We start from the raw sequence: 57,482 nt of genomic DNA, 5'->3' as shown, positions 1-57,482 counted from the left end.
AAGAAACGAAGAATCCTCCCAAGATACGGTATATTGAACAAGCGCTTATAAAGCCACTCTGGTAGTGCAATCAACAAGAGCGGCGGTGCGACCATATAGACGAATACCATCTGCAGCATGTGTGCTGAGAACGTGATATGTGCTAGCAGGTCTAACGGACTTCCAAAACCGATGTAAAAAACGATCAATGCCGCGAGCATCGAAAACTTTTGCCCAAGCGTTGTTTCCGGCTCGTCCGGACGACGCAGCTTTTCTGTCACGACAGCATATAGGATATACAATCCAACGAGTATCAACGCATAATACGGACTCCATAAGACAGTCCATTCGAATTGCGAAAGTGCTCCCCTTAAATTGCCTAACATATTTCTTCACCCCGTTCCTTTCTCTTACAAACTAAGATTACCGTTCCCCTATTTCATTGTAAAGGTTTCTCATAAAACGATTCCAAAATAAAAGACCATCCTGCTAAACGTTAGCAGAATGGTCACATTTCTTACCAGATCAACAGACGGAGTGTCGCGACGATCGTCAAGGCGACGAAGATGCCAAGACCCATCATGACTTTGATCCATGTGTTGCCTTTATTGTTCATATGCATGAACATGTAAAGCTGAAGGTAAACCTGAACGATTGCCATGATGATCAGGAAGCCACCAGCTGCCCAGTGCGGCATGAGATCAGCCATGACAGCACCGAAAGCGATGAGCGTCAAGAAAATCATGAGTGCGAAACTGATGAGTTGCAGTTGTGTCTCACGACCACGTTCTGCTTTCATCTCAAGCTCGATTTGATTGCGCGTAAGTTGCGGTTCGTGTTTTTCCATCTTATTTCACCATCCCCATGAGGTAGACGACTGAGAAGATAAAGACCCAGACGACGTCAATGAAGTGCCAGTAAAGACTTGAAACATAGTACTTCGGCGCATTCACGACCGTGATGCCACGGTTCCAGTTGCGGATGAGCAATGTCGAGATCCAAAGAAGACCGAATAAGACGTGCGCACCGTGGAAACCGACGAGAGTGTAGAAGGCAGAACCAAATGCACTCGACGTGAATGTATGACCGATGTGGTAGTAGTGATTGAACTCATAAATCTCACCCGCTAAGAATGCTAGTCCAAGAACAAGTGTGATAATCAACCACATTTTCATCTTCTTGACATCATTACGTTTCATCGCCATCATCGCAAGAACACTTGTCAACGAACTTGTCAAGAGGAGCATCGTCATGATGAAGACGAGACCCATTTCGAAGATGTCATAACTGCGTAGACCTTCTTTAGCACCGGAGTTATGAAGTCCGATGTATGTTCCGAAGAGAGAGGCGAACAAAGTCGTCTCTCCTCCAAGGAAGAACCAGAAGGCTACATATTTATTCTTACCCTCAAGTGTTGCTTTTTCAACATGATCCGGAATACCCGTGATCGGGTTGTTTGGTACTGAATGATGACCCATCTTACTTCGCCTCCTTTTCTGCTTCAAGGCGTAGATCTTCTTCGACGACTGATTTCGGGATGTAGTATCCTTCATCGTCGATCCAAGAACGGAAGAACATCGCGATGAATGTCATCGCAAGACCGATCAAGGCAATGACCAGACCGACAGTACCGTAATCTAGACGAAGAATGAATCCAAGACCTGCAAGGAACAGACCGACTGACATAACGAACGGCAAGATCGAGTTGTTCGGCATGTGGATATCACCGACTTCTTCCGAAACAGAGACTGTTTTGTTACCTGCCATTTTTTCGAGCCAGTACGTATCTAAACCTTTGACGAGTGGAATTTGTGCGAAGTTGTATTCTGGAGTTGGAACAGGAAGTGTCCACTCAAGCGTACGTCCATCGCCCCATACGTCGCGTTTTACATATTCTTTTGACATCAATGCGGCAACGATCGAGATGACGAGAATGATCGTCGACACACCCATGAAGGCTGCACCGATTGAAGAAAGTAAGTTCATTGTTTCCCAGCCTTGGTTTGGCAAGTACGTGAAGACACGACGTGGCATACCTGTAAGACCAAGAATATGTTGTGGGAAGAATGTCAAATGGAAGCCGATGAAGAACAACCAGAATTGAATTTTACCCCAGAACTCGTTGAGTTGTTTCCCGAACATGAGTGGGAACCAGTAGTAAAGACCTGCGAAGAGACCAAAGACGACCCCACCAACGATAACGTAGTGGAAGTGGGCAACGACGAAATAACTGTCGTGGTACTGATAATCGGCAGGTGCTACTGAAAGCATGACCCCTGTCATACCACCAACAAGGAATGATGGAATGAAGGCGACCGAATAAAGCATCGCGACTGGGAACGTCAACTTCCCGCCCCATAGCGTAAAGAGCCAGTTGAAGATCTTGACCCCTGTCGGTACAGCGATCGCCATCGTCGCTACTGCGAAGATCGCGTTCGCAACCGGACCGAGACCGACTGTGAACATGTGGTGAACCCATACCATGAATCCGAGGAAACCGATCAACATCGTCGCAAAGACCATCGTCGTGTATCCGAAGAGACGTTTACGAGCAAAGGTAGGGATGATTTCAGAGAAGATACCGAATGCCGGTAAAATCAAGATGTAAACTTCCGGGTGACCGAAGATCCAGAAGAGGTGTTCCCAGATGACGATGTTCCCGCCCGCTGCCGGGTCAAAGAAATGCGCTCCGAAGAGTCGCTCGAACGTCAAGAGGAACAATCCAACCGTAAGTGGTGGGAATGCGAAAACGATCAAGGCAGAAGCAACGAATGCTGTCCATGTGAAGAGCGGCATCCGCATCAGTTTCATACCTGGTGCACGCATGTTCAAAATCGTAACGAGGAAGTTGATCCCCCCCATGAGTGTACCGAAACCAGAAATCTGTAACCCGAGTGAGTAGAAGTCAACACCGAGCGACTCTGGTACTGTCGAGAGTGGTGCGTAAGCTGTCCACCCTGCGTTTGGCGCAGCGCCGAAGAACCATGAAAGGTTCAGTAAGACTCCACCAAAGAAGAACAACCAAAAACCAAGTGCATTTAAGAATGGGAACGCAACATCGCGTGCTCCGATTTGAAGCGGTACTGCTGCGTTCATGTAACCGATCAACATCGGCATCGCTGCCAAGAAGATCATCGTCGTACCGTGCATCGTGATCAATTGGTTAAAAAGTTCACCGCTGACGAAATCGTTCATCGGTTTAATCAATTGAAAACGAATCATTAGGGCTTCTACGCCACCAACTAGAAGGAAGAACAATCCAGAGATGATGTAGAGAATCCCGATTTTCTTATGGTCGACTGTCGTTAGCCAGTCCATGATGCCGCTTTTTTTCTGCGGCATACCCATAGTATGTGTCCCCACTATGATTCCCCCTTAAAAAATTATTGGAGCTTTTTGTCCAATAGATAATCTGCCAATTCGCTCAATTCTTCATCGCTGATCTTATCTTCAGAGAATCCAGGCATTTTTGTACCTTGTTTCTCTTTTTGTGGATCGCGAATCCATTTTTCGAGGTTTTCTTTATCATGCTTGAGGTAACCCGCGATACGCTGACGATCACCGAAGTTCGTCAAGCTAGGTGCGACTTTCCCGCCGCCATGACAGCTGAGACAATTCTGGGCGTAGACTTGCTCACCAGTCGTCCAGTTCTTTTCATTCTTTTTATCAAGCTGTTTTGTTTCTGCTTCTTTTGCAGATTTCATGTCTTTCAACCATTTGTCGTAGTCATCCTGCTCCATCGCAACGACTTTAAAGTCCATCAATGCGTGAGAAGGACCACACAACTCGGCACATTTACCGTAGTACGTGCCTGCTTCTTTTGCTTGTAACCACATTTCGTTATCAAGACCTGGGTTTGTATCTGTCTTACCAGAAAGAGCCGGTACCCAGAATGAGTGAATGACGTCTTTAGACGTCAAGTTAACCGCAACACGTTTACCGACTGGGATGACAAGTTCTTGTCCTGTCGAAACACCTTTGTCTGGATATTCGAATTCCCACCAGTAAAGGTTCGCTGTAACGTTGATTTGTTCGTTTTTCTTCGCTTCTTTTGCATCCGCAAGTTCAACCGTTGTTTTGATCGTCGGAATTGCAAGAACGATCAAGAGAAGGATCGGAATAACTGTCCAGATGATTTCAAGCGTGTGGTTCCCTTCGACTTGCTTCGGAACCGTGTTATCACCTGATTTACGACGGAATTTCATAAGTACGTAAATATAAATGACGGCTACGATCGCAAGGACGAACAACATGACCCACAAGCTAAGCTTGATGATCTCAAGTTGCATTTCAGCGCCTTCTCCGCGAGGCTGTAGCGCAGACAATTCCGGAATTCCACAACCTGATAACATGAGTGCCATCAAGCCGATTGGAAGAAGCCGGAAGAGCATTTTTACTGATTTTTTCACAACCATCCCCACTTTCTTTGTCCCCAATTTTGTCTTTCGTAATGGTGTACGTGAATTATGTCAAATCGTTTTAGAAAGAAACGAGTACGACCGTCACGATCCAAGCCGTGAAATAAAACAGTGAGAAGAAGAACATCTTCGACGCCCATTTGATTTCGGCTTGTTCATCTTGGATCTTCAGACCTTTCAGTCCCATATAGAGCCAATATCCACCGAGCAATGCCATGACGATCATGTAGATGATGCCATAGTGTGCTAAGAGGAGTGATGATGGAATAAGTACTGCAATCCACCATACAATTTGTCGTTTCGTGATCGCGAATCCGTTTACGACAGGTAACATCGGGATACCTGCTGCCCGATACTCCTCTGTCCGTCGCATCGCGAGTGCGAGGAAATGTGGTGGTTGCCACACGAACATGATGAGGAATAAAATCCACGCATCAATGTGAAGCGTCGGAGTGACTGCCGCAAATCCAATGATTGGTGGCACAGCTCCTGATATACCACCTACGACTGTATTGATCGTGTGTGTTCGCTTTAACCACATCGTATAAATCACGACGTAAACGAATGATCCGATCAATCCGAACACTGCCGCCACATGGTTGACGATCAACAACAATACCGTACCGGTCGCAAGAATCCCGAGTCCTAGCGCGAGTATTCGCTGTCCATCCATCTTCCCAGTAACGCTTGGTCTTCCCATCGTCCGTTCCATCTTATAATCGATGTCCCGGTCAATGTAGTTATTGAGGTAGCAACTTCCGGCAATGACTAATCCACTCCCGAGAAGCGTCCACAGTAACATCCACTTGGTTTGCCATAGATACAATAGGACATCATCCGTTATGTACGATGCCGCCACGACATACCCTGCGAAGACCGTAATCAGATTGGCACGGACGATCCCCATTTTTGCTAGGGTGACATAGTCCTTGAATGTGGGCTGATCCGCCTGCTCGATTGCCATATCCAGTGCCTCTCCAGTAACTTTCGCCATGCTGTTCCCTCCTTTTCACCATCTGCTTCCGTGTAGCACCTAGGCTTCACGTAATTTCTTCACATAAATAACACAGACATGCCACGAAACGTCCTTTTCTCTATAAAAGATACCACATATTTAGGACCGTGACGTATGAAAATACTTTCGACATAATGAACAAAATGTGAAATCTATGTGATTTTCATCACAGTTCACCATATTTACCTAATACTAGAATAGCGTTGTTCTAAAAGATTGCAAGCGTTTCGAGACTTTTTATGCGATACTAGTCCTATGGAAATCCATGTATTTCGTATTTTTTAGAAAGGTGGTGTCCAAATCTTGAATCGAAAGCTTTCGATGTTTTCAGCCTTCGTCACGTTTACGATGATGATCGTCTTGCTGATGGGTGGGACAGTCACAAAAACGGACTCGGGAGATGGCTGCGGAACAGATTGGCCACTCTGTCATGGGGAACTCATTCCGACGAACCCAAGTGTTGAAACGATGATTGAATATAGTCACCGCGCTGTGACCGGAGTCGTTGGACTCCTAATCATCGCCTTATGTCTCTGGACGCTCGTTGCCTTTAAGGATCGATTAGATACGAAGATTTTTGCATTTCTTGCCTTCATCTTCATGTTGATTCAATCCCTCGTCGGAGCAGGAGCTGTCGTTTGGCAACAATCAGATCTCGTCATGGCGTTACATTTTGGTATCTCCTTGATTTCCTTTGCTGCCTTATTGATTTTAACGATATTGATCATGGAGCGTCCTGGTCAGGAATTCAGGGAATCTGTCCCAGCATTCTTGCGGAAGCTCTTGTACGGTCTGCTCGTCTACACGCTGATCGTCGTCTATACTGGTGCTTACGTTCGCCATGTTGGCGCTACATATGCGTGTGTGGGTTGGCCCGTTTGTTCCCAACCGTCGATGACGTTCGAAGCCTGGGTCCAAATGATTCACCGAATCATGGCTGGGCTATTATTCCTCTACACGTTGTTCGTTCATATTACAGCCATTCGCTTAAAACACCGGACGACGAAAATCGGCATGGCATTCGCGACGTTCTTCATCTCGTGTCAAGTTGCTACAGGTGCTTGGATCGTTCTCGGTGGACATGCAACATATGTACCGTTACTGCACGCCTTCTTGATTACGTGTTATTTCGGTGTCTTATCCTACTTGACGTATCATGCATTCCGAACACGTAAAGCAAATAGCCGTCTTCAATAAGGTCGTAAAAAAAGGATGTTCCTCCGCTGAGGAATATCCTTTTTTCATTACTTGAATCGAGCGATTGCACGCTTTCGCGCTTCATCATGTGCAACGATTGGTTCTGGGTATCCAGAGTCTTCTCGTTGTTGCTGCGTCGGTTCATGAATATATTGCTTCGACAGATCTTTGATTTCCGTGACATACTGCCGAATGAACTCTCCGTCCTTATCGAACTTCTTTGATTGTGTCGTCGGATTGAAGACTCGGAAGTACGGTACGGCATCCGTCCCGACCGATGCCGCCCATTGCCAACCACCGATGTTCGAAGCCGCTTCATAATCGACGAGTTTCTGTTGGAAATAACGTTCCCCTTTTTGCCAATCGATCAATAGATCTTTTGTCAGGAACGACGCGACAATCATCCGCAGACGATTATGCATCCAACCGGTTTGGTTCAATTGACGCATCGCTGCATCGACGATCGGATAGCCGGTTTTCCCTTCACACCAAGCCTTGAATCCGTCCTCGTTTTCTTCCCACTTGATTTCTCGGTACTGGGTGTTGACCGCTTGTCGTTTCGATTCCGGGAAGTGCATTAAAATCATGTAATAGAACTCACGCCAGATGAGTTCGGTGATGAATGTCTGCTTCCCTTTCGATTCTTTTGCATCTTGAATAGCTGCATAGACCGTTCGAATCCCGATCTCACCGGTCCGTAGATAACGTGAGAGTAAACTCGTACCGTCCATCGCTGGAAGATCACGATTCTCTTCGTAGTTTTCAAGCGATTGCTCGATGAATTTCTTTAAGCGTTGTTTCGCTTGCTTCTCACCCGGATGAAATGCCGCATCAGACTGTGCCTTTTTAAAATAGGCATCAATGAAACTATTAGTGTGCTGGCGCTTATGATAATGATCCCGTAGCGTTTGCCACTTCACATCATAGGGTGTTGGAATTTCTTTTTTCATGAACGCATTCTTATACGGCGTGAATACTTTATAGAACTTTCCATCCTGCTTTTTAATGTCATGTGGATGGAGCAGATGCCGGTCTAACAAGCGCTCCGTTTGTCGTTCCTTACGTTTTTTGATGATTCTCTCATCCCGCGCCTTGAATGGTTCGACATATTCCGCATTGAATAACAGAACGTCCGCATCATTGGTTGCATCTAAGAAAGCTTGTTCATCGCCTTCGATGAAGCGAATCGGCATCTCTTTTTCTTTACAATCATCTGAAAACAATTCGAGCGCTTGAAAGAAATATTGTTGCCGCGCTTCATATTCTCCAATGTAATCTGGATTGAGCCAAAAGACGAACTCGACTGTCGCTTTTGGATTTTCCTTCAGTAATTCAATCGCACGTGCCAACATGTGGTTGTCTTGTAATCGAAAATCGCTTCGAATCCAACAAATAATGTTCAACCGTATCCTCTCCCATTACATATTGAATGAAAAACAGGCAGCCCGCCGAGCGTGCGCCTGTTTTTCATTGTGACCTTATACGAATTCAATCAATAAGTCTTGACTCGCAATAGCTTCGCCTTCTTTAACATGGACGGCTTTGATCTCACCGTCTTCTGGTGCTTGGATCGTCGTTTCCATCTTCATCGCTTCCGTAACGAGAAGTTGTTCTCCTTTACGGACACGAGTGCCTGTCTCAACGAGTACCTTCAGCACACTACCCGGCATCGACGCACCGATCTGTTTTGCGTTACTTCGATCTGCTTTTGGACGGCTTGATGAACTTTCCTTAATACTGATGTCCTTGACTTCGACTTCACGAGGAACACCATTCATCTCATAATAGATTGTCCGCATCCCGTGATCGTCTGGCTGACCGATTTGAATCAACTTGAGATATAGTGTCTTCCCTCGTTCAATTTCGACCTCGATCGTTTCGCCTAGGCGCATACCGTGGAAGAATGTATTCGTATCAAGAACCGAGATATCGCCATATCGCGCGACATATGAACTGTAGTCCATGAAGACTTTTGGATAGAGCGCGTAAGCGAGAGCATCAAATTCAGTGACTGGTCGTTCAAGTTTCTCAAACAACTCATTTTTTATTGCATCAAAGTTGAGAGGTTGCATCATCTTACCAGGACGTTCCGTCAACGGAGCAGCTCCCTTCAAGATGGCACGTTGTACTTCTTGCGGGAAACCGTCCGGCGGAGTTCCGAGTTCACCCTTCATCAGTTCAACGACTGAATCCGGGAAGTCAAGTCCACTTGCTCGGTGCAGTACGTCTTCTTCCGTCAGATGATGTTGGACCATGAAGAGCGCCATGTCTCCAACGACTTTCGACGACGGTGTGACTTTAACGATATCGCCAAACAACATGTTGACACGCGCATACATTTCTTTGACTTCAGACCAACGATCCGAAAGCCCGACCGCTTTTGCTTGTTGCTGTAAGTTCGAATATTGTCCACCCGGCATCTCATGATCGTAGACGGTTGGATTTGGTGCGATCATATCAAGTTCGAATGCTTGATACAAATGACGCACGTCCTGCCAATAGTCCGAAATCTGTTCGAACTTCTGTGCTGAGACGAGTGGTTGACGTGGATGACCACTTAGGGCATGAATCAAGCTACCACCCGCTGGCTGACTCGTCAGTCCTGACATACTTGATGCCGCGACATCAACGACGTCGACCCCGGCATCGATCGCACGCGCATACGTATAAATCCCGTTTCCACTCGCATCATGGGTGTGAAGATGGATTGGTAACGATACTGCATCTTTAAGTGCCGATACAAGCGCATAGGCTGCTTCCGGTTTCAAGAGACCCGCCATATCCTTGATGGCAATGATGTGAGCACCGCTCTCTTCCAGTTGTTTCGCCAGATTGACGTAATACGGCAGATGATATTTCGGACGATTCGCATCGAACAGATCCCCTGTGTAACAGACAGCTGCTTCCGCGATTTTACCTGTTGGCAAGACCGCATCGATGGCGAGTTGAATTGATTCCGGGTTGTTCAAGCTGTCGAAAATTCGGAAGACATCGACTCCCGCTTGCGCCGCTTCCTTGACGAAGGTATGGATGACATTGTCTGGATAGTTCTTGTAACCAACGCCGTTCGCACCGCGGAGTAACATTTGAATCAGGACGTTCGGCATCTTTTCACGCAATTTCATCAGACGAACCCATGGATCCTCTGATAAGAATCGATACGCAACATCAAATGTTGCCCCTCCCCATGCCTCGACTGAGAACAATTCAGGAAGCAGTTTCGCTTCCGCCTCTGCGATCGCAACGAGATCCTTCGTCCGCATTCGTGTCGCAAGTAACGATTGATGAGCGTCACGGAATGTCGTATCCGTCAACAAAACGTTGTCTTGTGCTTTCAACCATTTCGCGACAGCTTCCGGACCTTCTGCATCAAGGATCGCTTTTGCGCCTGGCGTGTAGTCTGCCGGAAGATTTTTTGGAATTCGGACGTCACGCGCAAGTGGTTTGTCCAGTTTTCCGATTCCCGGGAATCCATTAACGGAAACCTCTCCGATGTACGTCAACAGCTTCGTTCCCCGGTCTTGACGTTTTGGGAAGATAAATAATTCTTGTGTATCATCGATAAACGATGTATTGTAATCGCCGCTGACGAACGCGTGGTGTTTCAAGACATTGCTCAAGAATGGGATGTTCGTCTTAATACCACGAATCCGGAATTCACTTAAGTTTCGACGCATTTTCGCGACCGCTTGGTCATACGTCAAACCGTGCGTCGAGATTTTAACGAGCAACGAGTCATAATACGGTGAAATTTCTGCTCCGACATAGGCATTCCCACCATCAAGACGTACACCAAAGCCGCCTGGTGAACGATACGCTTTAATCTTACCTGTATCCGGCAAGAAGCCGTTTTCTGGGTCCTCTGAAGTAATTCGGCTCTGGATCGCAAAACCAAGCATCTTAATCTCTTCTTGTTGTGGAATGCCGACAAGGTCGCTATGTAACGATTCGCCTTCAGCAACACGGATTTGAGTCTGAACGATGTCAACGCCTGTGATCATCTCCGTAATCGTATGCTCGACTTGTACACGTGGGTTGACTTCGATGAAATAGAACGATTCATCTTGTGTGACGAGAAATTCGACCGTACCCGCATTTTCGTATCCGACATGTTTCATCAACGTGACAGCCGCGTCACAGATCTTTTTACGCCCTTCTTCTGAAAGCGTGACACATGGCGCCACTTCGACGACTTTTTGGTGACGTCGTTGTACGGAACAGTCTCGTTCAAACAAATGAATGATGTTTCCATGTGCATCCCCGATGATTTGGACTTCAATATGTTTTGGTCGTTCGATTAATTTTTCAACGTAAATTTCATCCGAACCGAATGCTTTTAAAGCTTCAGATTTCGCTCGTTCAATCATGTCTGAAAGCTCTTCTTCTGTCCGGACGACACGCATACCACGTCCACCACCACCAAGCGATGCTTTGACCATGAGTGGATAGCCTGCTTCTTTTGCGAACGCATACGCTTCATCAATTGATGAGATCGGACCATCTGTTCCTGGAATGACAGGAAGACCCGCTTCAATTGCAGTCGTCCGTGCCCGTACCTTATCTCCGAACTTATACAGGTGATCTTCTTGCGGCCCGATGAAGATGATTCCTTCTTCGCGGCAACGTTTGGCTAGCTCAATATTCTCAGAGAGGAATCCATAACCAGGATGGATCGCATCACATTCGGCTTTTTTCGCTGTTGCGATGATATCTTCAATGTCGAGGTAGGCTTCGATCGGTTTTTTTCCTTCTCCGATCCGGTACGCTTCATCGGCTTTATAACGATGAAGAGAACCCATGTCCTCTCGTGAATAAATAGCAACGGTACGAATACCGAGTTCCGTCGCTGCACGGAAAACGCGAATCGCGATCTCCCCGCGGTTTGCTACGAGAATCTTCTGGATTTTAGTCAACTGATGCTCCCCCTTTAGTTAATGAGCTCGTGGCACTCATCGAACGTGCAGTTTGCACTTCTTTATGATAAGCCACCCGATATTTGTTTTGCATAGAAATGTTTGCCATTACACCAAGCATCGTACTCATGACGAGTAACGATGACCCACCGTAACTGATGAATGGCAAGGTGACACCTGTACCTGGAAACAGACCAGACATGGCTGCAATATTGATACATGTCTGGATGAAAATAATACCGGAAATCCCAAGTGCGAGCATGCTCGAGTAAAGTGAGACACACCGGTTAGCGATGATCGCCCCTTGAATCATCAGGTAAAACAATAGACCGAGTACGACAAGGACCCCGATGAAGCCGAGTTCTTCCGAGATGATCGACATGATGTAGTCGGTTTCAGGTTCTGGCAGATAACCATACTTTTGAAAACTATTCCCAAGACCCACTCCGAACAATCCCCCATGGGCAATCGATATGACGGAGTTGATGAGCTGATATCCCTTACCTTCTGCGTCAAGAAAGGGATTCAAACTCGCTTGAATCCGTTGCATCTGATTATCCGAAAAATTGTTCCATGCGTACAAGAAGATGATCGGAACGGTAACGACACATAACATGATGTAACCACTTGGTAATCCTACTGCAAATAAAATCATCGCCGTGATGAGTAACAGAATGAATAATCCGCCGTCATCCGGTTGCATACGAATGATGATCGCGTAAGGTGCAAGTAATACGACCATCGGAATCAAGATCCAGTCCGAGAAACTAAGTAAAATCCGTTTTCCGGGGGACGTCGCTGGAATTTGACGATGGATGAAGTGATGGACAATCCCAATCACGCCATCCATCTTTCCTTTGTGCTTTTGATCAAAATAACTGGCAAGCCCGACGACGAGCACGAATTTACAAAGCTCGATTGGTTGAATCAAGAAGATACCGAAGTTCAACCAGGCGCGAGCTCCGTTTAGGGGAACCGAAAATAGTGTTGCCATCAGCATCAACCATGTAATCGCGTACAAGAGTAAACGAATGATTGGTCCACGAAATACTTCATGATTCACTTGCGAAACTAAAAGGAACAGCACGATGGCCATCGCATCGAACATCAACTGCTTCTCAAAGAAGGACGTATTCGCATAATCGCCACCGTTCCAAACGCTGGCACTATAGACCATGACTGTACTGATCGCCATGAGGATGAGCATCGTAAAGAAGAGACCGTAGTCAAAAAATGCTCGTTTTTCTTTAAACTTCGCTAACATATGTACACGTCCTTTTTTTCGTTTTCTAAAAAAAAATACCCAAACGCCGCATTTCACGTTTGAGTAGAAAATCAGCACGTCTCCGCATCATGTAAATCAGATAATTGCTGTTCAAGTGATTCGAGCAACTGTTTCCCTTCACCCGCATCAATCAGTTCAAGACGTACCGCAAAATCAATCTGACGGGACAATCCGAACATTTGTGTATCCAATACTTCCTCGTAAAGAGGACATTGTGGCATCGTTAAATTCGCAAGCTGGACCTCGATCAACCGGCGGATTTTTTGTGCATCCGCTTCTAGTAGCTCAAGAGCGCGCTGGCGATGAACTGTCTCGATTTCAGTTGACAATCCAATCCCTCCTCATCAAATGACGCGTTCCTGTTATAGCTAAACTTTACCTTACTTTCGCCAACAATTCAACGTTTCGGTATAATGGATTTGTTGGACTTACACATTTAGGGGGTATAACAATGATTTTTCCGATTAACGGTAAAGTACGGCACCAGTTGACGATTGATCCGACAGTTTGGATCTTTGATGAACGAAAGGTTGCGATTGAGAAGATTGGCCAACCAGCAGATACGAGCGAACAAGAAGCGTACTACGCGAAAATGGGGGCAGCGTGGGATAAAGGCATCATGGAAGGCAGTCGTACGGATCATAATCGTCCGATGACACGCGCTGAAAAAGAAGCCGCGCTTCAAGGGTCATTCGCCATGGCGCTCGCACCGTTCATCCGGAATGCTGAACTCTTACCGGAAGCGACCGCTATTCGTTTCGAAGGTGAAGAAACGGTCGAACTTCCACTTGAGAAACTCGACGAAGTGTACCTACAGTTCTCACAAGACGGCAAAGTGTTATCAGATGGACCCGTTCACCTCTTGCACGGACAACGGATCGTCAAATCTATTCACACGGTTACCGTCATATAAGGAAAACGTGGTGCGCCTGAATAGACGCACCACGTTTTTTATAATAAGTCGGCTGCGAGGCGCGCCAGATTTGAGCGTTCCCCTTTGACGAGTTTGACGTGTCCCGTCATCTTCTCATTTTTAAGGCGTTCTACGGCGTAGGATAAACCGTTCGAATATTCATCTAAATACGGGTGATCGATCTGTTGCGGATCCCCGACTAACACGATTTTCGAGTTTTCACCGACACGTGTCAAAATCGTCTTGACTTCATGTTTCGTCAAATTCTGCGCTTCATCGATAATGATGAATTGCCCCGGCATGCTCCGTCCTCGAATATATGTCAACGCTTCCAGTTGAATCGTCTTCATTCCCGCGAGAATGTTACCAAGTTCGTCTCCTGATCCCGTATTAAAGAGATGTTCGAGGTTATCATAGATCGGTTGCATCCACGGACGAAGCTTTTCCTCCATCTCACCTGGCAAGTAGCCAATATCATTTCCCATCGGCACGACTGGACGAGCAACGACCAGTTTTTTATATTTATGCTCGTCTTCTACTTGCAGGAGCCCCGCAGCGAGTGCGAGTAATGTTTTTCCGGTACCTGCCTTCCCAACGAGTGTAACGAGCGGTACATCGTCTCGAAGTAATAACTCAAACGCCATCCGTTGTTGAACGTTTCGGGGAATAACACCCCAGACTTGATCGACATCGATCGAAAGTGCCCGGATGATCGGCAAATTCTGATCAACGACAGCAATGGCAGAGGCTTTTGACATATTACTTTTTAGAATGATGAATTCATTCGGTTGCACTTTTTCCGGCAATACATCAACTGAAAGTCGTTTATCCTGATAGAAAGCATCGATATATTCCTGATCGACGGTCACTTCGATGAATCCTGTATAAAGACCAGTCAAGTCAGCGATATGATCCGTCATATAGTCCTCAGCGACTAATCCATACGCATCCGCTTTGACGCGGACTAAGATATCTTTTGAGACGAGAATGACATCTCGTGGGGTCGCTTCAGTTTGTTGTTCCCGATGAATCGACCATGCGAGCTCGATAATCTTGTTATCGTTCGATTCATGCGTAAACGGCGAACCTTCATGAATGGAGTCCCCAATATCGACGCGAAGAATGCCACCGTTTCCGAGTGGCACTCCCGCATGAAGCTGACCAGTTTCCCGTAATTGGTCTAAGATGCGAGCTGTTTCTCGTGCATTACGTCCAACCTCATCCATGTTGCGTTTTTTTCCATCTAGTTCTTCTAGTACGATCGCTGGTATGACGACGTCGTGCTCCTGGAATTGGAAAAGAGAAAGTGGATCATGAAGCATGACATTGGTATCAAGTACGTATATTTTTTTCATTCCATCGTTCGCCCCTTTAGAGTCGAGTTTGTGATGAATGTTACGCTTTTAGGATGCGATGAACGAGTTGATCCAACCGTTCGGCTGCCTGTTCATCGTATGTTTTTTCGATAGTCGGTCGTTGTGTGACAGTTGCTCCGTAAAACAAGATGTCACGCACCTCCTCAACGCGTCCCTCATAAAAAGCGAGTGGCAACGGAAGGTCTTCTTGCGGCGTAAACGCCTTGACGTCCGTACACGTTAAGCTGTACGTCGACTGATCTGCAAAAAAGATCAACGTGAAGACCGGATGTTCTCGTAATGTTTTAACGAGATGAGAATCTGCTTCGATTGCAAAACGAACCGTTTGCGAATCCGTCGCATGTACCCAACTGATTGCATGTGTGATGGGCCAATGTTTGGATTGATCATGCGTAATCAAAAAAACGAGTGGTAATTGCGATAGTGCTTCTAGTTGACCTGAGTTAAGCTGTTGTTCAACTTTATTTGCCATGACATCACCCCCTCTACGACTTAGTGATGATATTTCGAGATATACTTCTCGTTTCCCTTTTTTACATCTGAATAATCTTCTAATATGATATACTAAGAAAAAAAGGGAGGACCTGACATGCGAGTGAAATGTACGATTTGCGATAAGCGTGAAACGATTGATGATTGGTCCTTCACGGCGAAGCGATTACGCAATAAACCTGTTCGTGTCCATATCTGTGATGAGTGTCGATCACGCGTAGAAGAACGGACACTTGAACGCCACGCTTCTGGACAATTCCATTTATACCCGACTTGGGAAACGAAACGAAAACACTGGTAAACAAAAGGTCTGCGGGAAAATTCCCTGACAGACCTTTTATTGTTCATCGATTGATTCGAACCAATCGATCATCATCTGCCGATGGATTCCCTCTTCCGTCCGTATTATTTGTAATATAGTAAATCGATGTCTCGTCAATCCAGACATCGCGAATCCGACCTTGGTTTTCGACAATCGTCTTGACTTGCTTCGTCTCTAGATCGATGGTTTGTAATCGTTGCCCGACAAGTGTTGCAAAATAAAGTGTATTCTCTGCTGTTGCAACTCCACTTGGTGCAACAGATTGTTCTCCTACTTCATACCACGGCGTCACCAGTCCGTCTGCTTGCTCTTTCCCTTCAATCGTCGGCCATCCATAATTCTTTTGTTCGATTCGATTGATCTCATCGTGCCCACTTTGCCCATGTTCGCTTGCATACAGTTGATCATCGACGAAAACAAGTCCTTGTGGATTCCGGTGACCGAGACTGTAGACGTATCCTTTTTGATTCCCCTTGAACGGTTCTCCTTCAGATGTGATGCGTAAAATCTTTCCTGCCAATGAATCAATGTCTTGCGCCAGTTCAGGATTTGCTGCGTCTCCTGCTGTGACGTAGAGTGCACCTTCTGGACCCCACTCAAGTCGTCCTCCGTTGTGAATCGTCGCTCCCGGAATATCGTCGAGTAACACACGTTCTTCGACCCACTGATGGCCTTCTTCTTTGATTGCAATGACACGATTGGTCGCTTGATTTTGTTTTGCATACGTATGATAGACGTATGCCGTCTTATTGTTCTTAAAATCAGGGTCAAGTACCATACCGAGTAATCCACTTTCTCCTTCAGCAATTACATCTTTCTTCAGTTGCAAGCGCATCCTCTCATAATCACCTTGTTTTCCTTTGACGATTGTTCCTTCGCGCTCTGTAATATAAAAAGTCTCTCCTTCGCGAACGATATTCCATGGGGCGTTTAGCTCTTTAAATACGACTCCTTCTTGCGTTTGTGATGATTGCGTATCTTCTTGATTACCTGAATCCTGTTGATTGTTTTTTTGTGTCTTCTGATTGGTTTCCTTTGTTGACGATTCTTCTGACGTTTGTGTACAGCCGATCAGAATACCCGCTAACAGCAGGGGTATGACATACTTTATTTTCACTGTTTTCTCCCCCCTTTTAGTATCCCTGTTCCCGCTACGCTTTAAATCATGCATCTGAATTAGCACAAAAAAAGAACGAACCTCCGAAGAGATTCGTTCTTTTGATTCATGACATGCTTCCGTCAAGAAGCTGTCCGTTCACGTTCACGCTTGACCATCCACATCCGGAAGCGATAAATACCAAGTACGAAGACCATCGCAAGGAGTACTTCAGGAATCGGCCATGTCCAGAAGACAAGCGTCAATGCTGCCGAGAAGACGGCGAGCAAGAGATAGACGATCAGTGATTTCCACCATGCTAGTTCCTTAGCAAATCCTAACTTAAAGACGACAAGCGTCAAGATGACGACAGTGATCATTAAAGGATAAAATCCCGTTTCGATGTTATTCGGATCACTTCCGACACCGAGAAGTTTCGCGATGAACGGAATATCGTATTTCGGAAAATCAGAAGCAACGGCAGCTTGTGCATTCATTGCCAATCCCCCTATTCGTTCAAGACTCAATCTTTACCTAGACGACGACGTTTTTCTTGCTTTTCACGTTCGTTTTTGTTCAAGACTTGTTTACGGAGACGAACCGATTGTGGTGTGATTTCACAGTACTCATCTTCATTCAAGAATGTCAACGACTCTTCAAGTGAGAAGACACGTGGACGTTTAAGAACGTTTGTTGAATCTTTTGCAGATGCACGCATGTTCGTTAATTGTTTTGCTTTAACGACGTTGACAGCGAGATCGACATCACGGTTACATTCGCCGATGATCATACCTTCGTATACTTCAATACCAGGCTCGATGAAGATCGTTCCGCGGTCTTCAAGAGCTGAGATCGCGTAAGCAGTTGCTTTACCTGTTTCGATTGAGACCATAACTCCACTACGACGTCCACCGATATCCGCTTGGATGAACGGACGGTATTCTTCGAATGTGTGGTTCATGATTCCGTATCCGCGTGTAGCAGAAAGGAATTCGTTACGGTAACCGATCAAACCACGTGAAGGAACGATGAATTCCATTTTTGTTTGACCGTTGTCCATTGTTTGCATGTTCGTCAATTCACCTTTGCGGAGACCGATCGATTCCATGACAGAACCTGTGTACTCTTCTGGTGTATCGATGACGACGCGTTCGAATGGCTCGACTTTGACACCTTCTTCTTCTTTGATGATAACTTGCGGTTTAGATACTTGGATTTCGTATCCTTCACGGCGCATGTTCTCGATCAAGATCCCGAGGTGAAGCTCCCCACGACCAGAAACGATCCAGCGGTCCGGTGAGTCTGTGTTTTCGATGCGAAGTGAAACGTCTGTTTCGAGTTCTTTTTCAAGACGCTCTTCGATTTTACGTGAAGTAACGAGATCTCCTTCACGACCAGCGAATGGTGAGTTGTTGACGATGAATGTCATTTGAAGCGTTGGCTCATCGATACGTAATAATGGGAGTGGATCAACGTGTGAAGTCGGGCAAACTGTTTCACCGACGTTGATGTCTTCCATACCAGCGATCGCAATCAAGTCTCCTGCTTTTGCAGTTTCGATTTCGACACGTTTTAGACCGAAGTAACCGAACAATTTCGTGACACGGAAGTTCTTCGTTGAACCGTCAAGTTTTGAAAGTGAAACGCTATCGCCAACTTTGATTTCGCCACGGAAGACACGACCGACACCGATCCGTCCGAGGTAGTTATCATAGTCAAGCATCGTAACTTGGAACTGAAGTGGCTCCATTGTGTTATCGACAGGTGCTGGTGTATGCTCAAGAATTAAATCAAGAACATTCGTGATTGTATCTTCTTGTTTATCTAATTCAGGTTCAAATGAACTTGAGCCGTTGACTGCCGATGCATAAACGACTGGGAATTCGAGTTGATCTTCGTCAGCGCCGAGGTCGATCAAGAGATCTACGACTTCGTCGACGACTTCAAGAGGACGGACCATCGGTTTGTCGATTTTGTTGACGACGACGATTGGTTGAAGTCCTTGCTCGAGTGCTTTTTTCAAAACGAAACGTGTTTGTGGCATACAGCCTTCACGTGCATCGACAACGAGGATGACGCCGTCCACCATACGCATGATCCGCTCAACTTCTCCACCGAAATCGGCGTGTCCTGGCGTATCAACGATGTTGATGCGTGTGTTTTTGTAGTCGATTGCAGTGTTTTTCGCAAGAATCGTGATTCCACGTTCCCGCTCGATGTCATTTGAGTCCATTGCGCGTTCTTCGACTTGTTCGTTCGTACGGAACGTACCAGACTGTTTTAAAAGCTCATCGACTAATGTTGTTTTACCATGGTCAACGTGAGCGATGATCGCAACGTTGCGTAAATCATTTCGTACTAATGTTGTCATAGGTGTGTACCTCTTTCTATTCATTTAAATAAATCTTATCATACTTTCGGTCAACTTTAAGAGTATAGCACAGGTAGAGTCCTAATTGGCAATGACTAAGATTCGACATCATCTCGAAAGCCTTTTCATTATTCTTCATTCACGCTACACTGTTAACGTACTCACGGGTAGAGGGGGAAAAAACATGCGTCTACTATTTTTGTTACTTGCCATGCTTGCAGTAGGATCCATGGCAGCCATCGGCATTTTCATCGCGGAACAAAACGTAGCGATGACGATTGCCTCTGTCGTCTTGATGATAGTTGCGATGGGTGCCGGATTCGTTTTAAAGGCACGTTTGCGCAAACAAACATGACTGGGAAGGTTCCTTTCGTTTTTAAACGAAAGGACCTTTTTTTCAACCCTCTTGTGTTTGTACGAACGTCAATACATCTTCAACGAATGTCTGGCTCCCTGCTAATACACTCGTTTGCTCGAGAAACGACATCGGCTCTCCGGTAATCGTCCCGACACGTCCACCAAGCTCTTCAATCAATAACTGACCGGCTGCATAATCCCAAGGCATGTTACGCATCGTGATATATCCATCAACGCGTCCGGCAGCCGTCCATGCGAGTTCAAGGGAAGCTGCACCAATCGCTCGTACACCTACTGCGTGTCGCACGAGTGGAGCAAGACGATCCGTGTTAATTCGACGGTTCGGCGTCACCCAGGTAGCATTCATACAGATGATTGCTTCCTTAACGCTCCGTTCTGTCAGTTGAGGTAACCGAATACCGTTTTGATAAGCCCCTTGTCCTTTGATGACATGAAATAGCTCGTCAGCCATGACATCATAAACAAATCCGTACCGTAATTCCCCTTCCATCATGATCGCAATTGAGATGGCGAACATTCGCTTTTGACGGATGAAGTTCATTGTTCCGTCGATCGGATCAACGAACCAAATCGTACCTTCGAGTGTATCGGGTCGAGCGATGCGCCCCTCTTCACCATAAATATGATGATCCGGATAGCGATCTAGAATACCTTTAATCAATAAATCCTCGACGGCTTGATCAATCTCCGTCACTAAATCACTTTTTCCGGTTTTCTGTTCAATGTGATACGACACATCAATCTTTTCGCGAATGTATTTCCCTGCTCGCTTGATCAAGTCTATCGCATCCAACTCGATTTGCATCTTCCTTCACTCCTTCATCATCGTTTCCAGCTTCTTCTATAGTAACAAAAAAAGAAAACCAGCGAACGATTCGCTGGTTGAAGTAGTGATATTTTATTATAAGGTAGAGAAAAGGACGTTGAAATCAAGCTTCAAGACGTACCATCTCTTGACGATATTTTTCGAGGCGCTCTTTACTTGCACCAACAGCTTCTGCGTCACTTGCCACCATCGCATCATGTAATGTAGCAAGCTCATAGTCGATTTCGAGACGCAATACAGGAATGCGTTTTTCTGCATCTTTTCTCTTATATGCTTCTATCACTTGTTTCACAGTAACCACACTCCTTCGCGGGATAAACAGACGTTTAATTTGTCAGACAATTGCGACTTATCAGTGGATTGAATCAATAATAGTACGATTCAACTTAGATGTAAAGCATCTAATTTTAAAAAATACAGTTTCACATATTTGTAAGGATAACGTCTTGTATGTAGTATATAGCCGCTTCCCTTCCACTTTAAACAAATGATGATCATTTTCCGCACATTTCCAGTCCGTATAAAAGATAAGACTCCTATACGATCGCATAGGAGTCTTATCTTTTATGATGTCATTATTTTTTCATGCGCACGATTGGATCTTCTTGGCGTTTTGCCTGTTGCATCGTCCGATAACTTGAGCAACCTGTCTCTTCCATATAAAACTGATCCCACTGTTTTTCCTCGGATTTCGAGGTGACGATTTGCTTAAATTCCCGATATGCCTCGAGCAAACGTTGTCGTTCTACACCTGATTCATACGCTTGTTCAACTAAATTGAAAAAGTCGATGACTTTCACGATTTCTTCCGTCGACCAATCGGAATTGAGCGGATAACTCAATGCCATCATTCCCACTTCCTTTCTGCACTTTTCTATTTTACACGGAAAAGAAGCATAAAACAGTTGCAACCGTTCGAAAACTTGTTATAGTTAGCTTGTTTGATTGTATTTTTATTCGGTTTTAAGGGGGGAAATCTGGTGCAAACAAAAAGCTTAACACAGCTCGATACACCTTTATTCGATGCGCTACTCGCGCATGCGAAACGTCAACCAATTCAATTTCATATTCCCGGTCATAAAAATGGTCAAGGAATGGATCCAGCCTTTCGATCGTTCATCGGTCAGAATGCGCTCGATATCGATTTAATCAATATCGCTCCCCTTGATGATCTTCATCATCCAAAGGCAATCATTAAGGAAGCTCATCAATTGGCAGCTCAAGCCTTCCATGCCGACGAAACGTTCTTTTCCGTACAAGGAACGTCAACCGCAATCATGGCAATGATCATGAGCGTCGTCGGACCTGATGATAAAATTCTCGTTCCTCGGAATGTTCATAAATCGGTGATGTCAGCTATCGTTCTTTCTGGTGCGCACCCGATTTTCATTCATCCTGAATTCGATGAGACATTTGGTATCGCACACGGTATCACACCAAGCGCGGTAGAACGTGCCCTTGCACTTCATCCTGATACAAAGGCAGTGCTCGTCATCAACCCGACTTATTTCGGCGTTGCTGGCGACTTGGAGAGCATCGTCAAACTTTCCCATAGTAAGGGTATTCCGGTACTCGTCGACGAAGCACACGGCGTCCATATCGCCTTCCACGAAGATATGCCATTATCTGCGATGCAAGCAGGAGCTGATCTCGCAGCAACGAGTGTCCATAAACTCGGTGGGTCACTCACTGGAAGCTCTGTTTTAAACGTTCGCCGGGGTCTTGTCTCTCCAGATAAGGTCCAAGCGGTACTCTCGATGTTGACGACGACTTCAACATCCTATCTACTGCTTGCTTCTCTTGACTGCGCACGGCGCCATCTTGCAATCAACGGTGAAGCAATGAATCGTCGGGCACTCGAGCTCGCGACACGGATGCGTTTCGGATTAGCGAAGCTTCCTTATCTCGCCGTTTTCGGCGAATCCGATCTTCATTCAAGTGCGACGTTCGCTTTTGATCCAACGAAAGTGCTCGTTTCCGTTAAGGGACTTGGTATTTCTGGTCACCTTGTCGAAGAGTTTTTGCGTGAAGAACATCGGATCGAAGTTGAACTTTCTGATTTAAATAATATCCTTGTCATCATCACTTCTGGTGACTCGGAAGAGACAATCGATGCATTCCTACATGCGATGTCTTTACTTGTTGCACGCTATCAGAATAATGGCGCTGAAACGACTGATCACTCAATCGTCCTTCCAGACATTCCAGCGCTCGCTCTCAGCCCACGTGATGCTTTCTATGAAGAAACAGAGACAATTCCGTTAGTCGATGCGGTCGGACGGATTTCAGCTGAATTCATGATGGTGTACCCTCCTGGTATTCCCATCTTTATTCCTGGCGAAATGATCACGGCAGACAATCTTGCCTATATTAAAGAAAACATTGAAGCTGGTCTTCCGGTTCAAGGTCTTGAGGATCATTCGCTCGAGACGATCAAAGTCATTCAGCAATCGAATGCAATTCGGTGAAGACAAAACAAAGCAGTAATCCTTACTAGATGAGGATTACTGCTTTTTTAATTGGATCGTTTCATTCTGCATATTCATCGTTTGGCGAACAAGGAATGAATGCCGCTAATGCTTCACCAATTAATGCAACATCCTCTTGCTCAATTGCAAAAGTACGAACTAAAACTTCTCCATTCAACACATCCTGTTGATCAAGTAACGCTGACTGACCACCGGTTAAACTAACGACGAGTACTTTCCCAAAAAATTGTCCTGTACAGATGACAGCGAAATCATAGCGAGCGAATGCGGTCGTCCAGCCTACAAAGCGAACCTTATCCATCTCTGATACGTAATACAGCTCCTCTAAGGCAGTCACGGATTCCATATGCGTCCACCCTCTCCATTTTTTACTCTTTTCCTTTTTTGAATCAAGACAAAACAAAAAAACACCTCATACACGGTCGGCTCCCCGTGTATGAGGTGTTTCGAAATTATTTAATGATGTGAATTGGGCTACCGATTGCAACTTCAGCAGTTTCCATTGCGATTTCACCGAGTGATGGGTGCGCGTGGATTGTGAGTGCGATATCTTCAGCTGTCATACCAGACTCGATTGCGAGTCCCATTTCAGCGATCATATCAGATGCGCCTGTACCAGCGATTTGCGCGCCGATCAAGAGACCATCTGATTTACGAGTGATCATTTTCAAGAAGCCGTCTGGCTCGTTGAGTGCAAGTGCACGACCATTCGCAGCGTAAGGGAATTTAGACGCGATGTAGTCGAGTCCTTCTTCTTTCGCTTGTGCTTCAGTGTAACCGACAGTAGCGAGTTCTGGGTCTGTGAAGACGACTGCTGGAATCGCGCTGTAGTCGAGGTATGCAGGGTGTCCTGCAGCTGCTTCAGCAGCAATTTTAGCTTCGAATGAAGCTTTGTGTGCAAGTGGTGGTCCTGGAACGATATCACCGATTGCGTAGATGTTTTCGTTTGAAGTACGGCACTGATCGTCGATTTCGACAAGACCACGGTCGCTGACTTTGACTTCTGCCATTTCAAGACCAAGATCACCAGTGTTCGGACGGCGACCGACAGTGACGAGGACGTAGTCCGCTTCAACTGTTTGTGCTTCACCGTTGACTTCGAATGTTACTTTAACGCCATCTTCCGACTCTTCCACACTTTGAGCAAGTGCTTCGTTGTGGATCGTGATGTTACCTTTTTGTTTGAGCTTTTTCTTAACGACTTGCGTCATAGCAGGCTCGAAACCAGAAAGGATGTCTTTTGTTCCTTCAAGAATGACGACTTCTGTATCGAAGTTCGCATACGCTGTACCAAGCTCCATCCCGATGTATCCGCCACCGATGACGATGAGTTTTTTCGGGATTTCAGGAAGGTTCAATGCGCCTGTTGAAGAAAGAACGCGTTTTGACCATTTGAAAGCTGGAAGTTCGATTGGAGTCGAACCTGTCGCGATGATACATTTCTTGAATTTGTAAGGAGTCGAAGAATCTTCGTTGATGATACGGACTGTATCTTCTGATTGGAAGTAAGCTTCCCCAACGACAGTCTCGACTTTGTTCCCTTTAAGAAGACCACTAACGCCGCCAGTCAATTTATTGACGACAGATTGTTTCCAAGATTGAACTTTCGAGAAATCGACAGTTGCATTCTCAGAAGTGATCCCCATATCGCTTGAACCTTTAGCGTGCTGGAAGTTATGTCCTGCAGTGATCAAGGCTTTTGATGGGATACATCCTACGTTTAAGCAGACGCCACCGACGTTTTCACGTTCAACGATTGTTACTTTCATACCAAGTTGCGCGCCGCGGATTGCAGCAACGTAACCACCAGGGCCAGCCCCGATTACGAGTAAATCTGTTTCTTGTGCGAATTCACCTACTACCATTGCTTATCCCTCCATGATGAGAAGTTGTGGGTCGTTCAATAGGCGTTTAACTAAGTTAAGCGCGTTTTGTGCAGTTGCACCATCGATGAGACGGTGGTCGAAGCTGAATGAAAGTGCAAGAACTGGTGCAGCAACGATTTCGCCGTTTTTAACGACCGCTTTTTCAGCGATACGACCGATACCGAGGATTGCAACTTCTGGGTGGTTGATGACTGGTGTGAACCATTGACCGCCAGCAGAACCGATGTTAGTGATCGTGATTGATCCGCCTTTCATCTCGTCGCCAGAAAGTTTTCCGTCACGCGCTTTACCAGCAAGGTCATTGATGTTGTCAGCAAGTGCGAAGATCGATTTACGATCTGCATCTTTAACGACTGGTACGACAAGACCGTTGTCTGTATCAGCAGCAATGCCGATGTTGAAGTAGTTTTTGTAGACGATTTCTTCGTTTACATCGTCGATTGATGCGTTGATTGCCGGGTATTTTTTAGCAGCAGCAGTCAATGCTTTTACGACGAACGGAAGGTAAGTCAATTTCGTACCTTGAGCAGCCGCAACTTCTTTGAAGTTTTTACGGAGTGCAACGAGGTTCGTAACATCCACTTCGTCCATGAGTGTTACGTGTGGAGCTGTATGTTTCGAGTTAACCATTGCTTTCGAAATCGCTTTACGGATTCCTTTGATTTTCTCGCGTGTTTCAAGTTCAGGTTGAGCAGCAACGTATGGCTTCACTTCTGTTTTTGGTGCAGAAGCAGCTGGTGCTTTTTCTTCTGTTGCTGGTGCATCAGAAGTTTTTCCACCGTTTGCGAATGCATCGATGTCTTCTTTAACGACACGACCGTTGTCTCCAGAACCTTGGACTTCACGGATGTCGACACCTTTTTCACGTGCATATTTACGGACAGATGGCATCGCGATGACACGTTCTGATTTATGGATTTGAACCTCATTTGGTTTGTCTTCCACTTTTTGATCCGTATCTTGAACGTCTTTCGCATTTTCTTCAGCTTTTGGTTGCTCTGCTTCTTCAGAAGGAGCAGAACCTTCGCCTTCGACTTCGAAAGTGATGAGGACGTCGCCAACGACAGCTACGACACCTTCGTCAACTTTTACTTCTTTAACAGTACCATCAACTGGCGATGGAATTTCAACGACTGCTTTATCGTTTTGTACTTCAAGAAGAACATCATCTTCTTTGACAGTGTCGCCCGCTTTTACGAACCACTTTACGATTTCACCTTCATGAATACCCTCACCGATATCCGGCAATTTGAATTCAAATAAACCCATTTGAATATGCCTCCTTTTAGTTCACTCTTCTAGTCGATTGTTATCTGTAAAAACGGAAGCAAGGAGAGAATGCACCCCTCTCCATATTTTCCGAAATGCTCTTAGAAATTGTAGACAGTCTTGACTTTTTCGACGATATCTTTGTGATCCGGAATCCAGACGTCTTCACCTTGTGCGAATGGGAAGATCGTATCTGGAGCAGCAACACGAAGAATTGGCGCTTCGAGGTCAAGGATTGCACGTTCTTGGATTTCAGTTGCAACCATTGCAGCGATACCCGCTTGTTTTTGTGCTTCTTGAACGACGACGACACGGTTTGTTTTCTTGACAGAAGCAAGAATCGTATCGATATCGATCGGGCTGATCGTCATCAAGTCGATGATTTCGACGCTGATGTTTTCTTTTTCGAGCTCTTCTGCTGCTTTAAGTGAAGCGTGCACCATCGCACCGTAAGTGACGATTGTTACATCTGTACCTTCACGTTTTACATCAGCTTTTCCGAGTTCGATCGTGTAATCGCCCTCTGGCACTTCACCGCGGAATGAACGGTAGAGTTTCATGTGCTCGAGGAATACGACTGGGTCGTTATCACGGATTGACGCGATCAAGAGACCTTTTGCATCGTATGGTGTTGAAGGAATGACAACTTTAAGTCCTGGTGACTGAGCCATGAGTCCTTCGAGGTTATCTGCGTGAAGTTCCGGTGTTTTAACACCGCCACCGAATGGTGAACGGATTGTTACAGGCGCATTGTATGTGCCACCTGAACGGTAACGGAGACGCGCGAGTTGTGCTGCAACTGAATCGAATACTTCGAATACGAATCCGAAGAATTGGATTTCCATGATTGGACGGAATCCTGTCAGACTGAATCCGACAGCAAGACCACCAATACCTGATTCCGCAAGTGGTGTATCGAAGACACGGTCTTCGCCGAGTTCATCTTGAAGACCTTCTGTCGCACGGAATACCCCACCGTTTTTACCGACGTCTTCACCGAACAAGAGAACTTGTTCGTCGCGTTTCATCTCGACGCGCATTGCGTCAGTGATCGCTTGGATCATCGTCATTTGTGCCATGGGTTATTTCGACTCCTTTGCTGTATACTCATCAAGCTGCTCTTGCAGGTTTAGTGGAAGCTTTTCAGCCATCACGTTGATGAAATCTGTAACTTTTTGTTTTGGTTCTTTGTCAGCTTGTGCAAGTGCTTCCTTAACGTCAGCTTTAGCTTGCTCGATGACTTCGTTCTCTTTATCTTCGTTCCAAAGACCTTTTGCTTCCATGAAAGCACGGAAACGGACGAGTGGATCTTGTGCTTGATATTCATCATCCATGTCTTTTGTACGGTAACGTGTTGGATCATCACCAGCGAGTGTGTGTGGTCCATAACGGTAAGTCAATGTTTCGATCAATGTCGGAACACCGTTAAGTGCTTCTACGCGTGCTTGTTTCGTAGCTGCGTATACAGCAAGAACGTCCATACCGTCGACTTGGATACCATTGATACCAGCAGCAACAGCTTTTTGAGCGATTGTTTTCGCCATAGATTGTTTTTCGACAGGTGTCGAGATTGCGAAACGGTTGTTTTGAACGACGAAGATTGCAGGTGCTTTGAAAGCTCCAGCAAAGTTCATTCCTTCATAGAAGTCCCCTTGTGAAGAACCACCATCACCTGTGTAAGTGATCGCTACTTGTTCTTTACCGCTTTTCTTAAGACCGAGAGCAACACCAGCCGCTTGAACGATCTGCGCACCGATGATGATTTGTGGCATTAAGACGTTAACACCCTCAGGAATCTGACCGCCTGTGATGTGACCGCGTGAGAACAAGAATGCTTTGTAAAGTGGGAAGCCATGGAAGACCATTTGTGGAATATCACGGTATCCAGGAAGAATCCAGTCATCTTTATCCAAAGCGAATTGCGTACCGATCATTGACGCTTCTTGTCCAGCTACTGGAGCATAGAAACCAAGGCGTCCTTGACGGTTAAGTGAGATTGCACGTTGGTCCCAGATACGTGTGTATACGAGACGGCGCATTAATTCCGTAAGCTCTTCATCCGAGAGGTCTGGCATAGCCTCTTTATTGACGACTTCACCTTTCTCGTCAAGAATGCGGAACGTTTCAAAGTTTTCTTCCACGTTTTTAAACATGTTTACGTTCATCTTTTCACCTCATCCTTTCACTGCGTTCAGCGAAATATTCCTCTGACTGATTTGCCCACATGACAATAGTGTCCAAAAAACGAAGTCCCGTGTGACTATCCTTTGAACATGTGTCTGTGTACCTATTCAGTTGAGTAAACTGTATTATCATGAATCGACACGTTATAGTGTCTTGTTCATTACGTTACAAGTATAAATCTGTAACACCTTAAAATCAAAGGAAATGTTTTATTTTTTTCGCGATTCACATTGTGAATTCAATCACAAAACTAGAATATTCCATCTTCTGTATCATTCGATATTTTCCTACTGTGTTAGTTGTCATCATTCCCCACTTTCCTATGCTATACTTTTTGTAGATGAAAGGAGTGTTGTTCATGATCACCATGAATGAAATCGTACGCGAAGACGTTCCTGCTCTTCACGAACGGTCAGTAGAAGTGACCTTCCCTCTCAGCGATGAGGATAAGGAAACGATGCGACTCATGCGCGAGTTCCTCGCTAATAGTCAAGATGATGAAATTGCGAAGAAATATGACCTACGAAGCGGCATTGGACTTGCAGCACCACAAATCGGTGTCAACAAGCGTATGTTCGCAATCCGCTTACCGGATGGTGACGATTTATTGGAATTCGGTATTTATAATCCAAAAATCATCAGTCATTCCGTCGAGCAGACGTATTTAACAGGCGGCGAAGGATGTTTGTCCGTCGACCGTGAAGTCGAAGGACATGTACCGCGCTATATGCGTATTACCCTAACTGGCATCGATCATAACGGAAATCCGGTAAAATTACGTTTAAAAGGTATGAAAGCAATCGTCTGTCAACACGAATATGATCATTTAGATGGCGTCATGTTCTATGATCGGATCGATAAAAAAGAACCATTCAAGGAATATGGTCCTGCCACATAATATAAAAATCCTCGTTTCCGTTTCCGGAAACGAGGATTTTTTCGAATCAGACTTCCATGATGATCGGCATGACCATCGGATGACGTTGTGTTTTTTCAGTTAAATACGGTGTGAGCGTATCATTGATGACTTGTTTGATGTCCGTCCATTTCGTGTTACGGTTCGCAAGCGATTGATCAAGCGAGCGCTTGAGTAGACGTTCAGCATCTTTAATCAAATTACCTGACTCACGCATGTAGACGAAACCGCGCGAGATGATATCCGGTCCTGAGACGAGACGATTCGTTTTAGAGTCAAGCGTCACGACAACGACGACAAGTCCCTCTTCTGAGAGAATACGGCGGTCTCGTAAGACGATGTTACCGATATCACCGATTCCTTTTCCGTCAACATAAACGGCGTTCGCTTGAATCTTCCCAGTGATAGCGGCTGCATTTGCATCTAATGCCAGCACTTCACCGTTATCCATGACGAAACAGTTTTCTTCCGGTACACCAGCATCCATTGCTAGCGACATATGCTTCTTCAGCATCCGGTATTCTCCGTGAATCGGCATGAAGTATTTCGGATTCAATAGACGCAACATGAGCAACTGCTCTTGTTGACTACCATGACCTGATGTATGGATGTCATTTAATTTACCGTACATGACATCCGCGCCAGCTTTGTACAACTGGTTGATCGTCTTTCCGACTGAGACGACGTTCCCCGGGATAGGTGACGAAGAGAAGATGACGAGATCATCTGGAATGATTGAGATTTGACGGTGTGTTCCGTTTGCGATACGACTAAGGGCCGCCATCGGTTCTCCTTGTGAACCGGTACAAAGGATCGTCAACTCGTTTGATTTATAACGCTTCATCTCGTTCGGCTCGATGATCGTACCCTTCGGCGCCTTGATGAAGTCAAGTTCTTGACCAATCATCATGACCTTATCCATGCTACGTCCGAAAACGACGATTTTTCGTCCTGCTTCAACAGAAGCATTGACGACTTGTTGGAGACGATAGATATTCGATGCGAATGTCGCGAAAATGATCCGTCCTTCCGCCTTACGGAAGATGTCTGAAATCGTTTCCCCAACGACACGTTCGCTCATCGTAAAACCTTCCACTTCAGCGTTCGTAGAATCCGATAAGAGGCACAAGACGCCTTCCTTACCAAGTTCAGCCATTTTCGCTAAATCAGCAGGTTCTCCGACCGGTGTGAAATCGAACTTAAAGTCCCCTGTATGCACGATATTGCCTTGTGGTGTCTTGACGACGACACCGAACGAGTTCGGAATCGAGTGTGTCGTACGGAAGAACGAGATACTCGTCTTCCGAAACTTGATGATCGAATCTTCATCGATTTCATGAAGTTCTGCATTCCGAAGCAAACCGTGTTCTTCTAGTTTGACTTTAATGAGACCCATTGCAATTTTTCCAGCGTAAATCGGTAAGTTTACTTGTTTAAGCAAGAAAGGAAGACCGCCAATATGGTCTTCGTGACCATGCGTGATGAAGACCCCTTTGACCTTATCTTTGTTCTTGATCAAATAAGTGTAATCCGGAATGACATAGTCGATTCCGAGTAATTCATCCTCAGGGAACATGACACCCGCGTCGATGACGATGATTTCATCTTGGAATTGAACGACATACGTGTTCTTTCCGATTTCCCCGAGTCCACCGAGTGCGAAGACGGCGGCTTGATGGTTTTTGACGAACTTCATTCGAACGTCGCAACCTTGAAGTCAGGATGTTGTTGTTCGTATGTCAAAAATTCTCCACTAACTTCGCGGATGAACTCAATGTTGATCTCTTTGAGGTGGTCAATCGTTGATCGCACGTCACGAATGCTTTCCCCTTCTACATACATCGTTTCTGTCCGTTCACGAACAGGTGCTTCCGAACGAAGCGGTTGGTAAAATACTTTAAAAATCATGTCTAGCAACTCCTTATCAGTACATTGTTTTTTGTCCTTAGTACAGTATACACGATACATGGACTATTTTTCATCCTTATTCCGCATGTTCCCTTCCGGCAACACGCTTTTGGTTATGCTATACTTTCACATGAACAGGTCATTTCGACCAATTAAAAAGAGAAGGTGAAACCATGGCAAATCAGAAAGTCGTCTTTTTCGATATCGACGGAACCTTATTGCATGATGGTCATTTCGTTCCGGAATCAACAAAACAGGCAATTCGTCAACTTCAAGAAAACGGTGTGTATGTAGCACTCGCGACTGGACGCGGTCCCGCAATGTTATCTGGGATTCGTGAGTTGCTCAACATTGATACGATCATCGGTTACAACGGGCAAATTGTGGTTCATCAAAACGAAATCATCTACAAACGTCCACAACCTAAAGTCGATCTGACACATTTGACGCAACAAGCAAAGGAAAACGGACATACGCTTGTCTATCTTGGCGAAACAAAAGGTTTTACAACGAAATCAAATGATTTTCATGTCGTTGATTCGCTCGGTGATCTCGACATGCCGTTACCGCTTCACGATGAAGAAGCCTTCTTGTCTCACGATGTGTTCCAAACGCTTGTCTACTGTACGGCAGAAGAAGAAACAGATTACATCAAACGTTACGATGCTTTTGATTTCATTCGCTGGCATCCCCATGCGATGGATGTCATCAACGTCGGTTCCTCGAAAGCAGAAGGCATCAAACAGTTCTTGAAATTGACAAACATTCGCCGCGAGGATACCTTTGCTTTTGGAGATGCTCTCAATGACCTTGAAATGCTACGCTATGTCGGGACTGGTATTGCAATGGGCAACGGACTTCCGGAAACAAAAGCCGCTGCCGATTATGTCACGAAACCTATTCTTGAAGACGGTATCGCACATGGACTTAAAGAATTCCAACTCATCTAATAGATAGATGTAAAGCTGAGGCATGCCTCAGCTTTTTTTAATTCTTTACTTTATGAATCGCGCGTTCTAAGCGATCAAGATCTTCATTCTCACCAATGACGACGAGATAATCGCCTTTTTCAATGACTTCATCTGCCTGCAAGGAGATCATGACATTTTCACCCCGTTTGATGGCGACAACGTTTGCTCCATATTTACTTCGTAAGTCGAGATCAATTAAGGTTTGTTTTGCCATCTGATCACTGACTTTAATCTCAACGATTGAAAATTCTTGTGATAAGTCTAAGTAATCAAGGATATTCGAACTCATCAATCCGTTCGCAATCCGAACCCCCATATCCCGCTCAGGGTGAACGATGAAATCCGCTCCGATTTTTCGCAATACTTTTTCATGGTAATCATTCGTTGCTTTGACGGTGATCGATTGTACACCAAGCTCTTTTAAGATCAACGTCGTCAAGATAGACGCTTGAATGTTCTCCCCAATAGCGACGATGACATGATCAAAGTTTCGAATCCCCAAACTTTTTAAAACGTTCTCATCGGTCGTATCGGCAATGACAGAATGTGTCGCAATCCCCATGAATTCGTTGACACGTTCCTCATCGGAATCAATTGCCAAGACATCATAGCCGTTTTTCGATAATTCGCGGACAATCGAGCCACCAAAACGCCCTAGTCCGATTACTGCAAACTCTCCATTCATTTTCACAACTCTCCTTCACAATCGCTCTTCCTTAGTAGTGTACCCGATTCAATTTAAAAATACTATAAACGCCTCTGCGAATCGCAGAGGCGTTTATCCATTCATTATTTTGATGATTTTCCACGTACATAATCGTTATCGAACAAGAAGAGCCGTAAAATCAAATACAACGCCGGAATTAAGAGTAAAAGTCCGAAGATGAAAACGACGACGAGTGCGGAAGCCATCGTTTCGTTTACGACTGCTTTGTTGATATCGATATATGGATACAAGATATACGGCAAGTGTGTATATCCGTAACCAAACCACGCGACTGCATATTGTAGCATGACCGCGACGAACGCGATGCCATAGTTTTTCTTCATATAGACGAGTGTCACGGCAATGAGGAAAAATAAGAAACTAGCAGCGAACCACCACCAGTTGCCGTTTAGGATATTTTCATAATGCCATGCTGCTTGGTTCTTCAGTCCAAAGAAGACGAGCGCACAGACGAGGATTGTTGGTCCACTCCAGAAGAGTGCCCATTTCCGAATAAGCGGCGTAGCTCCCTCATCTTTCGCTTTATCCGCGTAGAATAAGAGGAACATCGCGCTGATGTATAAGACAGATACGATAGCGAGCGCTACGACCGTCCACGAGTAAAAGTTCGAAAATAATTTCGTTCCTAAAAACTCAACTGTATCATTCGTTTTGCGGATGAAACCACCTTGACTGATCGTCAATGTCGTCGACATCGCAGCAGGAATCAGCAACCCTGTCGCTCCATATAAAAATGTGTAGAACATGCTGTCATTTGATCCATAATTGGCGAACGCATAAAAACTACCACGAATCGCAATCAAGACAAGAACAATTGACGCTGGTACGAGTAGTGCCGTACCGAAATAGTAAGCGGAGTCTGGGAAGAACCCAACTAGTCCTACGAAGAAGAATACGAAGAAGACATTCGTTACCTCCCAAACAGGAGAGAGGTAACGAAGAATCAATCGATTCGTCAGATGATCCCGCTTCGTATATTTTGAATAAAAGGCGTAAAATCCAGCACCGAAGTCAATTGAGGCAACGATGAGATATCCGTACAGGAAAGTCCAAAGGACCGTGATCCCTAGTGTTTGAACGTCCAAATCGTTCCCTCCTTACTTGTTATCATCCACGAACATTGCTTCACCGCGTGCATGGTGGTTTTCAGCAAGTTCTTGAAGTTCTTTTCCAACCGTGTTTTTCTTAAACATCCGTAATAAGACGACCGTACAAATCGTGCCAAGCAACAAGTACAATGCACTGAATAAAATGAGCATCGGACCAACCGCTGTTGAAGTCGTCGCCGCGTCCGCTGTTCGCATGATACCGTAAAGCGTCCAAGGTTGACGACCAATCTCAGCGTACATCCATCCCGCTTCGATTGAAATCATCGCTAACGGACCACCGATGAACACCCCTCGTAAAATCCACTTATTATATGGATTCAATTTTTTCAATCGGAATGCCAAGATGAACAAAGCAGAGATAGCAGTCAAGTACATCCCAATCGATACCATGATATCAAAGAAATAGTGGACGATCAGTGGTGCTTGATCTTCTTTTGCGAATTCGTTTAAACCGATGACTTCCGTATTCGGAGCCCCACCTGCAAGAATTGAGAGCGCATATGGGATTTTGACGGCTCCTTTGATTTCATAACTGCCGTCTTCTTGCTGATCAAGTATCCCACCAAAAATCAATTCTGCTTCATTTGTCGTATCAAAATGCCATTCCGCAGCTGCTAGTTTTTCTGGCTGGTATTTCGCTAAATATTTCCCTGAGAAGTCACCGACAAGTGCTGTCGAGAACGCGAAAATCAGACCAGCCATGACAGTGAGACGAAGAGCTTTCTTATGATATGCCGTCTCTGCTGCTGAGAGTGTCTTTTTGCGAAGCAAATGGAACGCCGCGATTGCTGCCAAGATAAAGGCAACAGTCAAGTAAGCTGAAACGATGACGTGTGTCGCCTTCGTCGGTGTCGCTGTATTAAACATTGCTTTTAATGGTTCGATTTGCGTCAACGTACCATTGACGATCTTAAATCCTTCTGGTGAGTTCATGAAGGAGTTGACTGTCGTGATGAAGAACGCTGATGCTGTCGCACCAATGACGACTGGAATCCCAATCAACCAGTGCAACCACGGATTTTTGAACCGGTCCCACGTATACAAGTAAATACCAAGGAAAATCGCTTCAAAGAAGAACGCGAACGTCTCCATAAATAGTGGCAGAGCAATTGTTTGACCCGCTACTTGCATGAGTGACGGCCAAAGTAATGATAGTTGCAAGCCGATTGCCGTCCCTGTTACGACACCGACCGCTACGGTAACGACGTATCCACGCGTCCACCGTCTTGCTAATAAGATATAATCTGGATCTTTGCGTTTCAGACCTATGAATTCAGCTGCCAGTACCATGAGCGGTACTCCGACACCAATCGTCGCGAAAATAATATGAAACGCTAGTGTGAGCCCTGTCAACAATCGACTGAGCACTACGGGATCATTGAACATGTATTTAGCCCCCTCTTCCTAAAACATACTTCTCTATATGGTCTATAACCGTATCATAGAGAACATAACCCTTTGTGTCTGTTTATAATGTTTGATGTAACAAATTGTTCACATATACACGTGATTTTTTTCACAAAATGTTCGAAAACTCTTATTCCTACATATATTAAAAACTTTCCCATTCCTGAATTCGAAAGGGAAAGCTTTATATCCTTTATTATTTCATAAAAACTTTTAAACATACTCTCGGAAATAATGGTCAAGTAAATCAATGACAAAAGAAATGGCTGATTCATCCGGGTTTAATGTTGGTTGATGCAAACCAGATGTCGGATTATCGACGCCGAGCCAGAACATCATCCCTGGGATCTCTTTCAGCATGAAACCAAAATCTTCCCCTGTCATCGCCGCGTCACATTCGATATAGTTGGCATTCATCTTTACGAATGATGAGAATTTATCCACGATTTGCCGGTCGTTGACGACTTCATAATAGCGATTACCGAATTGCAGATCGATTTTAACACCAAACGAAGCTTCGATTCCTCGAATGATGTCACGGACACGACGTTCGAGTTTTTCCATGTCTTCGCCGTTTAGCGCACGCATCGTTCCGTCAAGAACCGCTCTACCGGCAATGACATTCTCACGAATACCTGCATCCACTTTCCCAATCGTGATGACACTACAATTCATCGGATTAATGGATCGACTGACGATCGTTTGCAATTGCATGATCAAGGCAGCTTGCGCAACAACTGTATCAATCGTCAAATGAGGAAAAGCCGCATGACCACTTTGACCATAGATCGTGATATGAACTTCTCGAGCACTCGCGAACAGTACGCCTGGACGACTAGCAATCGTACCGACTGGATATTCCGGTGCAACGTGAAGACCATACATCTCACTCGGACGATATTTTTCAAATAACGGACTTTTAATCATCGGCTCCGCCCCGCCCGGTCCTTCTTCTGCCGGTTGGAATAAAAAGACGACATCATCCATGACTGGTAGTTCAACGATCCGTTTCATCAACCCTAAAGCAATCGAGGCATGCATGTCATGACCACATGCATGCATGAACCCTGGGTGTTCTGAGCAATACGGAAGCCCTGTCGCTTCTTCAATCGGTAACCCATCAATATCTGCGCGATACCCGATCGTTCGGTTTCCAGTCAATCCTTTCACTCGAACGAAAACACCCGTTTCGAACGTGTCATATGTGACACGATCTGGCGGATATGCACGAATTTGTTCCAATATAAAAGCTTGCGTCTTAAATTCCTTGAACCCGGGTTCCGGTATTTTATGAAGCGCGCGCCGCATTTCAATGGCGTATTCCATCTGACTGACTTCCTCCTTCTTCTTTTACGATGTCCCAAAAAGCTTGGACTTGTTTTAATTCAAGCATCGACTCCGTGGACAAGATCCAAGTATCTCGCTTCAGTACTTTTCCGGATGATGTCTTCAACGGAAGCTGCATGACTTCATTCGATTGCTGAATCGTCGACTCAGGTAAGATCGCAAAACCGATGCCATGTAACGCCATCTGTTTGCATGTCTCGATTTGGTCGACGACCAGTGTCCGAGATGGGGGACTTGCGAACCGATCTTGCCACCACTCTAAAATTTCTTGATAGTACGTCGAATCACTTTTGAACTGGATGAACGGGCGATCCGTCACACGCAATTGTTCAATCGACGTCAACTCACTATCAACTAGATAGAGCGGGTCTGAAAAAAGGCGCTCTTTAACACCTTTCCAGTCCGGGTTTCCACGAATGATCCCGATATGAAAGTGTTCCTCTAACATATGACGCATCATCTCACTTGACCATCCGGTGACCAACTGGACACGCACATGCGGATAACGCTCGACGAATCGTTTTAAGACACGGGGAAGCCAATATTGCCCCATGATGGAGGCGACAGCAATTCGAAGTGTTCCATACACGGCTCCCTCTTCTGCTGTCAATTCACTTTTTAGTTCCAGTTCCTTCCGATTCATCTCTTTTGCGAGACCAATCACTTTTTCTCCTTGCGGTGTGATGCTTAAGCCACGCGATGAACGAATGAATAGTTTGGTTCCCCAGCGTCTCTCAATCGCAACAAGACGTTGACTAAGCGCAGGTTGTGAAACGAATAATCGTTCAGCAGCTCGCCTCATATTCAATTCTTCCGATAAAGTGATCAACATTTCCATTTCCGACACTTGCAATGTGAGATTCGACTCCTCATGATATAAGATGGCATTAGTTTAACACGTTAGAAAGGACGATACATATGACACGCTATCATTTTATGTTCATCATCTCAACGATTGCAACGCTTGGCAGTCTCTATTTTAGTGAAATTCGTGGATTCATCCCTTGCCCTCTCTGTTGGTGGCAACGACTATTCATGTATACGACAGCCTTTTATTTACTTATTTCCTTATTCCGGTCGAAAACGATCGATCCACTCTTTGTACGCCTATATGTGCTTGCCGGCTTTGGTGTCGCCTTGTACCATGTCATCCTTGAGCGTTTACCCGATGGCGAAGCGTTATGTTCGAGTGGCTGTCTCATCAAATGGGTCAACTATTTCGGTTTCTTGACGATTCCGATGATGAGTCTCATTGCCTTTACATTACTATTAATTCTGGCGTTCTATCCAGCACGTTCGAACAATGAAGCGTAAGATATGAATCTTTGGTCAATACAAAGAAGGAGAAGTCAATTCGGCTTCTCCTTCTTTCGTCATTTTACATCACGTCCATCGATTGAAAACACTTACGGCGCTTGAGAACGCAAGCTCTGAGAGTTGTCCCGTCCCTTCACACCAGTCTCCGACGAAAGCGACACCTGCATGTCCCGGAATTTGAGTCGCAAGAGGACCTTGCCCCATTTTCCATTTGATTTCTTGTACGACTGCTCGTTTAATCGTTCGTTCTGCAACGATACGTTCTCTCCAGTCTGTGAAATGAACGTCAAGCATCTGTTCGATTCCCTTTCGAACATGTCCGATATAATCAGGATCCTCAAGTCGATCGTGTTCAAGATAAGCGATTGCTTGAAGGACTTGACCATCCTTTGGTGCGAGGCTTGCATCATAATGCGATAAATCCGTGATGAACGCTCGATGCGAACGGTCGTAGATGTATGAATACGGTGTTTGGATATAAGGCTGAAGTCCGAGATCATACACGAAAACTTCGACGGGTTCATGACTCGCATGCGGTGTCACGAATTTTTGGATCGTCGTTGGAGTCGCCATTTTTAAGATTTCACGTGGTGGTACGGCAAAGATGATCCGTTCCACATTCCATTCTTGTTTTTTTCGATCACGTACCAAGAATCCTGTCGTAGTCAATTCGACTGCTGTTATTTTTGTTTTTTTCAAGATCTCTCCGCGGTTCTCTAGGATGATCCGTTCCAATTCCTGTACTAACCCTTGCCAACCCCCTTCGATGTATGAGACAGGCTTTCGCGTCCGAAAAAGCTTTTGATAATACTCGAAATAGACATCTGATGGAATTTTTTCTGGTTCTGCCGTAAAAAAATTCGTTGATGCCAAATCAAGCATCAACTGTGCCACTTGTTCATCGACGCGTTCTGTTTTTAACCATTGCCCGATGGATTGTTGCGGATTCCCTCGTTCGACTCGTAAAATCGTTTTAATAATCTCCCATGTAAAACGTACTTTGTTCGTTCCTTCGATGACTTCTGTTTTCAGTAGTCCCCAGGCATTCGCAGGAACAGCCGTCAAATGACCTGAAAATTCATATTTCGCACGACGCGCTGAAAAATCAAGCCACGTCACTTCGATACCGAGTTGTTTCGTTAATTTGCGAAGAATTGATTGATCGCGTCCATAAATCGCATGGGCACCGTAATTAAATGTAAAGCCCTTTACGGTTTGAGAGGTGGCACGTCCTCCGAGTAATCCAGCATCCCAGAGCGTGACCGGTGTTCCTTGTTTTGCAAATAATGCCGCTGCTGTCAATCCGGATAACCCTCCACCTATGATCCCAATCGTCATACTCTCGCCTCCTCAACCATCGTTTCTCTTCTTTTCCCATAACGCCCGGAGAAGAATCGAAGAACATGAAAAAAGACATGATTTCAATCATGAAATCATATCTTCTTATTTTTGATTATGCTTTCCACCATTCATCAAGTGGTGAGACGGGCATATGATGCTTATGTCCAACACGTTTATACTGCGTCTCTAACTTTTCTTGACTTGCTTCTGAAATCGACTTACCTTCCAAATAATCATCAATTTCTTCGTATGTCATTCCGAGTGCCACTTCGTCTGGTAGTGCCGGACGATTTTCTTCAAGGTCTGCTGTCGGAACTTTTTCAATCAAGACTTCTGGGGCGTTCAAGTAACGTAAGAGTTGTTTCCCTTGCCGTTTATTCAGTCCCGTTAATGGCGTTAAATCACATGCACCATCCCCATGTTTCGTGTAGAATCCCGTCACGAATTCGGCTGCATGATCCGTTCCAACGACTAAACAGCCATAATGAGCAGCTAAATCATATTGACTCTTCATTCGTTCTCGCGCTTTCGTATTTCCTTTGCTAAAGTCTGAAAGTTCTGCACCTGTCGCCTCTTCGAATGCCCGCATCGATGCTTCGACCGCTGGTTTGATATTCACACGAAGCGAATGATCCGGTTGAATAAAAGTCAAGGCTGCCTGTGCGTCTGCTTCATCTTGTTGTTCACCGTAAGGCAAGCGGACCGCATAAAATGAGACATCTTGTCCCTCTTCTTTTCGCAACTCTTCAACTGCCAGTTGGCATAGACGACCTGCGAGCGTTGAATCTTGTCCCCCGGAGATGCCTAATACGAATCCCTTCGCCCCTGTATGCTTGAGATACGCCTTCAAGAAGGCTACCCGCTCGTTTACTTCTTGGGCTGGATCAATGATAGGTTTAACGCCTGTTACTTGGATGATTTCTTGTTGCATGAATAAATTCACTCCTTCACATCGTTTTGATCGTCATTTTGAATCAATCATTTGTTGATCCGTCGTTTGTTTTGCATTTGCTCCTTTGAACTGGCGGATTGTCGATACGCGAATTTCCTTGCTATCACCTAAAGAGGAGATCGGTAATTCCACCGTGTACTGTTTCGTTTCGCGTTTTGTGAACGTATCCTTTTCAATCGCTTGCGTGAATACTTGTTCTTTCTCAAAATCATACGTTACGTGTTGTTTCGCATCAATCAATTGAGCCTGAAATCGTTGCGAGGAAGGGTATGTCACGTTTACACTGTGATCATTTGGATTTGTTAAGGAAATGTCTAATTGCATCATACTGTCTTGCTTTGTCGTTTTGACTGCAATCTGAATCGGTTCGTTCATGGTTTTTGTTGCCTGTTGTTTCTTTTCTTGGCAACCTGCTAAACAAACAGTAAGCAGCAACAGAATGAAAACGAGACGTTTCATTTCATCCCTCCTTTTATCTAATCAATTTTATCACAAAAAAAAGCGAGAGAGGATTTCCTCTCTCGCACATTTCATCTCTTATGCTACAGGTAAAGTAGATGGATTCATCTTGAATGAAAACAATTGCTCTAAACCTGTCGCAAACAGTTCGTCACAGATATCTTCTGCCGCGTTTGCTGGTGCGACCAATGTAATCGTACGACTGTCCATTGTTTCGATCGTGACATATACCCCTGTTGTTGTCCGTTCCTTGTATCCTACTGCTAAATCAGTTTCAGCGAAAAGTAACATATCCCCGATTCTCCCCTTTTCTCATTCATATGCCAAGCCAAAAGATGACCTACATGCTTCGAATTCGTTGTTGTAGGTTTACTGTATCAAAGAGATGAAAAAAGAAGAGAATAGTCATTCGACATTTCATTTCAAAACAATATTCCAGTTCAAACAGGGATATTTTGGAATAATCTACATAGTTGTTGCATGCAAGCGTTTTTACGAGCGTTTCCAACACATTTCATTTCGATTTCAAAAAGATGACAACATAATTTTGATTATTTTACCATCATTTTTAGATAACAGGGAAAATATACCTAGACAATCGATGGCTCATTTTGTCGAATGATTCTTTCACACAATATTATTTTGAGTTCTCATGAACTTTCATCTATCATTCGATTCATTTGTTGCCAGACCGTTCCTAGTGCTTCTTCCCCACTTTCGATTCGAGTCAAGGCGAGTTCCGCCTGTAAAGCGACTTCATATTCTCGGTCTCGGCTCGCTTCACGCAGTCTTGGAATCGACTGTTCTGTTCCAACATCGAACAGGAATCGAGCAGCCCGCCAACGTACTAGTTTATTTTTATCCGTCAAAGCCTCCATCATCATTGGTTCAGCCTCTGGCATCGCCCAATCCGAAATCGTATCACCTGCTGTTCGTCGTACGATACCTGATGGATCATGGAGTGCACTTGTCAGATACTCTAGTAATTCTTCCCGATGTTCTTCGAACATCCCAAGCTTTACGATTGCTTGACGACGAATTTGCATTTTTTCATCCTGTAATAATCGTGCATACGCCGGAACCCATTCCATTTCAACAGGCAGTTCATCGAGCGCCGCGAATCGTTCTTTCCAATCAGACGAACGAATAGCTTGACCACTAAAGGCAATATCTTCCCCTGCTGCGAGCGACTTGAGACGTTCGATACGTTCGACTGGATATGCGATCTCAATCTCATTCGCTACTTCACGCAAACTTTCGTCAAGGTCACCGTATCGAGGTGCTTGTTCCACCCAGCGTCGATCGCTAATGACATTCTGAACGAACGGTTGGACGAATAGCGCTGCTTCTCGGAATCGTTCTGGCAACCCTTCTCGTTTTTCTTCTAAGCCTTTCACACCTTTGATTTGCATTGGTACGCCTAAAATGAACTGTACAAATAAATGGACTGGCTCATACTCAGCATCTGTCTCGTGCTGTTCAACGTCATTTAACGTTTCACCGAACGCACGTCGTATATCGATGACAAGCGAACGCCAATCATATTTCGGATAACGCTCGATCGATAAAAAGTCACTGACCTGATAAACAAACTTAACGCCAGGTATTTCAAGTAATCGCTGAATGTGTTCCGGTGCGCCAAAGGCATGCTCGAATGTCTGCCCCTTTTCCGAAAAGACCTCATCAACGATGACTTTCATGTTATTTGGACTTGGTGTTGGTTCAATCGCTACGATTTTCATGTGTATCCCCTCCACTTCTATCATTTCAGATATCTAATCTGAAATGCAAAGCAAATGCCCTACAGACATGACCGTAGGGCAAAAACTTACTTGAATGCTTCTTCGATAATTGCAACGAAGGCATCCGGTGTCTCAAGCATCCCCATGTGTCCACTGTCTGTTGACCGATGTATGAGATGATCATTTGTTGGTGCAAACGCACTTTCCTCTGAGATCAATGGATCCTTCGTACCATGAATGATGACACCTTTTACGTTTGCTTTCGTTAAAGCTTTCGTCATATCCCGACGATCTCGCATCGCAGAGAGTGCACGGATGGCTCCTTCGACGGTCATCATATACCCAATTTCAAGTGCTTCAGCAACAGCGAATTCATCGGCTCCTTCCGCAAATAAGGACGGAACAAGACCATTGACAAATTCTCTTACTCCAACTTCTTCGACGCGCGTGATATTTTGATTTCGTTTTTGTTTCGCTTGTTCATCATCTGCTTTCGCCGTTGAGTAAACGAGACCATATCCACTGATTTGGTCGGCATACCTTTCCACGATTGCAGCCGTGATGTACCCGCCAAAAGAGTGACCAACGATGATCGGCTTTTCAACACCACGTCGCTCTAGATCATCCATGACCCATTCTGCGAACCCCTCAATCGTATCAGGTCCGACATCCAGTCCTTCATGTCCTGGTAAACTCAACGGTAAAACTTCAAAAGAATGTCGTAAATTTGCCTCTACCCGATTAAAATAATCTGTCCCTCCTGTAAATCCATGTAGGAGTACAAGTGTTTGTTTTTCCATTGACTACCTCATCCCTTCCACTCAGATGCGAGCATACGGTACATCGTCAAGTTCATGAAACGACCATGACTATATGCATAATCTTCTAATAATCCTTCTGCTTGAAACCCTAATTTTTGAACCAATGCATTGGAAGCAAGATTCTCAGGTGCTACGAGAGCACTGATACGATGGAGAGCGAATTCCTCAAATCCGTAAGTCAGAACAGCTCGAGCCGCTTCGGAAGCCACCCCGCGTTGCCAATACTCTTGACTGACTTCAAAGCCAATTTCAGCTCGATGGTATTGGGAAAGCCAGTTATGAAAACCAATCGTACCGATCAATTGATTCGTTTCTGCATCAGCAATTGCCCAGCGAATCGCTTTACCTTGTGTAAACTGTTCCTTGAAGTAACTGATGACATTTTTTGCTTCATAGACTGTCACAAGCGGATCTGATCCGTAATAGTACATGACTTCATCATCTGATAGGATTTTAAACAATTCACGTGCGTCACGGTTTTCGAGCTCACGTAATACGAAGCGCTCGGTTCGCAATTCCGGGAATGGCTTTCGCAAGCCCCACATGCTCCATCACCTCTCTTTATGCTTCTCTATGTAGTATGCCCGTTTTCAGGAGTAAATATCCTTTCAGGCAATTCGAAGTTTTGCTACTATTGAATTATGAATGAGTTAGTCACGGAAAGGAAGCGAAGTGGTATGTCAAGTGCGTTACTTTACTTATATGAGGACGAAGAAAATCAACGCTTGACGATGTCAGGGGTGCATTTCTCTGATTTCGCCGCAGCCGTCGATTTAAAGCGTCCTTTGCTTATTTCAGGAAGTGATTTCAAGCAGACGAAACAATCGTTTCGGACAATGCTACATTATATCGAAGCGCATGAAATCGAACAGTTTTCACAATCCACGGATGTGCAGCGTCATCCATTGATCGCTATTGATATTCGTTCCTCCCATTCACTCGACGTATTAACGGATGTCGAAATCGCGGAATTATTATTTCTAATGCATATGAAACGTGGAATGCCACTTCCCTTCCTTGATTCGATTGAAAATGAATTGGTCTATTTTAGCGAGCATGACGGACTTCATGCTTCCGTTTACTTAAAAGACTGGGCAAGCGTCGAACAATTGATTGCTGATCTTGTGCAACGAAAATTCCGACAGCACGCACGATCCGTTGCCTCTGTTGCTTTAACAGCTGAAATCATGATCCATATCCGTCATTTTCTCGGAGAAGGGGTCCTGATTGATTTCGAAAGCGCAAAGCGATCAGTTTTTTCAAGAAATATTACGATTCCTGTCTATGTGGCTGGCCGTTATGAAGACATGAGCGTGTTACATGAAGATTTTGAAGCCGAGAAAGAATCGATTCTTAGACGTGGAACGCTTGTGTGCCGAAAAAAGAAATGGAGTTTTGAGTTAGATTGACCTTTAGCATCTTTTTCTTTTAGAAAAGGATGCTTTTGTTCTATTTGAATTTTAAATGATGATTCCTTCTTTACGGTTATTCTGGACAATGTGACAATATCGTTAAAAAATTTTTCGAATTTTCACACAAAATAAGACTAGCATCTTGTGAGGACTTCGCTATAATGAGGATAACCTTTTTAAGATAGAAGTTAGACCTGTTTTTTTGTAGGGATGGTACTGGAATCAGCAGAAGGAGGAATTCAATATGGATCAGTTAAAAGTGAACGGAATTGGCTCATTCACGAAATTTGCGACGAACGGGAACATCCTCAAATTAAAGGATGCGACACTCGGTGAAGTGAAACTGTCGCTGAATGAAGCGAGTTCAATGACCATCGCCCCTGTCGATGAAGAAAATGGACTTTTCGTCATTAAAGGGCAACAGCAGGAATCGCTTGTTGAACTGACGTTACCACGTCAATCCTGTGAGGTCGTTCACGCTTGGCTCCTCCATAAATTGAAACGCCATAAAAAAATACGCTTGATTGCGACAAGCTGACATTTGTATGAAAAACCTTAACTCAAGACTTCCATTCTTGAGTTAAGGTTTTTTTCTGTTTAAAAGCTTCGGTGATAAATTTTCAGAAAATATTGTTTTCTTAGATTCTTCATGTTATCCTTAGAAAAATTCAAACAGGAGGTTTTAAACATGACATATACATCGCTCATCCAAGTACGACTGATTGTGATTATGACCAGGGACTGAAGATTCATTTCTCGATTGAGAAGATGAAGACCAGGCCCTTTTCGTCATTTCGACAAGGCGTCTGATCACACGACGCCTATCCACGCACATCGTGGATGAGGCTTTTTTTATTGAAATTAGAATGAATGGAGGACAACACATGTTTAAGACAAAAGATACGTTCGCTTTAGGATTTATGATCTTCGCATTATTTTTCGGTGCAGGTAACCTAATCTTCCCACCAGAACTCGGCGCCCTTGCAAGTAAACAATTCCTCCCAGCCATCCTCGGCTTTATCGTGACAGGTGTTGGTCTTCCGTTGCTCGGCTTACTTGCTGTCGCATCCATCGGAGGCGGCATCAAAACGCTTGCTGCCCCTCTCCCTCGTTTTGTAGGTGCTGCCTTGACGTTTGCTCTCTACGTTGCCATTGGACCTTTCTTCGGAATTCCTCGGACATCGGTTGTCACGTATGAGCTCGGTGTTGTACCATTTCTCGGTGCACCTTCACAAATGACATTAGTTCTCTCATCAAGTCTCTTTTTCATTGCTACGCTTTACCTCGTATTGCGTCCTGGTAAATTACTTGAAATCATCGGACGTTTCATCACACCTTTATTGCTGATTGCACTTGCTGTGTTAAGCATCAGTAGCATCGTCTCACCACTTTCAAGTGTCGCTTCACCAAGCAAAGCCTATGAGACGACAGGTCAAGCATTCATCCAAGGTTTTCTTCAAGGATACTTAACGCTTGATGCACTCGGCGCCTTAGTCTTCGGTGTCGTGGTACTTCATACATTAAAAAGTCGAGGCGTTCATGAACGAACAGCACAATTTAAAGTCGTCACTCGTGCTGGAACGATTGCTGCGGTTGCTTTGACACTCGTCTATATCGGACTCGGAATGATCGGACGTAATACATTTGCCGCAATCGGAAAAGTCGATGGTCCGACACTTCTTCAGCATTATGCGAATACAGCGTTTGGCTCAATTGGTTTAGCTGTACTTGGTCTTGCGATCCTACTTGCCTGCTTGACGACATCAGTTGGTCTCGTCACCGCATTTGCAGAATATATGATGACTCTTTCTGCACGTATCACATTAAAAACAGCAAGTATCTTCACGACTGTTCTTGGTCTCACAGTATCTATCGTCGGATTACAGACATTGTTATCAATTGCCGTTCCCGTGTTGATGTTCCTTTATCCAATCGTCATCGTCTTAATCGCACTAACATTCATGCGTCATCTGTTCCGTCGCAAGTCGGTCGTTTATCAGTCCACTCTTGGAGTAACGATTTTCTTCTCACTTTGTAGTGCGTTAAACCAACTCTCTCTTTTCCCGGGAAATCTCAAAACCTTCTATCAATCACTTCCTTTAGTGGATCAAAGTTTAGAATGGTTATTTCCGACACTTATCGCCTTTGGTATCAGTTCATGGTTTGGACACGTTTCCACCGCTTCAGTCACACAAAAACGCGCTAGCTAGTGATTCCGTTTTCGTAGCTATGGTATGATGAACAAAATGGTTATATTAATGGAGGCGTCATATACATGGATAAGATTGCTTGGATTACCGACAGCATGGCTTTTTTCGAGCCAGGAGAGGCTGAAAAAATCGGAGTCCATGTGATACCGACATTACTCATCTTGAACGGGGAGTCTTACCGGGAGTATGTCGATATCTCGATTGAACAATTGAATCAAAAAATGCAGGATGATTCGAAAATTTCACCTACGACTTCGCAACCGTCTTTTGGTGACTTCGTAACTCTATATGAACAGTTACTCGAAGACGGTTATGATTACGGATATGCGATTCACATCACGAGTGGCTTAAGTGGTACCTACTCCAGTTCGGTCGCTGCAGCTGAGGCTGTCGGTTTCCCGCTCTATGCGATTGATTCATACACGGGTGCTGCCAATCAACAAGAACTTGTCCGGATCGCACAGCGACTAGTAGCTGCTGGTAACGATCCAAAGGAAGTCATGTCGACACTTGAAACGTTTAAACACAAATCGCATTTTTATTTGATTATTGGAAATATGGAGACGATGCGACGTAGTGGTCGAGTTTCAGGAAGTCAATTTTTATTAGCGAACATGCTCAACATCAAGCCGATCGTTCAATTTAATGAAGAAGGACAGCTTGTTCCTTTCAAGAAGGTACGCTCGATCAAAAAAGCATTTAAGGAAATGATAACCGAGATCACTTCTAAAGTGACAGCACAAGGAGTCTACGATCGAACGCTATATATCGGTCATACGCTCGCTCATACTGCTGCTGAAGAATTGAAACGTTTGATTGTAACGGAACATCCTGAAATCAACGTTCGTATCACGCAATTCGGTCCTTCCATCTTGGCACATGCTGGTGCTGAGACGGTCGGCGTGTTCTGGTTCGACGACATTTCTCTACCTACAACTTGATACCTAACATTAAAAAATAAAGAACCGGACGGCCTTAAAAAGACTGTCCGGTTCTTTATTTTGCTTCGTATTTACGAAATAATTCTTCTAGCAACATCGCTTCGTCCAACGTACGATGAATCGGTTCGTGCGGAAGTGCGATTTGATTCGATAATGTGTCGGAAGGATATACATCAAACGACACTTGTTCCATCTCAATAATATACTCAAGGATAGAATCAAGTGAGCTTTCCTTTTTAAATTGACGAAGCCAATTTTCATATCGACGATCTACTTTTCCCTCTTTCAGCAATATCTCTCCACTAGCAATGATTGCCCATTTAGGCGGCGCATCGATTTGGAAAAGTTCCAACTGCTGATATTCTTCCATCGTTCGTTTCGTCACCGGAATGACACCGTTGATTGAGACCAATCGTTTTAATCTAAGATGCGCTCGCAACGTCATGAATCGCGGTCGTCCGGCGACTCGCTCAACAAGCAAGGTCGGTTTATCAATGGAACGCATCGTTTCTTCATCAAATAATAAACTATGATCTACATCTAATACTAGCATTAAGACACTCCTTTTTTTCTGCGGGAGACGATGAATGCATAGGAGCTACATAAAAGAATCGCTGCAAAACAATAACCACCGATGACGTCTGAAAAATAATGAACGTTTAAAATGATGCGGGAAGCTCCCATGGCAAGAAATAACCCAATCGTCAACACCGATACGATTACTTTGCCAGTCGTTTTTAAATGCCGGAAAGCGACGACAAGAAATCCTACATATACAGCGAATGCCATCGCGGAATGACCACTTGGAAAACTATAGCCAACACCACCAACTAACTCATTCAATGAAGGACGTTCTCGTACGAAGGCAAATTTGACGACTTGATTCAATGCTCCTACAGAGATCGCCATCAATACATACCAAATACTTGCGATACGATCTCGCCACAAGACATAACTCACTACTCCAAGTAACATCGTCATTGTCATCGCCCCAGGACCAGAGCCTAGTTGAGTGAACCAAGAGACATAGTCCCCTGGAACATGTTGAGACATGTACGACGATAATTGAGCGTCAAATAAAAAATAGCCCGTCATTCGAATCGAGACGGCGATGATCACGAACAAGACGACAGCGATGGATGCACCCACCCACGCCGCTCTTGCCCCCCGCATTAGTATGTCCCCTTACGTTCTTCTAATTCTTCTGCTGAATAATCTTCCTTATCCCGCAAACGATGCGCCAAACGCCCTGATGCATTTGCTGCGATGGCCGCGACGATATCATCCATGAACGTGTTGACTTTTCCGTCCCCAAGCTTCGTATCGAGTTCTTTGATAATACCGACCTTTGCTTTATCCAAATAGCCGAACGTCGTAACCGCAATCGAACCATACGTGTTGACGGCACCAATCGCAATCGTCTCATCTACGCCAAATAGCCCTTCATCGCTTTGGATGATGGACAGGAGGGGTTCTGATAATAACCCTTTTTCCGCCAAGATATCTAGTTCTGCTCCGACGAGAATCGCATGTTGTAATTCACGTTTTTCAAGAACACGTTCCACTGAACTGACACATGTTTCAATTGTCAGATCCACTGTGTATGGGGCCTGCATTTGGTACACGATCTCAGCGATTGCATGAATCGTCACCCCTCGTTCGTGTAACTTATCGATAGCTGCCTGTTTGACCTCTTTTGAATGTGTTTTCTTCATGACTATATCCACCTCTCCAACAAAGTACTTCATTAGTATACACGGATTCTGAAGCTCCTCTCAAACTTCTTTGACATCGACGCCAGAATCCGTCATGATTATTTTGTAAAGCGTTATCATTTCAGGGGAAAGTAGGGGATTTTCGATGAACATCGGGGTTGTATTGTTTCCATCGAAACGCGTTCAAGATTTTGCAAATTCATACCGAAAAAGATATGACTCGAAGTATGCACTGATCACACCTCATATCACGCTACGGGAGCGGATGGAAGTCGATGAGACAGAATTAGACCACATCGTGACGGAGTTGAATCGAATCGCGTCCGAAACGAAGCCTGTCAATTTGCACATCCAAGGAGCTCGTTCGTTCCATCCGACGAACAATGTCTTGTTCCTTAAAGTAATGCCTACGGATGAGTTAGAACAATTACATCGCGCTTTGCATACGGGACCACTCGAACATAAGCCGAAATACGATTTCTTGCCACACATCACAATCGGTCAAGAACTGTCGGATGTCGAACTGTTCGATGTACTAGAACGTCTCAAGATGGAAGATATCCGTTTCCAAGAGGACGTCACGAAAATGGCTTTATTGTATGAACTGGAGAACGGTGCTTGGAGTGTCTATGAGACATTCCGCTTCACAGGTCAATGAATGATTAAACTTCCCGGTCGAAGCTTCGACCGGGAAGTTTTAGTTCTGGTAATACACCGTATGCATTTGCCTGTTCTTCTAAAAAGTCGTCCGCTTCGTGTTCGCGGTAAGGGTCAGTTGGGCGTATCGGTTGAACTCGAGCGACTGGTTCAGTCTTTAGCTGTGGATCGAGACGTACTTGACGATTGACATATTGTACGACTGTAAAATCGATTGCGTTCATCCTCTGCACTTCCTCTCTCCTTCAACATGTTCATATTTGACACTTCCCCGATTAAGCACAAAAAAAACCAAGCTCCCCTCCTAAGGGAAGCCCGGTTCACTAAATCACCTATTACAGAATGTGGAATCCACTATCGACGTGAAGGATTTCTCCTGTTACACCACTCGACATTTGCGAAAGTAAGAATAATCCACTCTGACCGATTTGTTCCGTCGTAACGTTACGGTGAAGTGGCGCGCGTTCTTCGATGCTATCAAGGATTGAGTTGAAATCGCCAACACCTTTTGCTGAAACTGTCCGGATCGGACCAGCAGAGATCGCATTGACACGAACACCTTGCTGTCCGTATTCAGCAGCGAGATAACGAACGCTAGCATCTAATGCTGCTTTCGCAACACCCATGACGTTGTAGTTCGGAACCATCTTCTCACCACCAAGGTACGTCAATGTGATGACAGATGCGTCTTCTGTAAAGAAGTCTTTCGCCGCTTTGACGACTGCTGTTAAGCTGTAGGCTGAGATATCAAGTGCTTGCGCAAACTGTTCACGCGTTACCCCAGAAAACTCACCGCGAAGCGCTTCTTTATCCGCGAATGCGATCGAGTGAGCGATCCCTGAAATCTTACCGTGGTCCGCATGAATCGTTTGGAAGACCTGTTCAATCTCTTCGTCACTCGTGACATCACACGTATAATAAGAAGCCGGTCGTGATAATTCTTGTCCTAATTTTTCAAGTGGTGCCTTGAAACGTTCTCCGACATATGTAAATGCCAGGCTTGCTCCAGCAGCGTCGAGCGCACGTGCGATACCCCATGCAATCGAACGTTGATTAATGACGCCCATGACGACGTACGTCTTGCCTTCGAGTGAAGGATAAATATTCATGATAAAGTCCCCCTTGAATTAGTACCTGGTAATAAAACCTATCTTCAGGTTACAAAAACGTAACGCTTCTGTCAACCATCGCTCTTGATATTGCGGATTTGATAAATTACGGTAATATAGAAAGAGATAGAAAGTAGGGATGAAATGAATCGATTCAAATCATTTACACAACGTTATGATCATACGTTGCTTTTTTTACTCGCCTGTCTGATGGTCATCAGTATCATCGCCATCTATACAGCACAACCTTCGCTTAAAGGTGCGATCAGTGCCATCAACTTCTCTGCCAAACAAATTCAATGGTATGTCATCGGCTTCATGGCGTTATCCGTCGTCATTTTCATCGATTATGAACAGTTGAAGCGATTCCACTGGTTTTTATATGGAGCAGGTATCGTGTCATTGATCGGTCTTGTCGTTCTTCGAAACACACCAATCGTCACTGAAATCAAAGGGGCATACGGTTGGTATCAATTCCCCGTTATCGGTACGGTTCAACCGGCTGAGTTCATGAAGTTCTTTTTGATCGTGACGCTCGCTGCCGTCATTACCGAGCACAATGCGCGTTATGTTCAACATGAAAGAGATCTCTTGTTACTTATCAAGTTAGTCGCGGTTACAGCCTTGCCGCTCGGTCTTATCATCATTCAGCCCGATTTAGGGATCGGTTTGATTCTATGCGTCATCTTAGCATGTGCGATGTTGTTATCCGGACTAAACTGGAAATGGCTTTTAACGATGTTCGGTCTGTTCGCAGGAGCCGTCATCATCTTCTTTTACCTGTTCTTTTTCCAAAATGATTTACTCGCAACCTTTTTCCCAGGTCACGCGATGAACCGGATCATGGCTTGGTTGCAACCGTTCGAATATGCGGATGATCTGTCGTACCAGCTCGTCCAAGCAATCAACGCTACAGGTTCAGGGCAAATGTTCGGCGTTGGATACGGGAAACTGCAAGTGTTCGTTCCGGAATTGCATACAGACTTCATCTTTACGACGATTGCCTCTCACTACGGTTTCATCGGGGCTGCCATCGTCTTGATCGTATTGTTCCTGTTCGTCTATCGGTTGATTCAGATTGCTCTCGAGACAGCGGATCCATTTGGTACCTATATCGTGACAGGATACGTCGCGATGTTTACGTTCCAAATTTTCCAAAACATCGGGATGACGATTGGTGTCTTACCGATCACAGGCCTTCCCCTACCGTTCATCAGTTATGGTGGATCAACGATGATCGTAAACCTCGTCGGTCTAGGATTGATCATGGCAATCGCCTCTCAATCTCGGATTTCCATGTTCGATGAAGACTAAACACAAATAAAAGGCAGTGGACCAAGTCCATTGCCTTTTATTTGTGCACTTTATCATTCCAGTCGGAGATCCTCAGGAAGTGGTGCTTCAAAACGAACCTGTTCTCCCGTCGCAGGATGAAGGAACGTTGCTGACGCACTATGAAGCGCCTGACGCGGAAGTAACGGGTTCCCTTGATACATCGTATCGCCAATCAAAGGATGCCCAAGAAAAGCAAGGTGGACACGAATTTGGTGTGTCCGACCTGTCTCTAGTCGGATATCGAGTAATGAGATTTCTTGGTCAAAGGCTCGAACTAGACGGCTATTTAAGATATGTGTGATGGCTCGTTGACCATCTGGTCGTACCATCCGTTCCATGAAGGAATGATCAGTTTGACCAATCGGTTGATCAATTGTTTGTACCGGTACGTTTCCGGGTGCATACGCTAAATAATGTCGTTCTAATTCATTGGATCGTTGCATGAGACTCATCCGGTGATGGGCAAGCCCGTGTTTCGCGAACAAGACAAGACCACTCGTATCACGATCGAGTCGATTGACGATATGGATCGCATACGGAATTCCTTGTTTTCGATAATAACCAAGAACATAATTCGACAATGAGTGTTCCGGATGCAATCGTGACGGAATCGATGCCATCCCCGGTGGTTTATTGACGACGAGTAACCAATCATCTTCAAACAAAATATCGAGTTCCCCTTCTGTCGCTACCATGTCCGGTGCTGGTGTTTCTTCCGGGAAGAAGACGTGGACGCGGTCACCCACGCACAAGACGTCGTGGACGTTGACATGATGACCGTTCCGCGTGATATCTCCATGATTTTTGATTGATACTAACATTTTTCGTGAGATACCTAGACGGGTCGTACAAAAATGACTGACGCGCCAGCCATCCTCGATATCAGTAACCGTCTGTCGTAGCTGAAATCCATTCATGTTTCTCTTTCCTTTACATACTGCGTCAACGTCTTTCGTCTGCCAGGAAAGATTCCCGCACCCGTTGCCAAAACGGGAAAGAACGAAAACGAGCAAATTTCACTTTTTTATCTGATACCCGACACCGGATCGATGTCACATTTTGATGGACAATCGAAGCATAGTGGTCATAGGTCATCTGAAAATCAATCGGATTGACGGGACGAATTTCGACATCATGATGTTTCGGTAATAACATCGGTGAGCCGATCGTCCGGTAAACACGATTATTGATCGAAGCCATTTCTGTAATTTGGATCGCTTCGAGTGCCGGGTGGACGATCGCACCGCCGAGCGCCTTGTTATATGCCGTCGAACCAGAGGGTGTCGATATACATAACCCGTCACCTCGAAACGTCTCAAAATAGTCGCCTCGAATCGATAAATCGCAGACGAGTGTTTGATTGAAACTTTTGATCGTACACTCGTTCAAAGCAAGCAGTTGATTATGCGAGCCATCCGCATAGTCAATTGATAGTTCAAGCAGCGGGTATTCGACCGTCGCTAAATCCTGCTTCGCGATATGATCAATCAACTCATCCATCTCTTCAGGACGCCAATCCGCATAAAAACCAAGGTGCCCTGTATGAATCCCTACAAGGGTAATCGTCTCTACTTGATCGAGATACGAATGGAACGCTTGTAACATTGTCCCGTCTCCCCCGATTGAGACGACGATTTCCGGTTGACTGACATCAAGCACACATCCCCGCTCCGTCAACGCCTGCTCGAGTTGTTGTTTTAGCGCATGAGAACGCTCATCATCACGAGCCGTGATTGCAAAACGCATGGTCATCCCCCTACTCTTTTAATCGTTCCGACGCCTTAGCGTCGCGTTGAAAGACGAGTTGCGCGTCTTGGATTTCTACTTTCAATTGACTCATCTCCGCATCAAGCAAAAATGCCGCTTCTGCCGCCCGCCGCAGGCGCTCACGCGTTTCTTCCGGAATGTTCCCTTGGTACTTGTAATTTAACGAGTGTTCGATCGTCGCCCAAAAGTTCATCGCAAGCGTCCGAATTTGAATCTCGACTAATGTCGGTACTTCACCTTCGATCGTCTGTACTGGATAAGCAATGATGACGTGATACGATCGATAACCACTATCCTTCTTTTGAGTGATGTAGTTACGTTCCTCGACGATTTTAAAATCACCGCGCGAACGTAATAGTTCAAGAACATGAATGATATCATCGACGAATTGACACATGATGCGTAATCCGGCAATATCCTGCATATCTTGTTCCAATGATTCACGCGCAATTGCTTTTCGTTCTGCTTTTTGAAGAATGCTTTTTACAGGTTTGACCCGTCCTGTGACAAATTCAATCGGTGAATGCTCTCCCCGTTGCTGAAATTGTTTACGAATCGCTTTTAGCTTTACTTTCAACTCATCGACCGCGATTTGATACGGCGCAAGAAATAAATCCCAATTTTCTTTTGTCATCTGATTTGTCACCACTTTTAATCGAATAGTATTGGTTCAGTGCCTGTTCCTACCTCATTCATGTTATCATATTTTCAGACATTCAACTAGAAAGGCGTGATTCCGATTAGACAAGAATTGGAAATCGAATTCAAGAACTTATTGTCTGAACAAGAATATCTATCGTTATTTACCCATTATGCGTCAACTAAACAACCCATTTGGCAAGCAAATGATTATTTTGATACGCCTGATTTCGAACTTCGAAAAAAAGGTGCTGCCTTACGGATACGTGAAAAAAAACAAGGACTCGTCCTTACTTTAAAACAACCTCATGAAAATGGATTGCTTGAAACACATGTCACACTATCAGCAAGTGAAGCGGAAGATTTATTCAAATACGGTCTGATTCACTCCGAAGAGATGAATCACCAGTTGTCGTCTTTTGACTTGCAAGGTTCGTTGGAACATTTAGGACGTTTAGAAACCGAACGCATCGAGACGGTGCTTCCAGAAGGCTTACTCGTCCTTGATAAAAGTCGCTATCTCGGACATACAGATTATGAGTTAGAGTTTGAGGTCAGCAACTTCGAACAAGGGCAAAAGGATTTCGAGCGACTTCTTTTAGCACACGATATTCCGCAGCGCAAAACTAAAAATAAAATCGTTCGCTTCATGGAACGTAAAGCGCTTACTTGAATTTTCGTGTAGGACTGAACAAGCAAAACCTTTGCTCTTTCTTTTTTTTCGTTGCTAAAATAGGGTAACGATAACAACAGGAAGGGGTGAACGGATGGAACACGCACAATGTAACGGATCTTATTGTTCATTGGACGAACCATCGATTCAACAACCGACGAAACCTCTGGAAATCTATCATTTTCTAGATGTGACACAAACGGACGGTTTACGGTTGATACCCGTTCTCAAGAAATTAGAGCTAGAATATGGTCATCTTTTTCGTCTCCGCACGATTGCTACGATTCCTTGTGCTCCTTCACGTTCCGCGTGCGATATGTCACCACTCGTCATCCTAAAAGCAATCGAGCTTCAAGGAAAAACGTTTGGTATGCGGTTCATGCGACGCCTTCGGATGCTTCATAATGTCGAAGGTGAGAGTGCTTACAGCCGTCCATCATTGATGCGGTTAGCCGAAGCATTGACAGAGTATGGTCTGGATTTAGGTGAATTCCACCGTGATGTCTCGTCGGACACGATTCAGCAAATGCTTGAGAAAGAGACTGAACTGGTTACGGAATGGGATGTCCGAATTCTTCCGACACTCGCTTTCGTTGGAGATGAGGAAGCCATTAAGGCTGAAGGACCTTATGAGTATTTGGTCTATGTTTCGATCTTAAGTGAACTGCTAGATCATACGATTGAAAAACAACCGAAGCCACCACTTGAACAATTCTTGAGACGGTATGAAACAGCAACTACGGCTGAAATCGCCTTTATTTATGACGCTCCTGAATCCCAGATTGAACACGAACTAAAAAAACTGGTCTTACAACAGAAATGTGCTTCTCTATCGTATTGTGATGGAAAAGTATGGCGTCATTTAAAAGATTCAGCACATGCTTAATACAAAAAAGGACAGTGGAAGCTGTGAACTGCCCCATAAAAGTTGGACATAAAAATCCAACTTTTATGGGGTGTTTTTTATGATCAAATATACGAAGGCATTTAAGATCAAGGTCGTTGAACGTTATCTGACGGGACGAGACGGATACCAGATTATGGCGGAGGAATTCGGGATACGACCTGAACGAGTCCGTGAGTGGTCGCGTCTTTATGAACGTTGGGGAGAGACGATCTTCGATCCTTCCTATACAACTACAACACACTCGCCGGCATTTAAACTGGAGGTATTAAACGACATGGCGACCAACGGACTGTCCTACATAGAGGCAGCCGTAAAATATCGAATTTCCTCCCCGGGGATGATCTCGAACTGGCGATCGACGTATGAACGGGAAGGGACCGCAGGTCTGGTCGCTAGACCGAAAGGACGTGCCCCGATGGCGAAACGCAAGAAGAAAGATTTTGAAGAGATGACAGAAGTCGAGAAGCTCAAGGAGCGGGTCGAGTATCTTGAGATGGAGAACGCTGCGCTAAAAAAATTGAGAGCCTTGGTTCAAGAAGAGAATGCGCGACGAACCGGATCAAGGCGCAAGTAATCGATGAGTTGCGGGCGGTCTATCCCGTCCCGGGACTCCTCCGCGTGCTCGAGATGGCTCGGAGTGTCTACTACTATTGGCGGACGCGCCTGACGGGCGAAGACAAGTACGCGGAAG

General features: G+C 45.0%; 62 protein-coding genes (1 of these 62 running past the window's edge). 17 read left to right on the top strand and 45 right to left on the bottom strand.

What is annotated here, in order from left to right; genetic code table 11:
- From ctaG to cyoE, 6 genes are all read right to left on the bottom strand, one after another.
- Positions 1-365: the 5' end (the start) of a cytochrome c oxidase assembly factor CtaG gene (gene ctaG, locus B3M90_RS04580; RefSeq protein ID WP_214854632.1), read on the bottom strand. Its footprint begins 541 nt before the window's first position; 365 of the gene's 906 nt are visible here — the first part of the coding sequence; the start codon lies at positions 363-365; its stop codon lies off the left edge, out of view.
- A 131-nt stretch (positions 366-496) separates the two neighbouring features.
- Positions 497-826, bottom strand: a complete 330-nt coding sequence (locus tag B3M90_RS04575; RefSeq protein WP_029342160.1) for a cytochrome C oxidase subunit IV family protein — start codon at positions 824-826, stop codon at positions 497-499.
- Between the two features lies 1 nt (position 827).
- Entirely contained in the window at positions 828-1,457 is a 630-nt protein-coding gene (locus tag B3M90_RS04570; RefSeq protein ID WP_029342161.1) for a cytochrome (ubi)quinol oxidase subunit III, read from the bottom strand.
- Position 1,458: 1 nt separating this feature from the next.
- The gene (ctaD, locus tag B3M90_RS04565) at positions 1,459-3,327 is read right to left on the bottom strand and encodes a cytochrome c oxidase subunit I (protein WP_052018991.1); all 1,869 of its coding nucleotides are present in this window, start codon (positions 3,325-3,327) and stop codon (positions 1,459-1,461) included.
- Between the two features lie 35 nt (positions 3,328-3,362).
- On the bottom strand, positions 3,363-4,394 hold the full coding sequence (gene coxB, locus B3M90_RS04560; protein WP_081780348.1) for a cytochrome c oxidase subunit II: 1,032 nt from the start codon (positions 4,392-4,394) through the stop codon (positions 3,363-3,365).
- Positions 4,395-4,458: 64 nt separating this feature from the next.
- Positions 4,459-5,391: a heme o synthase gene (gene cyoE / locus B3M90_RS04555; protein ID WP_214854635.1), complete on the bottom strand. Its 933-nt coding sequence runs from the start codon at positions 5,389-5,391 to the stop codon at positions 4,459-4,461.
- Between the two features lie 324 nt (positions 5,392-5,715).
- Between cyoE and B3M90_RS04550 the strand changes: the two genes are divergently transcribed.
- Complete coding sequence (locus tag B3M90_RS04550) at positions 5,716-6,609, top strand: COX15/CtaA family protein (protein WP_214854636.1); 894 nt, start codon at positions 5,716-5,718, stop codon at positions 6,607-6,609.
- Positions 6,610-6,656: 47 nt separating this feature from the next.
- Here B3M90_RS04550 and B3M90_RS04545 read toward each other — a convergent pair whose 3' ends face one another.
- The 4 genes from B3M90_RS04545 to B3M90_RS04530 form a co-directional block, all read right to left on the bottom strand.
- A complete protein-coding gene (locus B3M90_RS04545; protein WP_214854637.1) occupies positions 6,657-8,012 on the bottom strand; it encodes a cryptochrome/photolyase family protein in 1,356 nt (451 codons plus the stop codon).
- Positions 8,013-8,087: 75 nt separating this feature from the next.
- Complete coding sequence (locus tag B3M90_RS04540) at positions 8,088-11,522, bottom strand: pyruvate carboxylase (RefSeq protein WP_214854639.1); 3,435 nt, start codon at positions 11,520-11,522, stop codon at positions 8,088-8,090.
- Positions 11,515-12,786, bottom strand: coding sequence for an FtsW/RodA/SpoVE family cell cycle protein (locus tag B3M90_RS04535; RefSeq protein ID WP_214854641.1), 1,272 nt, complete (start codon positions 12,784-12,786; stop codon positions 11,515-11,517). The genes B3M90_RS04540 and B3M90_RS04535 overlap by 8 nt, the downstream gene beginning before the upstream one ends.
- Before the next feature lie 71 nt (positions 12,787-12,857).
- Entirely contained in the window at positions 12,858-13,136 is a 279-nt protein-coding gene (locus B3M90_RS04530; protein WP_023468835.1) for a YlaN family protein, read from the bottom strand.
- A 122-nt stretch (positions 13,137-13,258) separates the two neighbouring features.
- On the opposite strand from B3M90_RS04530, the gene B3M90_RS04525 reads away from it, so the two are divergent.
- Positions 13,259-13,720 carry a hypothetical protein gene (locus B3M90_RS04525; protein WP_214854644.1) on the top strand — a complete coding sequence of 154 codons (462 nt, stop codon included), beginning with the start codon at positions 13,259-13,261 and terminating at the stop codon, positions 13,718-13,720.
- A gap of 38 nt (positions 13,721-13,758) precedes the next feature.
- Here B3M90_RS04525 and B3M90_RS04520 read toward each other — a convergent pair whose 3' ends face one another.
- Complete coding sequence (locus tag B3M90_RS04520; protein ID WP_290759407.1) at positions 13,759-15,075, bottom strand: PhoH family protein; 1,317 nt, start codon at positions 15,073-15,075, stop codon at positions 13,759-13,761.
- Between the two features lie 40 nt (positions 15,076-15,115).
- Complete coding sequence (locus B3M90_RS04515; RefSeq protein WP_214854646.1) at positions 15,116-15,568, bottom strand: hypothetical protein; 453 nt, start codon at positions 15,566-15,568, stop codon at positions 15,116-15,118.
- A gap of 117 nt (positions 15,569-15,685) precedes the next feature.
- On the opposite strand from B3M90_RS04515, the gene B3M90_RS04510 reads away from it, so the two are divergent.
- Complete coding sequence (locus B3M90_RS04510) at positions 15,686-15,889, top strand: YlaI family protein (protein WP_029342171.1); 204 nt, start codon at positions 15,686-15,688, stop codon at positions 15,887-15,889.
- Between the two features lie 43 nt (positions 15,890-15,932).
- Here the strand turns inward: B3M90_RS04510 and B3M90_RS04505 are convergent, their stop codons facing one another.
- The 3 genes from B3M90_RS04505 to typA form a co-directional block, all read right to left on the bottom strand.
- Positions 15,933-17,027 (bottom strand): PQQ-dependent sugar dehydrogenase, encoded by a 1,095-nt coding sequence (locus B3M90_RS04505; protein WP_290782772.1) that lies wholly within the window; start codon positions 17,025-17,027, stop codon positions 15,933-15,935.
- Between the two features lie 122 nt (positions 17,028-17,149).
- Positions 17,150-17,503, bottom strand: coding sequence for a YlaH-like family protein (locus B3M90_RS04500; RefSeq protein ID WP_058264776.1), 354 nt, complete (start codon positions 17,501-17,503; stop codon positions 17,150-17,152).
- Positions 17,504-17,529: 26 nt separating this feature from the next.
- Positions 17,530-19,377, bottom strand: coding sequence for a translational GTPase TypA (typA, locus tag B3M90_RS04495; RefSeq protein WP_035406711.1), 1,848 nt, complete (start codon positions 19,375-19,377; stop codon positions 17,530-17,532).
- Positions 19,378-19,561: 184 nt separating this feature from the next.
- On the opposite strand from typA, the gene B3M90_RS04490 reads away from it, so the two are divergent.
- On the top strand, positions 19,562-19,732 hold the full coding sequence (locus B3M90_RS04490) for a DUF5325 family protein (protein WP_214854647.1): 171 nt from the start codon (positions 19,562-19,564) through the stop codon (positions 19,730-19,732).
- Positions 19,733-19,774: 42 nt separating this feature from the next.
- On the opposite strand, the gene B3M90_RS04485 is transcribed toward B3M90_RS04490, so the two are convergent.
- The 3 genes from B3M90_RS04485 to B3M90_RS04475 all read right to left on the bottom strand — a co-directional run bounded on the left by B3M90_RS04485 (position 19,775) and on the right by B3M90_RS04475 (position 21,429).
- Entirely contained in the window at positions 19,775-20,560 is a 786-nt protein-coding gene (locus B3M90_RS04485; RefSeq protein ID WP_214854648.1) for an inositol monophosphatase family protein, read from the bottom strand.
- Between the two features lie 124 nt (positions 20,561-20,684).
- A complete protein-coding gene (locus tag B3M90_RS04480; RefSeq protein ID WP_023468845.1) occupies positions 20,685-20,873 on the bottom strand; it encodes a hypothetical protein in 189 nt (62 codons plus the stop codon).
- Positions 20,874-21,156: 283 nt separating this feature from the next.
- The gene (locus tag B3M90_RS04475; protein ID WP_214854650.1) at positions 21,157-21,429 is read right to left on the bottom strand and encodes a UPF0223 family protein; all 273 of its coding nucleotides are present in this window, start codon (positions 21,427-21,429) and stop codon (positions 21,157-21,159) included.
- A gap of 132 nt (positions 21,430-21,561) precedes the next feature.
- Here B3M90_RS04475 and B3M90_RS04470 point away from each other — a divergent pair, with 132 nt between their 5' ends.
- Positions 21,562-23,049 carry an aminotransferase class I/II-fold pyridoxal phosphate-dependent enzyme gene (locus tag B3M90_RS04470; protein ID WP_035406702.1) on the top strand — a complete coding sequence of 496 codons (1,488 nt, stop codon included), beginning with the start codon at positions 21,562-21,564 and terminating at the stop codon, positions 23,047-23,049.
- 61 nt (positions 23,050-23,110) lie between these two features.
- Here the strand turns inward: B3M90_RS04470 and B3M90_RS04465 are convergent, their stop codons facing one another.
- From B3M90_RS04465 to pdhA, 5 genes are all read right to left on the bottom strand, one after another.
- On the bottom strand, positions 23,111-23,416 hold the full coding sequence (locus B3M90_RS04465) for an SAV0927 family protein (protein ID WP_214854652.1): 306 nt from the start codon (positions 23,414-23,416) through the stop codon (positions 23,111-23,113).
- 106 nt (positions 23,417-23,522) lie between these two features.
- A complete protein-coding gene (gene lpdA, locus B3M90_RS04460) occupies positions 23,523-24,935 on the bottom strand; it encodes a dihydrolipoyl dehydrogenase (RefSeq protein WP_029342176.1) in 1,413 nt (470 codons plus the stop codon).
- 3 nt (positions 24,936-24,938) lie between these two features.
- Positions 24,939-26,225 carry a dihydrolipoamide acetyltransferase family protein gene (locus tag B3M90_RS04455; RefSeq protein ID WP_290782770.1) on the bottom strand — a complete coding sequence of 429 codons (1,287 nt, stop codon included), beginning with the start codon at positions 26,223-26,225 and terminating at the stop codon, positions 24,939-24,941.
- A 101-nt stretch (positions 26,226-26,326) separates the two neighbouring features.
- Entirely contained in the window at positions 26,327-27,304 is a 978-nt protein-coding gene (locus tag B3M90_RS04450; protein ID WP_035406692.1) for an alpha-ketoacid dehydrogenase subunit beta, read from the bottom strand.
- A 3-nt stretch (positions 27,305-27,307) separates the two neighbouring features.
- Positions 27,308-28,390: a pyruvate dehydrogenase (acetyl-transferring) E1 component subunit alpha gene (gene pdhA, locus B3M90_RS04445; RefSeq protein WP_290782768.1), complete on the bottom strand. Its 1,083-nt coding sequence runs from the start codon at positions 28,388-28,390 to the stop codon at positions 27,308-27,310.
- Positions 28,391-28,767: 377 nt separating this feature from the next.
- Here pdhA and def point away from each other — a divergent pair, with 377 nt between their 5' ends.
- Positions 28,768-29,307 (top strand): peptide deformylase, encoded by a 540-nt coding sequence (def, locus tag B3M90_RS04440; protein WP_023468853.1) that lies wholly within the window; start codon positions 28,768-28,770, stop codon positions 29,305-29,307.
- A gap of 46 nt (positions 29,308-29,353) precedes the next feature.
- On the opposite strand, the gene rnjA is transcribed toward def, so the two are convergent.
- Positions 29,354-31,021, bottom strand: a complete 1,668-nt coding sequence (gene rnjA, locus B3M90_RS04435; protein WP_035406688.1) for a ribonuclease J1 — start codon at positions 31,019-31,021, stop codon at positions 29,354-29,356.
- Positions 31,018-31,233, bottom strand: a complete 216-nt coding sequence (locus B3M90_RS04430) for a DNA-dependent RNA polymerase subunit epsilon (protein ID WP_029342182.1) — start codon at positions 31,231-31,233, stop codon at positions 31,018-31,020. Before B3M90_RS04430 ends, rnjA begins: the two co-directional genes overlap by 4 nt.
- A gap of 173 nt (positions 31,234-31,406) precedes the next feature.
- On the opposite strand from B3M90_RS04430, the gene B3M90_RS04425 reads away from it, so the two are divergent.
- Positions 31,407-32,183, top strand: coding sequence for a Cof-type HAD-IIB family hydrolase (locus B3M90_RS04425; RefSeq protein ID WP_214854654.1), 777 nt, complete (start codon positions 31,407-31,409; stop codon positions 32,181-32,183).
- Positions 32,184-32,220: 37 nt separating this feature from the next.
- Here B3M90_RS04425 and B3M90_RS04420 read toward each other — a convergent pair whose 3' ends face one another.
- The 5 genes from B3M90_RS04420 to B3M90_RS04400 form a co-directional block, all read right to left on the bottom strand.
- Complete coding sequence (locus tag B3M90_RS04420) at positions 32,221-32,889, bottom strand: potassium channel family protein (RefSeq protein WP_214854655.1); 669 nt, start codon at positions 32,887-32,889, stop codon at positions 32,221-32,223.
- 104 nt (positions 32,890-32,993) lie between these two features.
- On the bottom strand, positions 32,994-34,016 hold the full coding sequence (locus tag B3M90_RS04415; protein ID WP_035406681.1) for a cytochrome d ubiquinol oxidase subunit II: 1,023 nt from the start codon (positions 34,014-34,016) through the stop codon (positions 32,994-32,996).
- Between the two features lie 12 nt (positions 34,017-34,028).
- Positions 34,029-35,426, bottom strand: coding sequence for a cytochrome ubiquinol oxidase subunit I (locus B3M90_RS04410; RefSeq protein ID WP_035406678.1), 1,398 nt, complete (start codon positions 35,424-35,426; stop codon positions 34,029-34,031).
- 234 nt (positions 35,427-35,660) lie between these two features.
- The gene (locus B3M90_RS04405) at positions 35,661-36,773 is read right to left on the bottom strand and encodes an N-acetyldiaminopimelate deacetylase (protein ID WP_214854656.1); all 1,113 of its coding nucleotides are present in this window, start codon (positions 36,771-36,773) and stop codon (positions 35,661-35,663) included.
- Complete coding sequence (locus B3M90_RS04400; protein ID WP_023468861.1) at positions 36,757-37,647, bottom strand: LysR family transcriptional regulator; 891 nt, start codon at positions 37,645-37,647, stop codon at positions 36,757-36,759. Before B3M90_RS04400 ends, B3M90_RS04405 begins: the two co-directional genes overlap by 17 nt.
- 65 nt (positions 37,648-37,712) lie before the next feature.
- On the opposite strand from B3M90_RS04400, the gene B3M90_RS04395 reads away from it, so the two are divergent.
- Positions 37,713-38,108: a disulfide bond formation protein B gene (locus B3M90_RS04395; RefSeq protein ID WP_035406674.1), complete on the top strand. Its 396-nt coding sequence runs from the start codon at positions 37,713-37,715 to the stop codon at positions 38,106-38,108.
- A 69-nt stretch (positions 38,109-38,177) separates the two neighbouring features.
- Here the strand turns inward: B3M90_RS04395 and B3M90_RS04390 are convergent, their stop codons facing one another.
- The 7 genes from B3M90_RS04390 to B3M90_RS04360 form a co-directional block, all read right to left on the bottom strand.
- Positions 38,178-39,449, bottom strand: coding sequence for an FAD-dependent oxidoreductase (locus B3M90_RS04390; RefSeq protein ID WP_290759434.1), 1,272 nt, complete (start codon positions 39,447-39,449; stop codon positions 38,178-38,180).
- Positions 39,450-39,564: 115 nt separating this feature from the next.
- Positions 39,565-40,383 carry an ammonia-dependent NAD(+) synthetase gene (gene nadE, locus B3M90_RS04385; RefSeq protein WP_035406669.1) on the bottom strand — a complete coding sequence of 273 codons (819 nt, stop codon included), beginning with the start codon at positions 40,381-40,383 and terminating at the stop codon, positions 39,565-39,567.
- Between the two features lie 33 nt (positions 40,384-40,416).
- The gene (locus tag B3M90_RS04380) at positions 40,417-40,863 is read right to left on the bottom strand and encodes a BsuPI-related putative proteinase inhibitor (RefSeq protein ID WP_214854660.1); all 447 of its coding nucleotides are present in this window, start codon (positions 40,861-40,863) and stop codon (positions 40,417-40,419) included.
- A 78-nt stretch (positions 40,864-40,941) separates the two neighbouring features.
- Positions 40,942-41,154, bottom strand: a complete 213-nt coding sequence (locus B3M90_RS04375; RefSeq protein ID WP_214854661.1) for a hypothetical protein — start codon at positions 41,152-41,154, stop codon at positions 40,942-40,944.
- A 359-nt stretch (positions 41,155-41,513) separates the two neighbouring features.
- Positions 41,514-42,605 (bottom strand): conserved virulence factor C family protein, encoded by a 1,092-nt coding sequence (locus B3M90_RS04370; RefSeq protein WP_056062400.1) that lies wholly within the window; start codon positions 42,603-42,605, stop codon positions 41,514-41,516.
- An 86-nt stretch (positions 42,606-42,691) separates the two neighbouring features.
- The gene (locus B3M90_RS04365) at positions 42,692-43,405 is read right to left on the bottom strand and encodes an alpha/beta fold hydrolase (protein WP_214854664.1); all 714 of its coding nucleotides are present in this window, start codon (positions 43,403-43,405) and stop codon (positions 42,692-42,694) included.
- A gap of 8 nt (positions 43,406-43,413) precedes the next feature.
- Positions 43,414-43,971 (bottom strand): GNAT family N-acetyltransferase, encoded by a 558-nt coding sequence (locus tag B3M90_RS04360; protein ID WP_035406655.1) that lies wholly within the window; start codon positions 43,969-43,971, stop codon positions 43,414-43,416.
- 132 nt (positions 43,972-44,103) lie between these two features.
- On the opposite strand from B3M90_RS04360, the gene B3M90_RS04355 reads away from it, so the two are divergent.
- The 4 genes from B3M90_RS04355 (at position 44,104) to B3M90_RS04340 (ending at position 47,989) form a co-directional block, all read left to right on the top strand.
- Positions 44,104-44,835 carry a hypothetical protein gene (locus tag B3M90_RS04355; protein WP_290759444.1) on the top strand — a complete coding sequence of 244 codons (732 nt, stop codon included), beginning with the start codon at positions 44,104-44,106 and terminating at the stop codon, positions 44,833-44,835.
- Positions 44,836-45,082: 247 nt separating this feature from the next.
- A complete protein-coding gene (locus B3M90_RS04350) occupies positions 45,083-45,376 on the top strand; it encodes a hypothetical protein (protein WP_290759447.1) in 294 nt (97 codons plus the stop codon).
- A 346-nt stretch (positions 45,377-45,722) separates the two neighbouring features.
- Positions 45,723-47,048, top strand: a complete 1,326-nt coding sequence (gene brnQ / locus B3M90_RS04345; protein ID WP_214854670.1) for a branched-chain amino acid transport system II carrier protein — start codon at positions 45,723-45,725, stop codon at positions 47,046-47,048.
- Between the two features lie 65 nt (positions 47,049-47,113).
- The gene (locus B3M90_RS04340; protein WP_214854673.1) at positions 47,114-47,989 is read left to right on the top strand and encodes a DegV family protein; all 876 of its coding nucleotides are present in this window, start codon (positions 47,114-47,116) and stop codon (positions 47,987-47,989) included.
- Positions 47,990-48,044: 55 nt separating this feature from the next.
- Here B3M90_RS04340 and B3M90_RS04335 read toward each other — a convergent pair whose 3' ends face one another.
- The 3 genes from B3M90_RS04335 to B3M90_RS04325 are packed head-to-tail and all read right to left on the bottom strand — an operon-like array spanning position 48,045 to position 49,704.
- Complete coding sequence (locus B3M90_RS04335; protein ID WP_290782765.1) at positions 48,045-48,542, bottom strand: hypothetical protein; 498 nt, start codon at positions 48,540-48,542, stop codon at positions 48,045-48,047.
- Positions 48,542-49,162, bottom strand: coding sequence for a phosphatase PAP2 family protein (locus B3M90_RS04330; RefSeq protein ID WP_214854677.1), 621 nt, complete (start codon positions 49,160-49,162; stop codon positions 48,542-48,544). Before B3M90_RS04330 ends, B3M90_RS04335 begins: the two co-directional genes overlap by 1 nt.
- The gene (locus tag B3M90_RS04325; protein ID WP_034786059.1) at positions 49,162-49,704 is read right to left on the bottom strand and encodes a phosphatidylglycerophosphatase A family protein; all 543 of its coding nucleotides are present in this window, start codon (positions 49,702-49,704) and stop codon (positions 49,162-49,164) included. Before B3M90_RS04325 ends, B3M90_RS04330 begins: the two co-directional genes overlap by 1 nt.
- A 145-nt stretch (positions 49,705-49,849) precedes the next feature.
- Between B3M90_RS04325 and B3M90_RS04320 the strand changes: the two genes are divergently transcribed.
- Positions 49,850-50,362 (top strand): YjcG family protein, encoded by a 513-nt coding sequence (locus B3M90_RS04320; protein WP_023468877.1) that lies wholly within the window; start codon positions 49,850-49,852, stop codon positions 50,360-50,362.
- 4 nt (positions 50,363-50,366) lie between these two features.
- On the opposite strand, the gene B3M90_RS04315 is transcribed toward B3M90_RS04320, so the two are convergent.
- Together B3M90_RS04315 and fabI are read right to left on the bottom strand one after the other, a co-directional pair.
- Complete coding sequence (locus B3M90_RS04315; protein WP_290782763.1) at positions 50,367-50,585, bottom strand: hypothetical protein; 219 nt, start codon at positions 50,583-50,585, stop codon at positions 50,367-50,369.
- 111 nt (positions 50,586-50,696) lie between these two features.
- On the bottom strand, positions 50,697-51,470 hold the full coding sequence (gene fabI / locus B3M90_RS04310; protein ID WP_029342212.1) for an enoyl-ACP reductase FabI: 774 nt from the start codon (positions 51,468-51,470) through the stop codon (positions 50,697-50,699).
- Between the two features lie 144 nt (positions 51,471-51,614).
- Between fabI and B3M90_RS04305 the strand changes: the two genes are divergently transcribed.
- Positions 51,615-52,784 (top strand): FtsW/RodA/SpoVE family cell cycle protein, encoded by a 1,170-nt coding sequence (locus B3M90_RS04305; protein WP_035396680.1) that lies wholly within the window; start codon positions 51,615-51,617, stop codon positions 52,782-52,784.
- 53 nt (positions 52,785-52,837) lie between these two features.
- Here the strand turns inward: B3M90_RS04305 and B3M90_RS04300 are convergent, their stop codons facing one another.
- From B3M90_RS04300 to B3M90_RS04290, 3 genes are read right to left on the bottom strand one after another with little or no spacing between them, the layout of a single operon-like run.
- Positions 52,838-53,722, bottom strand: a complete 885-nt coding sequence (locus B3M90_RS04300; protein ID WP_214854679.1) for an RluA family pseudouridine synthase — start codon at positions 53,720-53,722, stop codon at positions 52,838-52,840.
- A 25-nt stretch (positions 53,723-53,747) separates the two neighbouring features.
- A complete protein-coding gene (locus B3M90_RS04295; protein ID WP_035406625.1) occupies positions 53,748-54,551 on the bottom strand; it encodes an NAD kinase in 804 nt (267 codons plus the stop codon).
- Positions 54,552-54,561: 10 nt separating this feature from the next.
- Positions 54,562-55,206 carry a GTP pyrophosphokinase gene (locus B3M90_RS04290; protein ID WP_035396676.1) on the bottom strand — a complete coding sequence of 215 codons (645 nt, stop codon included), beginning with the start codon at positions 55,204-55,206 and terminating at the stop codon, positions 54,562-54,564.
- 117 nt (positions 55,207-55,323) lie between these two features.
- Here B3M90_RS04290 and B3M90_RS04285 point away from each other — a divergent pair, with 117 nt between their 5' ends.
- The 3 genes from B3M90_RS04285 (at position 55,324) to B3M90_RS04275 (ending at position 57,365) form a co-directional block, all read left to right on the top strand.
- Positions 55,324-55,884 (top strand): CYTH domain-containing protein, encoded by a 561-nt coding sequence (locus B3M90_RS04285; protein WP_285801411.1) that lies wholly within the window; start codon positions 55,324-55,326, stop codon positions 55,882-55,884.
- A gap of 94 nt (positions 55,885-55,978) precedes the next feature.
- Complete coding sequence (locus B3M90_RS04280) at positions 55,979-56,770, top strand: DsbA family protein (RefSeq protein WP_214854681.1); 792 nt, start codon at positions 55,979-55,981, stop codon at positions 56,768-56,770.
- 79 nt (positions 56,771-56,849) lie between these two features.
- The gene (locus B3M90_RS04275; protein WP_290782760.1) at positions 56,850-57,365 is read left to right on the top strand and encodes a helix-turn-helix domain-containing protein; all 516 of its coding nucleotides are present in this window, start codon (positions 56,850-56,852) and stop codon (positions 57,363-57,365) included.
- Positions 57,366-57,482: the final 117 nt, after the last annotated feature.

The organism is Exiguobacterium sp. UBA6309, assembly GCF_002439205.1.
Classification (GTDB): Bacteria; Bacillota; Bacilli; order Exiguobacteriales; family Exiguobacteriaceae; genus Exiguobacterium_A.
The sequence above is the reverse complement of the archived record's forward strand: the minus strand, read 5'-3'. Positions and strand labels throughout refer to the sequence as shown.

Coding starts and splice junctions, on each gene's coding strand:
- B3M90_RS04575 (WP_029342160.1), bottom strand. CDS start 826: ATGGAAAAACACGAACCGCAACTTACGCGCAATCAAATCGAGCTTGAG.
- B3M90_RS04570 (WP_029342161.1), bottom strand. CDS start 1,457: ATGGGTCATCATTCAGTACCAAACAACCCGATCACGGGTATTCCGGAT.
- ctaD (WP_052018991.1), bottom strand. CDS start 3,327: ATGGGTATGCCGCAGAAAAAAAGCGGCATCATGGACTGGCTAACGACA.
- coxB (WP_081780348.1), bottom strand. CDS start 4,394: ATGGTTGTGAAAAAATCAGTAAAAATGCTCTTCCGGCTTCTTCCAATC.
- cyoE (WP_214854635.1), bottom strand. CDS start 5,391: ATGGCGAAAGTTACTGGAGAGGCACTGGATATGGCAATCGAGCAGGCG.
- B3M90_RS04535 (WP_214854641.1), bottom strand. CDS start 12,786: ATGTTAGCGAAGTTTAAAGAAAAACGAGCATTTTTTGACTACGGTCTC.
- B3M90_RS04525 (WP_214854644.1), top strand. CDS start 13,259: ATGATTTTTCCGATTAACGGTAAAGTACGGCACCAGTTGACGATTGAT.
- B3M90_RS04520 (WP_290759407.1), bottom strand. CDS start 15,075: ATGAAAAAAATATACGTACTTGATACCAATGTCATGCTTCATGATCCA.
- B3M90_RS04515 (WP_214854646.1), bottom strand. CDS start 15,568: ATGGCAAATAAAGTTGAACAACAGCTTAACTCAGGTCAACTAGAAGCA.
- B3M90_RS04510 (WP_029342171.1), top strand. CDS start 15,686: ATGCGAGTGAAATGTACGATTTGCGATAAGCGTGAAACGATTGATGAT.
- B3M90_RS04500 (WP_058264776.1), bottom strand. CDS start 17,503: ATGAATGCACAAGCTGCCGTTGCTTCTGATTTTCCGAAATACGATATT.
- typA (WP_035406711.1), bottom strand. CDS start 19,377: ATGACAACATTAGTACGAAATGATTTACGCAACGTTGCGATCATCGCT.
- B3M90_RS04490 (WP_214854647.1), top strand. CDS start 19,562: ATGCGTCTACTATTTTTGTTACTTGCCATGCTTGCAGTAGGATCCATG.
- B3M90_RS04485 (WP_214854648.1), bottom strand. CDS start 20,560: ATGCAAATCGAGTTGGATGCGATAGACTTGATCAAGCGAGCAGGGAAA.
- B3M90_RS04475 (WP_214854650.1), bottom strand. CDS start 21,429: ATGGCATTGAGTTATCCGCTCAATTCCGATTGGTCGACGGAAGAAATC.
- B3M90_RS04465 (WP_214854652.1), bottom strand. CDS start 23,416: ATGGAATCCGTGACTGCCTTAGAGGAGCTGTATTACGTATCAGAGATG.
- lpdA (WP_029342176.1), bottom strand. CDS start 24,935: ATGGTAGTAGGTGAATTCGCACAAGAAACAGATTTACTCGTAATCGGG.
- B3M90_RS04455 (WP_290782770.1), bottom strand. CDS start 26,225: ATGGGTTTATTTGAATTCAAATTGCCGGATATCGGTGAGGGTATTCAT.
- B3M90_RS04450 (WP_035406692.1), bottom strand. CDS start 27,304: ATGGCACAAATGACGATGATCCAAGCGATCACTGACGCAATGCGCGTC.
- pdhA (WP_290782768.1), bottom strand. CDS start 28,390: ATGAACGTAAACATGTTTAAAAACGTGGAAGAAAACTTTGAAACGTTC.
- def (WP_023468853.1), top strand. CDS start 28,768: ATGATCACCATGAATGAAATCGTACGCGAAGACGTTCCTGCTCTTCAC.
- rnjA (WP_035406688.1), bottom strand. CDS start 31,021: ATGAAGTTCGTCAAAAACCATCAAGCCGCCGTCTTCGCACTCGGTGGA.
- B3M90_RS04430 (WP_029342182.1), bottom strand. CDS start 31,233: ATGATTTTTAAAGTATTTTACCAACCGCTTCGTTCGGAAGCACCTGTT.
- B3M90_RS04425 (WP_214854654.1), top strand. CDS start 31,407: ATGGCAAATCAGAAAGTCGTCTTTTTCGATATCGACGGAACCTTATTG.
- B3M90_RS04420 (WP_214854655.1), bottom strand. CDS start 32,889: ATGAATGGAGAGTTTGCAGTAATCGGACTAGGGCGTTTTGGTGGCTCG.
- B3M90_RS04410 (WP_035406678.1), bottom strand. CDS start 35,426: ATGTTCAATGATCCCGTAGTGCTCAGTCGATTGTTGACAGGGCTCACA.
- B3M90_RS04405 (WP_214854656.1), bottom strand. CDS start 36,773: ATGGAATACGCCATTGAAATGCGGCGCGCGCTTCATAAAATACCGGAA.
- B3M90_RS04395 (WP_035406674.1), top strand. CDS start 37,713: ATGACACGCTATCATTTTATGTTCATCATCTCAACGATTGCAACGCTT.
- B3M90_RS04390 (WP_290759434.1), bottom strand. CDS start 39,449: ATGACGATTGGGATCATAGGTGGAGGGTTATCCGGATTGACAGCAGCG.
- nadE (WP_035406669.1), bottom strand. CDS start 40,383: ATGCAACAAGAAATCATCCAAGTAACAGGCGTTAAACCTATCATTGAT.
- B3M90_RS04380 (WP_214854660.1), bottom strand. CDS start 40,863: ATGAAACGTCTCGTTTTCATTCTGTTGCTGCTTACTGTTTGTTTAGCA.
- B3M90_RS04375 (WP_214854661.1), bottom strand. CDS start 41,154: ATGTTACTTTTCGCTGAAACTGATTTAGCAGTAGGATACAAGGAACGG.
- B3M90_RS04370 (WP_056062400.1), bottom strand. CDS start 42,605: ATGAAAATCGTAGCGATTGAACCAACACCAAGTCCAAATAACATGAAA.
- B3M90_RS04365 (WP_214854664.1), bottom strand. CDS start 43,405: ATGGAAAAACAAACACTTGTACTCCTACATGGATTTACAGGAGGGACA.
- B3M90_RS04360 (WP_035406655.1), bottom strand. CDS start 43,971: ATGTGGGGCTTGCGAAAGCCATTCCCGGAATTGCGAACCGAGCGCTTC.
- B3M90_RS04355 (WP_290759444.1), top strand. CDS start 44,104: ATGTCAAGTGCGTTACTTTACTTATATGAGGACGAAGAAAATCAACGC.
- B3M90_RS04350 (WP_290759447.1), top strand. CDS start 45,083: ATGGATCAGTTAAAAGTGAACGGAATTGGCTCATTCACGAAATTTGCG.
- brnQ (WP_214854670.1), top strand. CDS start 45,723: ATGTTTAAGACAAAAGATACGTTCGCTTTAGGATTTATGATCTTCGCA.
- B3M90_RS04340 (WP_214854673.1), top strand. CDS start 47,114: ATGGATAAGATTGCTTGGATTACCGACAGCATGGCTTTTTTCGAGCCA.
- B3M90_RS04335 (WP_290782765.1), bottom strand. CDS start 48,542: ATGCTAGTATTAGATGTAGATCATAGTTTATTATTTGATGAAGAAACG.
- B3M90_RS04330 (WP_214854677.1), bottom strand. CDS start 49,162: ATGCGGGGGGCAAGAGCGGCGTGGGTGGGTGCATCCATCGCTGTCGTC.
- B3M90_RS04325 (WP_034786059.1), bottom strand. CDS start 49,704: ATGAAGAAAACACATTCAAAAGAGGTCAAACAGGCAGCTATCGATAAG.
- B3M90_RS04320 (WP_023468877.1), top strand. CDS start 49,850: ATGAACATCGGGGTTGTATTGTTTCCATCGAAACGCGTTCAAGATTTT.
- B3M90_RS04315 (WP_290782763.1), bottom strand. CDS start 50,585: ATGAACGCAATCGATTTTACAGTCGTACAATATGTCAATCGTCAAGTA.
- fabI (WP_029342212.1), bottom strand. CDS start 51,470: ATGAATATTTATCCTTCACTCGAAGGCAAGACGTACGTCGTCATGGGC.
- B3M90_RS04305 (WP_035396680.1), top strand. CDS start 51,615: ATGAATCGATTCAAATCATTTACACAACGTTATGATCATACGTTGCTT.
- B3M90_RS04300 (WP_214854679.1), bottom strand. CDS start 53,722: ATGAATGGATTTCAGCTACGACAGACGGTTACTGATATCGAGGATGGC.
- B3M90_RS04295 (WP_035406625.1), bottom strand. CDS start 54,551: ATGCGTTTTGCAATCACGGCTCGTGATGATGAGCGTTCTCATGCGCTA.
- B3M90_RS04290 (WP_035396676.1), bottom strand. CDS start 55,206: ATGACAAAAGAAAATTGGGATTTATTTCTTGCGCCGTATCAAATCGCG.
- B3M90_RS04280 (WP_214854681.1), top strand. CDS start 55,979: ATGGAACACGCACAATGTAACGGATCTTATTGTTCATTGGACGAACCA.
- B3M90_RS04275 (WP_290782760.1), top strand. CDS start 56,850: ATGATCAAATATACGAAGGCATTTAAGATCAAGGTCGTTGAACGTTAT.